Origin of the sequence: Paenibacillus piscarius, from assembly GCF_022234545.1 — a bacterium.
GTDB lineage: Bacteria > Bacillota > Bacilli > Paenibacillales > Paenibacillaceae > Paenibacillus_AQ > Paenibacillus_AQ piscarius.
In genome coordinates, this window is record NZ_JAIEUI010000032.1 from 1 (window position 1) to 57,671 (window position 57,671).

Annotated in this window: 59 protein-coding genes and 1 riboswitch (1 of these 60 running past the window's edge); of the genes, 2 read left to right on the forward strand and 57 right to left on the reverse strand. The window is 54.5% G+C overall.

Going from position 1 to position 57,671, the window contains the following annotated elements; genetic code table 11:
* Positions 1-315: 315 nt before the first annotated feature.
* The 36 genes from lysS to pth all read right to left on the reverse strand — a co-directional run bounded on the left by lysS (position 316) and on the right by pth (position 38,326).
* Positions 316-1,830 carry a lysine--tRNA ligase gene (lysS, locus tag K1558_RS30510; protein ID WP_238655733.1) on the reverse strand — a complete coding sequence of 505 codons (1,515 nt, stop codon included), beginning with the start codon at positions 1,828-1,830 and terminating at the stop codon, positions 316-318.
* A gap of 160 nt (positions 1,831-1,990) precedes the next feature.
* On the reverse strand, positions 1,991-2,470 hold the full coding sequence (greA, locus tag K1558_RS30515) for a transcription elongation factor GreA (RefSeq protein WP_238655734.1): 480 nt from the start codon (positions 2,468-2,470) through the stop codon (positions 1,991-1,993).
* A gap of 224 nt (positions 2,471-2,694) precedes the next feature.
* On the reverse strand, positions 2,695-3,711 hold the full coding sequence (dusB, locus tag K1558_RS30520) for a tRNA dihydrouridine synthase DusB (protein ID WP_238655735.1): 1,017 nt from the start codon (positions 3,709-3,711) through the stop codon (positions 2,695-2,697).
* Positions 3,712-3,756: 45 nt separating this feature from the next.
* Positions 3,757-3,951: a helix-turn-helix transcriptional regulator gene (locus K1558_RS30525; RefSeq protein WP_274529173.1), complete on the reverse strand. Its 195-nt coding sequence runs from the start codon at positions 3,949-3,951 to the stop codon at positions 3,757-3,759.
* A complete protein-coding gene (gene folK / locus K1558_RS30530; protein ID WP_238655737.1) occupies positions 3,918-4,469 on the reverse strand; it encodes a 2-amino-4-hydroxy-6-hydroxymethyldihydropteridine diphosphokinase in 552 nt (183 codons plus the stop codon). The genes K1558_RS30525 and folK overlap by 34 nt, the downstream gene beginning before the upstream one ends.
* Positions 4,470-4,478: 9 nt before the next feature.
* On the reverse strand, positions 4,479-4,841 hold the full coding sequence (gene folB / locus K1558_RS30535) for a dihydroneopterin aldolase (protein ID WP_238655738.1): 363 nt from the start codon (positions 4,839-4,841) through the stop codon (positions 4,479-4,481).
* Positions 4,842-4,875: 34 nt separating this feature from the next.
* Complete coding sequence (gene folP, locus K1558_RS30540; protein ID WP_238655739.1) at positions 4,876-5,733, reverse strand: dihydropteroate synthase; 858 nt, start codon at positions 5,731-5,733, stop codon at positions 4,876-4,878.
* Positions 5,730-6,605: an aminotransferase class IV gene (locus tag K1558_RS30545; RefSeq protein WP_238655740.1), complete on the reverse strand. Its 876-nt coding sequence runs from the start codon at positions 6,603-6,605 to the stop codon at positions 5,730-5,732. Before K1558_RS30545 ends, folP begins: the two co-directional genes overlap by 4 nt.
* A complete protein-coding gene (gene pabA, locus K1558_RS30550; RefSeq protein ID WP_238655741.1) occupies positions 6,602-7,183 on the reverse strand; it encodes an aminodeoxychorismate/anthranilate synthase component II in 582 nt (193 codons plus the stop codon). The genes K1558_RS30545 and pabA overlap by 4 nt, the downstream gene beginning before the upstream one ends.
* Positions 7,180-8,784: an anthranilate synthase component I family protein gene (locus tag K1558_RS30555; protein ID WP_238655742.1), complete on the reverse strand. Its 1,605-nt coding sequence runs from the start codon at positions 8,782-8,784 to the stop codon at positions 7,180-7,182. Before K1558_RS30555 ends, pabA begins: the two co-directional genes overlap by 4 nt.
* A 220-nt stretch (positions 8,785-9,004) precedes the next feature.
* A complete protein-coding gene (gene cysK, locus K1558_RS30560; RefSeq protein WP_238655743.1) occupies positions 9,005-9,943 on the reverse strand; it encodes a cysteine synthase A in 939 nt (312 codons plus the stop codon).
* A gap of 94 nt (positions 9,944-10,037) precedes the next feature.
* A complete protein-coding gene (locus K1558_RS30565; protein WP_238655744.1) occupies positions 10,038-10,982 on the reverse strand; it encodes a peptidylprolyl isomerase in 945 nt (314 codons plus the stop codon).
* A gap of 9 nt (positions 10,983-10,991) precedes the next feature.
* On the reverse strand, positions 10,992-11,873 hold the full coding sequence (hslO, locus tag K1558_RS30570) for an Hsp33 family molecular chaperone HslO (RefSeq protein WP_238655745.1): 882 nt from the start codon (positions 11,871-11,873) through the stop codon (positions 10,992-10,994).
* Between the two features lie 51 nt (positions 11,874-11,924).
* Entirely contained in the window at positions 11,925-12,692 is a 768-nt protein-coding gene (locus K1558_RS30575; RefSeq protein WP_238655746.1) for a type III pantothenate kinase, read from the reverse strand.
* Positions 12,692-13,564 (reverse strand): carboxylating nicotinate-nucleotide diphosphorylase, encoded by an 873-nt coding sequence (gene nadC / locus K1558_RS30580; protein WP_238655787.1) that lies wholly within the window; start codon positions 13,562-13,564, stop codon positions 12,692-12,694. The genes K1558_RS30575 and nadC overlap by 1 nt, the downstream gene beginning before the upstream one ends.
* Positions 13,554-15,170 (reverse strand): L-aspartate oxidase, encoded by a 1,617-nt coding sequence (nadB, locus tag K1558_RS30585; RefSeq protein WP_238655747.1) that lies wholly within the window; start codon positions 15,168-15,170, stop codon positions 13,554-13,556. Before nadB ends, nadC begins: the two co-directional genes overlap by 11 nt.
* Before the next feature lie 38 nt (positions 15,171-15,208).
* A complete protein-coding gene (gene nadA / locus K1558_RS30590; RefSeq protein ID WP_238655788.1) occupies positions 15,209-16,147 on the reverse strand; it encodes a quinolinate synthase NadA in 939 nt (312 codons plus the stop codon).
* A gap of 214 nt (positions 16,148-16,361) precedes the next feature.
* Positions 16,362-18,407 (reverse strand): ATP-dependent zinc metalloprotease FtsH, encoded by a 2,046-nt coding sequence (gene ftsH, locus K1558_RS30595; protein ID WP_238655748.1) that lies wholly within the window; start codon positions 18,405-18,407, stop codon positions 16,362-16,364.
* A 111-nt stretch (positions 18,408-18,518) separates the two neighbouring features.
* Positions 18,519-19,058: a hypoxanthine phosphoribosyltransferase gene (gene hpt, locus K1558_RS30600; protein ID WP_238655749.1), complete on the reverse strand. Its 540-nt coding sequence runs from the start codon at positions 19,056-19,058 to the stop codon at positions 18,519-18,521.
* Between the two features lie 45 nt (positions 19,059-19,103).
* Positions 19,104-20,543 (reverse strand): tRNA lysidine(34) synthetase TilS, encoded by a 1,440-nt coding sequence (tilS, locus tag K1558_RS30605; RefSeq protein ID WP_238655750.1) that lies wholly within the window; start codon positions 20,541-20,543, stop codon positions 19,104-19,106.
* 76 nt (positions 20,544-20,619) lie between these two features.
* Positions 20,620-21,558 (reverse strand): serine/threonine protein kinase, encoded by a 939-nt coding sequence (locus K1558_RS30610; protein WP_274529169.1) that lies wholly within the window; start codon positions 21,556-21,558, stop codon positions 20,620-20,622.
* A complete protein-coding gene (locus K1558_RS30615; protein ID WP_238655752.1) occupies positions 21,548-22,294 on the reverse strand; it encodes a vWA domain-containing protein in 747 nt (248 codons plus the stop codon). Before K1558_RS30615 ends, K1558_RS30610 begins: the two co-directional genes overlap by 11 nt.
* Before the next feature lie 367 nt (positions 22,295-22,661).
* Complete coding sequence (gene spoIIE / locus K1558_RS30620) at positions 22,662-25,172, reverse strand: stage II sporulation protein E (protein WP_238655753.1); 2,511 nt, start codon at positions 25,170-25,172, stop codon at positions 22,662-22,664.
* 456 nt (positions 25,173-25,628) lie between these two features.
* Positions 25,629-26,126, reverse strand: coding sequence for a S1 domain-containing RNA-binding protein (locus K1558_RS30625; protein ID WP_238655754.1), 498 nt, complete (start codon positions 26,124-26,126; stop codon positions 25,629-25,631).
* A gap of 125 nt (positions 26,127-26,251) precedes the next feature.
* Positions 26,252-26,587, reverse strand: coding sequence for an FtsB family cell division protein (locus K1558_RS30630; RefSeq protein WP_238655755.1), 336 nt, complete (start codon positions 26,585-26,587; stop codon positions 26,252-26,254).
* A 29-nt stretch (positions 26,588-26,616) separates the two neighbouring features.
* Positions 26,617-27,180 carry a spore cortex biosynthesis protein YabQ gene (gene yabQ, locus K1558_RS30635; RefSeq protein WP_238655756.1) on the reverse strand — a complete coding sequence of 188 codons (564 nt, stop codon included), beginning with the start codon at positions 27,178-27,180 and terminating at the stop codon, positions 26,617-26,619.
* The gene (gene yabP, locus K1558_RS30640; RefSeq protein WP_238655757.1) at positions 27,177-27,461 is read right to left on the reverse strand and encodes a sporulation protein YabP; all 285 of its coding nucleotides are present in this window, start codon (positions 27,459-27,461) and stop codon (positions 27,177-27,179) included. The genes yabQ and yabP overlap by 4 nt, the downstream gene beginning before the upstream one ends.
* Positions 27,462-27,621: 160 nt before the next feature.
* A complete protein-coding gene (locus K1558_RS30645; RefSeq protein ID WP_036723951.1) occupies positions 27,622-27,900 on the reverse strand; it encodes an RNA-binding S4 domain-containing protein in 279 nt (92 codons plus the stop codon).
* Positions 27,900-28,172, reverse strand: coding sequence for an HU family DNA-binding protein (locus tag K1558_RS30650; RefSeq protein ID WP_238655758.1), 273 nt, complete (start codon positions 28,170-28,172; stop codon positions 27,900-27,902). The genes K1558_RS30645 and K1558_RS30650 overlap by 1 nt, the downstream gene beginning before the upstream one ends.
* Before the next feature lie 285 nt (positions 28,173-28,457).
* Entirely contained in the window at positions 28,458-29,957 is a 1,500-nt protein-coding gene (gene yabN, locus K1558_RS30655; RefSeq protein WP_238655759.1) for a bifunctional methyltransferase/pyrophosphohydrolase YabN, read from the reverse strand.
* Positions 29,958-30,029: 72 nt separating this feature from the next.
* Positions 30,030-31,685, reverse strand: a complete 1,656-nt coding sequence (locus K1558_RS30660) for a putative polysaccharide biosynthesis protein (protein ID WP_238655789.1) — start codon at positions 31,683-31,685, stop codon at positions 30,030-30,032.
* A 161-nt stretch (positions 31,686-31,846) separates the two neighbouring features.
* Entirely contained in the window at positions 31,847-32,389 is a 543-nt protein-coding gene (gene spoVT, locus K1558_RS30665) for a stage V sporulation protein T (protein WP_238655760.1), read from the reverse strand.
* Positions 32,390-32,756: 367 nt separating this feature from the next.
* Positions 32,757-33,803: a peptidylprolyl isomerase gene (locus K1558_RS30670; RefSeq protein ID WP_238655761.1), complete on the reverse strand. Its 1,047-nt coding sequence runs from the start codon at positions 33,801-33,803 to the stop codon at positions 32,757-32,759.
* Positions 33,790-37,314 (reverse strand): transcription-repair coupling factor, encoded by a 3,525-nt coding sequence (gene mfd, locus K1558_RS30675; RefSeq protein WP_238655762.1) that lies wholly within the window; start codon positions 37,312-37,314, stop codon positions 33,790-33,792. Before mfd ends, K1558_RS30670 begins: the two co-directional genes overlap by 14 nt.
* Positions 37,315-37,445: 131 nt before the next feature.
* Entirely contained in the window at positions 37,446-37,676 is a 231-nt protein-coding gene (locus K1558_RS30680; RefSeq protein WP_238655763.1) for an anti-sigma-F factor Fin family protein, read from the reverse strand.
* An 89-nt stretch (positions 37,677-37,765) separates the two neighbouring features.
* Positions 37,766-38,326, reverse strand: a complete 561-nt coding sequence (gene pth, locus K1558_RS30685) for an aminoacyl-tRNA hydrolase (protein ID WP_238655764.1) — start codon at positions 38,324-38,326, stop codon at positions 37,766-37,768.
* An 85-nt stretch (positions 38,327-38,411) separates the two neighbouring features.
* Here pth and K1558_RS30690 point away from each other — a divergent pair, with 85 nt between their 5' ends.
* Entirely contained in the window at positions 38,412-38,618 is a 207-nt protein-coding gene (locus K1558_RS30690) for a hypothetical protein (RefSeq protein WP_420800485.1), read from the forward strand.
* Between the two features lie 100 nt (positions 38,619-38,718).
* On the opposite strand, the gene K1558_RS30695 is transcribed toward K1558_RS30690, so the two are convergent.
* The 13 genes from K1558_RS30695 to K1558_RS30755 all read right to left on the reverse strand — a co-directional run bounded on the left by K1558_RS30695 (position 38,719) and on the right by K1558_RS30755 (position 51,295).
* Positions 38,719-39,672, reverse strand: a complete 954-nt coding sequence (locus K1558_RS30695; protein ID WP_019914487.1) for a ribose-phosphate diphosphokinase — start codon at positions 39,670-39,672, stop codon at positions 38,719-38,721.
* Between the two features lie 92 nt (positions 39,673-39,764).
* Positions 39,765-41,165 (reverse strand): bifunctional UDP-N-acetylglucosamine diphosphorylase/glucosamine-1-phosphate N-acetyltransferase GlmU, encoded by a 1,401-nt coding sequence (gene glmU, locus K1558_RS30700; protein WP_274529171.1) that lies wholly within the window; start codon positions 41,163-41,165, stop codon positions 39,765-39,767.
* A gap of 241 nt (positions 41,166-41,406) precedes the next feature.
* The gene (gene spoVG, locus K1558_RS30705; RefSeq protein ID WP_036696395.1) at positions 41,407-41,694 is read right to left on the reverse strand and encodes a septation regulator SpoVG; all 288 of its coding nucleotides are present in this window, start codon (positions 41,692-41,694) and stop codon (positions 41,407-41,409) included.
* A gap of 209 nt (positions 41,695-41,903) precedes the next feature.
* Entirely contained in the window at positions 41,904-42,731 is an 828-nt protein-coding gene (purR, locus tag K1558_RS30710) for a pur operon repressor (RefSeq protein ID WP_238655765.1), read from the reverse strand.
* A gap of 149 nt (positions 42,732-42,880) precedes the next feature.
* Complete coding sequence (ispE, locus tag K1558_RS30715; protein ID WP_238655766.1) at positions 42,881-43,735, reverse strand: 4-(cytidine 5'-diphospho)-2-C-methyl-D-erythritol kinase; 855 nt, start codon at positions 43,733-43,735, stop codon at positions 42,881-42,883.
* A 169-nt stretch (positions 43,736-43,904) separates the two neighbouring features.
* Positions 43,905-44,084 carry an alpha/beta-type small acid-soluble spore protein gene (locus tag K1558_RS30720; RefSeq protein ID WP_238655767.1) on the reverse strand — a complete coding sequence of 60 codons (180 nt, stop codon included), beginning with the start codon at positions 44,082-44,084 and terminating at the stop codon, positions 43,905-43,907.
* Positions 44,085-44,225: 141 nt separating this feature from the next.
* A complete protein-coding gene (gene veg, locus K1558_RS30725; RefSeq protein ID WP_238655768.1) occupies positions 44,226-44,501 on the reverse strand; it encodes a biofilm formation stimulator Veg in 276 nt (91 codons plus the stop codon).
* A gap of 254 nt (positions 44,502-44,755) precedes the next feature.
* On the reverse strand, positions 44,756-45,664 hold the full coding sequence (gene yabG / locus K1558_RS30730; RefSeq protein WP_238655769.1) for a sporulation peptidase YabG: 909 nt from the start codon (positions 45,662-45,664) through the stop codon (positions 44,756-44,758).
* Positions 45,665-45,728: 64 nt separating this feature from the next.
* Positions 45,729-46,613 (reverse strand): 16S rRNA (adenine(1518)-N(6)/adenine(1519)-N(6))-dimethyltransferase RsmA, encoded by an 885-nt coding sequence (gene rsmA, locus K1558_RS30735; protein ID WP_238655770.1) that lies wholly within the window; start codon positions 46,611-46,613, stop codon positions 45,729-45,731.
* A complete protein-coding gene (gene rnmV, locus K1558_RS30740) occupies positions 46,610-47,161 on the reverse strand; it encodes a ribonuclease M5 (protein ID WP_238655771.1) in 552 nt (183 codons plus the stop codon). The genes rsmA and rnmV overlap by 4 nt, the downstream gene beginning before the upstream one ends.
* Positions 47,162-47,318: 157 nt before the next feature.
* On the reverse strand, positions 47,319-48,479 hold the full coding sequence (locus K1558_RS30745; protein ID WP_238655772.1) for a 3D domain-containing protein: 1,161 nt from the start codon (positions 48,477-48,479) through the stop codon (positions 47,319-47,321).
* A gap of 280 nt (positions 48,480-48,759) precedes the next feature.
* A riboswitch (cyclic di-AMP (ydaO/yuaA leader) is annotated at positions 48,760-48,988 on the reverse strand.
* A 198-nt stretch (positions 48,989-49,186) separates the two neighbouring features.
* Positions 49,187-49,957: a TatD family hydrolase gene (locus K1558_RS30750; RefSeq protein ID WP_238655773.1), complete on the reverse strand. Its 771-nt coding sequence runs from the start codon at positions 49,955-49,957 to the stop codon at positions 49,187-49,189.
* A gap of 54 nt (positions 49,958-50,011) precedes the next feature.
* Entirely contained in the window at positions 50,012-51,295 is a 1,284-nt protein-coding gene (locus tag K1558_RS30755) for an HD domain-containing protein (protein ID WP_238655774.1), read from the reverse strand.
* Positions 51,296-51,570: 275 nt separating this feature from the next.
* Here K1558_RS30755 and K1558_RS30760 point away from each other — a divergent pair, with 275 nt between their 5' ends.
* A complete protein-coding gene (locus K1558_RS30760; protein ID WP_042123095.1) occupies positions 51,571-51,825 on the forward strand; it encodes an AbrB/MazE/SpoVT family DNA-binding domain-containing protein in 255 nt (84 codons plus the stop codon).
* Positions 51,826-52,383: 558 nt separating this feature from the next.
* Here K1558_RS30760 and rsmI read toward each other — a convergent pair.
* The 8 genes from rsmI to tmk form a co-directional block, all read right to left on the reverse strand.
* The gene (rsmI, locus tag K1558_RS30765; RefSeq protein WP_238655775.1) at positions 52,384-53,289 is read right to left on the reverse strand and encodes a 16S rRNA (cytidine(1402)-2'-O)-methyltransferase; all 906 of its coding nucleotides are present in this window, start codon (positions 53,287-53,289) and stop codon (positions 52,384-52,386) included.
* On the reverse strand, positions 53,286-54,062 hold the full coding sequence (locus K1558_RS30770; protein ID WP_238655776.1) for a tRNA1(Val) (adenine(37)-N6)-methyltransferase: 777 nt from the start codon (positions 54,060-54,062) through the stop codon (positions 53,286-53,288). The genes rsmI and K1558_RS30770 overlap by 4 nt, the downstream gene beginning before the upstream one ends.
* Before the next feature lie 101 nt (positions 54,063-54,163).
* Positions 54,164-54,526, reverse strand: coding sequence for a DNA replication initiation control protein YabA (yabA, locus tag K1558_RS30775; RefSeq protein WP_238655777.1), 363 nt, complete (start codon positions 54,524-54,526; stop codon positions 54,164-54,166).
* A gap of 31 nt (positions 54,527-54,557) precedes the next feature.
* Positions 54,558-55,358, reverse strand: coding sequence for a PSP1 domain-containing protein (locus K1558_RS30780; RefSeq protein WP_238655778.1), 801 nt, complete (start codon positions 55,356-55,358; stop codon positions 54,558-54,560).
* Positions 55,359-55,500: 142 nt separating this feature from the next.
* Positions 55,501-56,475, reverse strand: coding sequence for a DNA polymerase III subunit delta' (holB, locus tag K1558_RS30785; RefSeq protein ID WP_238655779.1), 975 nt, complete (start codon positions 56,473-56,475; stop codon positions 55,501-55,503).
* Positions 56,476-56,492: 17 nt separating this feature from the next.
* A complete protein-coding gene (locus K1558_RS30790; protein ID WP_238655780.1) occupies positions 56,493-56,936 on the reverse strand; it encodes a YaaR family protein in 444 nt (147 codons plus the stop codon).
* Positions 56,937-56,974: 38 nt separating this feature from the next.
* Positions 56,975-57,304 carry a cyclic-di-AMP receptor gene (locus tag K1558_RS30795; protein WP_238655781.1) on the reverse strand — a complete coding sequence of 110 codons (330 nt, stop codon included), beginning with the start codon at positions 57,302-57,304 and terminating at the stop codon, positions 56,975-56,977.
* 108 nt (positions 57,305-57,412) lie between these two features.
* Positions 57,413-57,671: the 3' portion of a dTMP kinase gene (gene tmk, locus K1558_RS30800; RefSeq protein ID WP_238655782.1), read on the reverse strand. 383 nt of this gene lie beyond the right edge of the window; 259 of the gene's 642 nt are visible here — the last part of the coding sequence; its start codon lies beyond the right edge, outside the window — the gene reads right to left on this strand; its stop codon occupies positions 57,413-57,415.

A 57,671-nucleotide genomic window follows, 5' to 3' on the forward strand; every position in this document is an offset into this window, starting at 1 on the left:
ATCACCGAAGTGATTTCTGATACTCACTCGTTGTTCAGTTTTCAAAGATCAAGCTCGTTGTCGGCGGAGATTATCTCGTCACCAGCAACTCTTATAATATATCACATCCAGCCGATCAATGCAAGCTCTTTTTTAACTTCTTTTTCGAGCTTAGCCTCAATGTTACGCGGCCAGAAATAGAATATACCATGAATAGAGATTCATTACAAGCTTTTTCTAACAGATATCTAAATCTATAATTCATCCTCTCCAACACGTCCCCAGGAAACCGCCTAAGCAGTTTCCATGGGTGTATTGGCGTGAAGCCAAGAATAATTAGTCTCTATTACGCATATGCGGGAACAGCAGCACATCACGGATCGACGGAGCGTTGGTAAGCAGCATAATCAGACGGTCTACGCCGATACCCAGTCCGCCTGTAGGCGGCATTCCGTATTCCAGCGCACGGATGAAGTCGTCATCCATCTCATGGGCTTCATCATTGCCCTGCTCCTTCTCCTGAATCTGTGCCTCGAACCGTTGACGCTGGTCAATCGGATCATTCAGCTCGCTGAACGCGTTGGCGTGCTCACGGGCCACAATGAACAGCTCGAAACGGTCGGTGAAGCGCGGATCTTCTTCATTCTTTTTGGCAAGCGGCGAAATTTCGACAGGATGTCCCATCACGAAGGTCGGCTGAATCAGGGTCTCCTCCACGAACTGCTCGAAGAACGCATTCAGGATATGTCCGAAGGTCATATGCTTCTCTACCGGAACCCGGTGCTCCTTAGCAAGTGCCTGCGCTTCTTCATTCGTCATCTGAACGCCGAAGTCTACTCCGGTCACTTCCTTAACAGCATCCACCATGGTTACACGGCGCCAGCCCGGAGACAGGTTCACTTCCTGTCCTTGGTACTCAATCACCTGGCTGCCCAACACTTCTTGGGCGATATGCGCAATCAAGCTCTCGGTCAGATGCATAATGTCCTTGTAGTCCGCATACGCTTCATACAGCTCGATCATTGTAAATTCCGGATTGTGACGGGTCGAAACCCCTTCGTTACGGTATACGCGGCCAATCTCATAGACCTTCTCCAGACCGCCGACAATCAGACGCTTCAGATGAAGCTCGATGGCAATCCGCATATACAGCTGCATATCCAGCGTATTGTGATGGGTAATGAACGGGCGTGCCGCCGCTCCGCCAGCGATGGAATGCAGGGTTGGCGTCTCCACCTCCAGATAGCCCAGCGAGTCCAGATAACGGCGCATCGACTGGATGATCCGGGAACGGGTGATGAAGGTCTGCTGCACCTCAGGATTGATAATCAGATCCACATAGCGCTGACGGTAGCGGAGCTCCACATCCTTCAGGCCATGATATTTCTCGGGAAGCGGAAGCAGCGACTTGGACAGCACCTCCAGATGATCTACTTTAATAGAGGTCTCGCCGGTCTTGGTCTTGAACAAGGTTCCCCGGACACCGATAATATCGCCAAGGTCGAGGATCGTGAACGCGGAGTACTGGGACTCAGGAATGCTGTCCTGGCGCACGTATAGCTGGATTTTGCCGCTGAGGTCCTGAATATGAGAAAAGCTTGCCTTGCCCATTACCCGCTTAGCCATAATGCGTCCGGCCACACTGACCTCCAGAGCCAGCTCGTCCAGTTCTTCTTTGGTCATTCCGTCATACTTGGCCAGAAGATCACCTGCAGCAGCAGTACGGTCATACTTCTTGCCGAACGGATCAATCCCGAGGGCGCGGAGCTCGTCCAGCTTCCCCCGGCGGATCTGCAGCAATTCGCTAAGCTCATTCTCTGTGGTTTCGACGTTGTTCAATTCTTCCGTCATGTTCTTCATCCTTTCTTACTCGCGGTATACAAAAGAAGAAACGGCTCCGTCCCAATCCGGGGACAGTCCGTTCCGGTACAAAATATAAGCTGTATGTGTTCACCCATATTTTTCGGCCAAAGGCATTGCGAAAAAAGCTCCCCTAAGGAAGCTTTCGGATCTACTTCATTTTGATATCGAGAATTTTATATTGAATGACGCCTGCTGGGACACTCACATCCACAACGGTTCCAACCTTCTTGCCGATGATTGCTCTTCCGACAGGGCTCTCATTGGAAATTTTGTTGTTGAGCGGATCGGATTCGGCAGTACCTACGATCGTATATTCCATAGTGTCGCCATATTCCATATCCTCTACGGTAACAGTAACGCCTACGCTGACCACATCGGTAGCAATCTCATCACTGTTAATGATGCGGGCGTTGCGGAGCATTTTCTCCAAGGTAATAATGCGGCCCTCAATAAAAGCCTGTTCGTTCTTAGCGTCTTCATATTCCGAGTTCTCACTGATATCTCCGTAGCCGATCGCCACTTTGATACGTTCCGCCACTTCGCGGCGCTTAACGGATTTGAGGGTCTCCAGTTCTTCTTCCAGACGCTTAAGTCCGTCCGGTGTAAGAATGACTTCTTTATCGCTCATCTCAACCGATTCTCCTGTCGTATACATTTATTGAAAACACCATACTATATGCGAATCCGGAGGGATAAGAACCCTCCTGCACCATTGCTCCTGCTGTAACGGCGATTTTATACTGTGAAATTATATTGGAACCGCTACAAAATGTCAATGACGCCCCATATAATGTTTAGCGATACTCAATAAAGCACACAGGAAAGGACTCGCTTCCCGGGAAATTATGAAGATCAGACGGCGGAAAGGACATGATCTGCGCGATCCTGTTCCTCATCCTGCTTGAGCTGTCCGACAAAATCCTCCAAAATCCGTACCATCTCGTCACGTTTCGTTTCTTCCATAATAACGTCCTTCACGCGGGCGGCGGCCTTGAAGCCTTTGAGATACCAGGCCAGATGTTTGCGCATCTCGCGCACCGCTACTGCTTCCCCCTTGAGTGCAATCAGACGGTCCATATGCAGAATCGCCACCTTGATCTTCTCGTCCGGACCCGGCTCCGGCATCAGCACGCCGGTATCCAGATATTGAATGGTCCGGTACAGCATCCACGGATTGCCGAGCGCTCCCCGCCCGATCATCACGCCGTCACAGCCGGTCTGATCCAGCATCGTCCGCGCATCCTCCGGGGTATTCACGTCACCATTGCCGATGACCGGGATGGATACCGCCTGCTTGGCCATGCGGATATAATTCCAGTCGGCGCGCCCGGTATATTGCTGCTCACGGGTACGTCCATGCACGCTGACCGCCTGGCCTCCGGCCCGTTCAACGGCACGCGCATTCTCTTCCACGAAGATATGCTCACTGTCCCAGCCGATCCGCATCTTCACGGTGACCGGTTTATCTACAGCGTCGACAACAGCCGACACCATCTCATAGATTTTGTCCGGGTTCAGCAGCCAGCGCGCACCGGCATCACACTTCGTCACCTTCGGCACCGGGCAGCCCATATTAATATCGATGATATCGGCATTTGTCTCTTTATCGACAATTCGGGCCGCCTCCACCAGCGACTCCCGGTCTCCGCCAAAAATCTGCAGGCTCAGCGGTTTCTCGCGCTCATCGACAAACAGCATCTCACGCGTACGCGCATTGCCGTGGACGATCGCTTTGCCGCTGACCATCTCCGCACAGACCAGGCCGGTCCCGAATTCCTTGGCAATCAGACGGAACGCCGGGTTGCACACGCCGGCCATAGGTGCCAGGACAACCTGGTTTTTCAATTCAATATCACCAATCTTCAGCATGCTTGAATCACTTCCCTTTACTCTTTAATAGCGTTCATCCTTGCCTCAAGGCTCCGGGTTAGCCAGTTCCTCAACGGTTACTCCGAGAAAAGCTGCAATTTTATTTAAAATTTGATCTTCCAAACGTCTGTTGCCACGCTCCACTGCGCCAAGCACAGCAAGCGATATTCCGACAGAATCCGCCAGCTCCTGCTGAGTGTAGCCCTTCAGCTTCCGGAACGCTCTGACCCGCCTTCCCATACGTTTGTTGTCCACAAGCGGATTCCTTCCTTTCCGTCTATGTCTTGAAGCGCTGATGTAATTAACCTGCGGAATACGAAGGAGTCTTCATTCCCGGACACGATGTCGCAGAGCGGCAGCAGGACAAATGCCCGCTCCAGCATCCTTGGATGCGGCAGCGTCAAATCCGGCGTATCCATGCTCATTCCCTCTACCCATAACAAGTCGAGATCCACTGTTCTTGGCCCGTAGCGGACATCGCGGACACGTCCGAGCTGATTCTCGGTCTCCAGCATCACCTGAAGCAACGCTTCAGGTGACAGTGTGGTACGGAGAGCGGCAGCCATATTCAGAAACTGGGGCTGGTCGAGATAACCTACCGGCTCGGTCTCGTACACCGGGGATGTGCGCAGAACCTCAATTTTGTCGTGCTGGCTAAGCCGGTTCAGGGCTTCTCTTAAGGTGCCTTGCCGGTCACCGAGGTTAGCCCCTAAAGCAATATAAGCCTCTGATGACTCAGAGGTGGAATGTGTGTTCATCGGTCTGTCTCACTTTCTGCTCCGCCGCAGCTCTACGGTCACTCCCTGAAAATGAATATCAAAGGGCGGATGCGGCTTGGTCACCTGGACCGTCACAGCACTGATAACAGTATAAGTGCCCAGTAGTCCGGATGCAATATGTTCCGCCAAAGCTTCAATCAGCTTGAAGGAGGTAGTTTCGACCATTTTTTTGACCAGGGCATGCACTTCGGCATAATTCACGGTCTGCTCCAGATCATCACTTGCGCCGGCCGGCTGCAAATCCAGCTCCAGCTCAAGATCCACATAATACCGCTGGCCGAGCCTGCGTTCCTCTTCATACACACCATGGAAGCCGTAGTATTCCATTCGGTGGAGCTTCATTTTATCCATAACAAGTTCCCTGCCTTCTTCTGTGATTGTTCCTCTAGCCGCGCAAGCGGGGCGACCCGGCGTACAGCATAGCATCACACATATCTACCGTCCGCTTGATTGCAGCAATATCATGGACCCGGACGATCTGACAGCCCTGGGCGATGCCAAAGGCGACGGTAGCGGCCGTACCCTCCACTACATCCTCAGCCGGCAGGTCCAGTGTGGTGCGGATGAATTTTTTGCGCGAAGTGGCCAGCAGCAGGGGGTACCCCAGCTCTGTCAGTCTTCCAAGGCCGGTCATAACCTGGAGATTCTCCGTGTAATCCTTCGCGAACCCGATCCCGGGGTCCAGAATAATGTTGTGCGGCTTCACCCCAGCCGTCATAGCGAGCTGAATGCTTCCGTTCAGATCGTCCGTCATATCCGTGAGCAGATCCTTGTAATTGCGGTCCTGCCGGTTGTGCATCAGTATAATCGGACAGTCTGCCTGCGCTGCCACTGCCGCCATCTGCGGGTCAGCCTTGGCCCCCCAGACATCGTTAATGATATGTGCACCGGCCTGAAGCGCCCGGCGGGCGACTTCTGCCTTATAGGTATCGATAGACAGCACAAGGTGCGGAGCGGCCCGGTGAATGCTCTCAATTACAGGCAATACACGCGCTAACTCCTCCTCCGCACTGACCGGCTGATGCCCGGGACGCGTTGATTCCCCGCCGATGTCAATAATGTCCGCCCCCTCGGCCGCCATCTGCAGCGCATGCTGCACCGCCCGTTCCGGGTCCGTCCATAATCCCCCGTCCGAGAAGGAATCCGGCGTCACATTAAGAATGCCCATAATCAGGGTCCGACGGCCCAAGGTCAGCTCACTGCCTCCGCAGCGGTAGCTCCGTTTGTAGATAACAGGCTTCATTCGCGTCCCGTCCTTTCTCTGTACAGCTTCATCAGTAGATCCGTCTGTTCACCGCAGCGCCCGCTGCCGATGGTAATCCGCCGCTCCCCATTCCATATTGTAGTCACTGGTACAAGCTCCTGAATGGAGTTGGTCAGGAAGATTTCATCCGCAGCCGCAAGCTGCTCCCAGCGGTAAAAGCCCTGTTCAGGCTGGAGGCTGGAGACTGCCAGCTCAAGCACCATTTCCCGGGTAATTCCCGGAAGAATCCCGGTGGCTACATCGGGGGTATAGAGCCGCTTATTGGAGATGAAAAAAAGATTGCTCACAATGCCTTCGGCCAGCTCGCCTTGTGCCGTCAGCATCAGCCCCTCGGCTCCTCTGGCCGCTGACGGATACCGTGACAGCTCGCGCTTCGCCAGAATGTTATTCATATAGTGCAGCGACTTCAGCCGCACCGGGCCTTCCGGGGTGTTGCGCCTGTGGTTCAGCAGCTGCAGCTCTTTGCCTTCTGTGTAGAGACCGGGCGGGATTGCCGGCAGAGCCTTCACATACAGCAGATGATTAGGCTGATTATAGCTTGCGGACGGCAGGCCCAGAATATCCTCACCGGCCGTCACCGTGTAGCGGATGTAAGCCTCGTCCAGCTCATTCTTGTCCATCAGCAGGGAGATCCATTCCCTCAGCCCCTGTTCATCCGGTTCATAAGGAATCCCCAGCGTGCGGCAGCCGTCCGCCAATCTCTGCAGATGACACTCCAGCAGAAAAGGCCGGCCCCCGTAGGTGCGGAAGGTCTCAAACAGGCCCATGCCGTACAAAAAGCCGTGATCCAGAGCGGAGACCACGGCGTCTTTGGCTGCGACTGCTTTGTTGTTCACTCCTATATATTTCATGCCGGTTCCCCGGCTCTCCGTTTCAGGAAATTACGCAGCATTGTGTGCCCGTGATCCGTAATGATGGACTCCGGGTGGAACTGGACGCCTTCAATCGGGTATTCCTTATGGCGCAGGCCCATGATCTCGCCTTCTGCGGTCTCGGCTGTAATCTCCAAACAGTCCGGCAGACTCTCACGCTCTACAATCAGCGAATGATAACGGGTAGCGGTGAACGGAGACGCCAATCCTTCAAAGACCGAGGTGCCTTTGTGGTGAATCGGCGAGGTTTTGCCGTGCATCAGGCGCTCTGCGCGGATGACCTTGCCGCCGAAGGCTTGTCCGATAGCCTGATGGCCCAGGCATACGCCAAAGATCGGGATGCTCCCCTTGAAATGCTCCAGCAGCGCCAGGCTGATGCCCGCCTCATTCGGTGTACACGGTCCCGGCGAGATCAGAATATGATCCGGGGCCAGCTGCTCAATCTCCTCTAAGGTGATCTCATCATTGCGGGCGACCTTCACTTCCTCCCCGAGCTCACCCAGATATTGCACCAGGTTATACGTGAAGGAATCATAATTATCGATGACCAAGATCATAGTGCGTTTCCCCCTTTGGCGCCTTGGGCAGCCAGCCATTCCTGCTCTTGCTCGCTGCAGAGTATGGCCTTGACTACCGCTTTGGCTTTGTTGTGGCATTCCCGGTATTCACGGTAAGGGTCCGAGTCAATTACGATGCCCGCGCCTGTCTGAATGTAGCCGGTTCCGTCCTTCACTGCAAGTGTACGTATGATTATATTTAATTCCATATTGCCGTTATAGTCAATCCAGCCCATGGAGCCGGTATACGGCCCCCGCCGGACCGGCTCCAGCTCTTCGATGATCTCCATCGTGCGCACCTTGGGCGCGCCGGTGATGGTGCCGCCGGGGAACAAGGCGGCAATGACGTCATAGGCATCCTTGCCCGGGGCGAGGATGCCCTCCACCTGCGAGACGAGATGCATCACATGCGAGTAGCGCTCCACGGTCAGCAGCTCCGGCACGCGGACCGTCCCGTAGGCAGCGACACGGCCGATGTCGTTGCGCTCCAGATCGACGAGCATGATATGCTCGGCGACCTCTTTCTCGCTCCCGCGCAGCTCCGCCTCCATGGCGGCATCCTCCGCGGGAGTGTGGCCCCGGCGCCGGGTACCGGCAATGGGGCGGGCGCTGACCTTGTCCCCGTGCAGCTTGACGAGCAGCTCCGGCGACGCGCTGGAGAGCGCGAAGCCGGGCGTGCGGAGCAGCCCCATGTACGGGGACGGGTTGAGTCTACGGAGCCATTCGTAGACATTCTCGGGTGTGGACCGGAGCTGCGCCTGCTGGCGCAGCGAGAGGTTGACCTGGAATACATCGCCGGCACGGATGTATTCCTGGACCTTCGACACCGCGAGCTGGAAGCGCGCGGGGGAGAAGTCTGAGCTCATGCCGGGCCACTCGCCGGTGGCCTCGGCATGATCAGCTGCAGCATAGTCTGGCGCGGCAGCTCCTTGCTCTACTGGCATAGAGATCTGATGCCACTGCCTGAGCATCTCCTCTGCGCGGCCCACCGCTGCATCATACAATGTCCTTAAGCCTTCCAGACGGGCGGGCGGAGAATCTGGAACAGGTACATGCACGGCACAGTACAGCATGTCCTCCTGCTGATCGTAGATCCACACCTCCTCCAGCCTCATGAACAGATAATCGGGGAGATCAGGATCACGTCTGGCCAGGGACGGCAGCTTCTCCAGAGAGCGGGCGACATCATACCCCAGGAACCCGATGCATCCCCCGGTGAACGGCGGCAGGCTGTCACCAGCCAAGCGTGGCGATGTATAGGCCTTCATCCAATTCTGCAGCACCTCCAGCGGCTCGCCCTCCATCCGAGCTGCCCGCTTCTGTCTTGAGGCTTCACCTGATCCAGAAGGCGTGTAGAGTTCCGCAGTCTGACCGGTGCCTTCGATCACAGAGACGGGATTCAGCCCCAAATAGGTGTAACGTCCGCCCTTGCCGCTCTCCAGCACAACTGAATAAGGCGAGGCCAGCTCCCAGGCCTGCTTCCAGTCGCCAGGCAATCCCTTGCTGTTCTGCGGTTCCTTCAGAATCAGGGGAAGGATGCTCCAGGCTTCGCCGGCCCCGCTCCACTGCTCCCATTCCTGCCAAGCCGTTACAATCTCCACATCCAACCTCCTAAAAGTTTTGTGCAGCTTCACCTTCACTGATATCTGCTTCGCAGCAAAACTCGCTCCGGAAGCATACGCAGCTGGTTTATTGCCTGTCAGTATACTGTACATAGGGTGGCTTTGAAAAGCCTGTAACCCGTATTATCCAAAAAAAGAGCCTGCGCTATCCCTGCGGAAGCGGATAGGCAGACTCTTCTGAACTGCCGGCTGGCAGCAATTATACTTCAAAATTATAGAGCGGAGTACTCAGGTAGCGTTCGCCGTTACTTGGGATGATGACAACAACCTTCTTGCCTGCACCCAGCTCCTTGGCTATCTTAAGTGCTGCAAATACAGCTGCACCGGAAGAAATGCCGGACAGTACACCTGCTTCCTTCGCTACACGGCGGGCTGTCTCAAAGGCTTCATCATTCTCAACATGAATAATCTCATCGTAAATATTCTGGTTGAGAATCTCAGGCACAAAGTTGGCGCCGATCCCTTGAATCTTGTGCGGACCCGGCTTGCCGCCGGCCAGAATCGGCGAAGCAGCCGGTTCAACCGCATAGATCTTCACATCAGGGTATTGCTTCTTCAGCACTTCACCTGCTCCGCTGATCGTTCCGCCTGTACCTACACCAGCAATGAAGGCATCCAGCGGACCGCCGATGGATTCAATGGCTTCAACGATTTCCGGTCCGGTGGTCTCACGGTGAATCTTCACGTTCGCTTGGTTCTTAAACTGATCAGCCAGGAAATAGTCCGGATTCTCGCTCAGAATCTGCTCCGCCTTCTTGACCGCACCATTCATTCCCTCAGAGCCGGGAGTCAACACCAGCTCAGCGCCATATGCGCGCAGCAGGTTGCGGCGTTCAAGGCTCATCGTTTCAGGCATAACAATGATCGCTTTGTAGCCCTTGGCAGCGGCAACAAGCGCCAGGCCGATCCCGGTATTGCCGCTGGTCGCTTCAACAATGGTGCCGCCAGGCTTCAAGAGGCCCGCCTTCTCAGCTTCTTCTACGATACTGATGGCGATACGGTCCTTCACGCTGGAGCCCGGATTCTGATATTCCAGCTTCAGATAGATCTCTGCAGAGCCTTCAGGCACAATCCGGCCCAGGCGAACGAGCGGAGTACCCCCGATCAGATCTGTTACACTATTGACGACTTTAGCCATGAATAAAACCTCCTTGAATGATAAATGAATTATATAGATTAGAATTTAATCATTTCCGACTAATTCAGTAGGTATTGTATTTAAATTCATATTATCAATCTTGCAGGCCGTTGTCAATATATATCGCCGTATCATATTTGGCCCGCAAATCACGCTCCACCTGCTGCAAAGGAGCCGCCTGTTCCAGCTTAAGCTGCTGGCGGACCATCCTGCGCAGCTCCTCCGGCTCCGGCTGTTCAGGGACCACCATCTTCTCCAGGCGGATGACGGCATACCCCTCTGCGGTCTGCAGCGGCCCTGCGATATCACCGGCCTCAAGTCCTGCTGCGGTCCGCAGCAGATCCTCCGGCCAGAACGGGTCCTGCTCCTCCACCATTCCGATATTCCCGCCATGCTGGCGGCTCTCCTCATCAGTAGAGACTTCAGCGGCCAGCCCGGCGAAGTCCTCGCCCTGCTCCAGACGGTCCATCACCTTGCTGGCCTCGCTGTAATCCTCCGTTGTAATGATCGAGAGCTGCATCTGCTTCCTCGGCGTAAGGGTGTCCGCATTCTCCTTAAGATAATCATCCACTTCAGTCTCGCTGATGGTGATACCTGCTGTGGCTACCGCCTGGAGGGTTAACCGGTAAGCGGTCTCCTCGCGCAGCTCCTCACGGGTCAATCCAAGCTCAGATTCCATCTGGCTGTAATACTGCTCCTCGGAGCCATAGCCGGACATTCCGCGCTTCAGCTCCTGCCTGATCTCAGCGTCCGTCACGGTAATTCCCAGTGCTGCCGCTTCCTTGCCTACTACGATATGGTTAAGCATGCTCAGCAGTACCTCATCGCCGTGCTTGCGCTTCAGCTCCCGGGTCCATTCCTGATCCGTGACCGGCTGTCCTCCGGCTGCAGCGATGTCCGAAGCATCACTTTCAGGCGCCTCTCCCTTAAGAAGGGCCATGGCACGCAGGCTCCAGAACAGCAGACCGCCCAGCATTAAGGTCGCGACGGCGAGTAATATAACGGCATTGCGCAGCACCCGTTCCTGTCTTGTCATCATCGCGCAGCCCTACGATTTCGCTTGGTCGAGAATCACCTGCAGTTCATCCTTGTTAAAAACATACTTCTCATTACAGTAGTGGCATACAACTTCAGCCTGCTGGTCTTCATCAATCAGCTGCTGAAGCTCATACTTCCCAAGGCTTATCAAGGTCTGTTCAATGCGCTCACGCGAGCACTGGCATTGGAACCGGATCTCAAGCTCATCCATGACGACCGCATCCGGCAGCAGCAGCCTCAGCATCTCCTCAGGCTCCAGACCCTGATCCAGCAGCGTCGTCACTGAAGGCATAGCTCCAACCGCCTGCTCAATTTCTGTAATCTCTTCATCGCTCAGGCCGGGCAAGAGCTGGATAATGAAGCCTCCGGCCACTCTGACCGAGTTATCGGTCTCCACCAGCACACCCAATCCAACTGCTGCCGGCGTCTGTTCCGATATGGCAAAATAGTAGGTGAAATCCTCGCCTAGCTCACCCGAGATAATCGGCACGCTTCCCCGGTAGGGTTCCTTCAGCCCAAGATCCTTGCTGACATCAATGAAGCCCTCGGTTCCAACAGCACCCGCAACATCCAGTTTGCCCTGGGCGTTGCTGGGCAGATGAACATGCGGATTCTGTACATATCCGCGCACTTCCCCGAGGGCATTGGATTCAGCCAGGATCTGCCCAAGCGGGCCGTTCCCTTTGACCATAACCGCCAGCTTCTCCTGCCCTTTGAGCATCGCTCCCATTATAGCTGCAGCCGTAGCGGTGCGTCCGAGCGCAGCAGTAGCTGTCGGATAGGTATCATGTCTGCGCCGCAATTCGTCAACAAGCTCTGTCGTACGGACAGCGAACGCTCTAACCCGGCCGTTCATGGCTGTTCCGCGGATCAGCCGATCCTTCTTTTCCATTGGGTGCATACTCCTCCTATCAGTGTGGCCTGTGTAAGGTCATCTTTAAGATTATTTATTCCGGTTGTAAATAATGCGCAATCCTTCAAGCGTGAGCATCGGATTCACTTCGTCAATGCATTCCGTCTCGCTGGCAATCAGTGAGGCAAGCCCCCCGGTGGCAATCACCTTCAGGACCGGCGCATTCATCTCCTGCTTGATGCGTCTTACGATGCCCTCGACCTGGCCGGCATAACCAAAAATAATCCCGGCCTGCATCGCGTGGACCGTATTGCGTCCGATGACCTTCTTAGGCTTCTCAAGTTCAATGCGCGGCAGCTTGGAGGCCCGCAGGTATAAGGCTTCCGTTGAAATGCCCAGTCCTGGTACGATAGCCCCGCCAAGATAGTTGGCTCCGGCATCAATACAATCGAAGGTAGTGGCCGTTCCAAAATCAACAACGACCAACGGACACTGATATTGTTCAATCGCCGCCACAGCGTTCACAATCCGGTCCGCGCCGACTTCACGCGGGTTCTCGTAACGCAGATTAAGCCCGGTTTTGATCCCGGGTCCTACCAGCAGCGGGTCTTTGCCGATATATTTCACACACATCTCCACGATGACCTGAACCAGCGGAGGAACCACGGAGGAGATAATAACCCCCTCCATATCCTTGAAGGAGAGGCCCGACATGTTGAACAGATTCTGGATCAGCACACCATATTCATCTACCGTGGACTGTCGTGCCGTACTCAGCCGGAAATGGTGCAGCAGCTCGCGCTCCCGGTACACTCCGAGCACAATGTTCGTATTGCCAATATCTACGACAAGGATCATCAGAGGGTCCCCTCCTTCTTGCCGTTCAAGTCAAGGCTGATATCCAGGCTGGCGAACGAATAGGTTAGCCGCCCTACGGAGATCACATCAACGCCCGATTCGGCAATGCCGCGGACGGTATCCAGTGAGACATTGCCGGAGGCTTCAATGGTGACATGCTTCGCTTTGGTGCGGATTCTTCTCACGGCTTCTGCCATCAGCTCAGGGGACATGTTATCCAGCATAATAATATCTGCCCCTGCGGCCAGCGCTTCCTCCACCTGCTCCAGGCTCTCCGTCTCCACTTCAATGGTCATGGTGTGCGGGATGTTCGCCCGTGCACGCCCCACGGCCTGGCGGATGCCTCCAGCTCCCTTGATGTGGTTATCTTTAATCATTACAGCATCATACAGACCATAGCGGTGATTCGCCCCGCCGCCGATGCGCACCGCGTATTTCTCAAGCATCCGGTGCCCCGGAGTGGTCTTGCGGGTGTCAACCAGCCTTACAGGAAGTCCTTGAAGCGCCTCCACGAAGGATGCGGTTCTTGAGGCCACACCGGACAACCGCTGCATCAGATTGAGCGCAAGCCGTTCACCGGTCAGGATGGAATGGGTACTGCCTTCCACCTCGGCGATAACCGTACCTGCGGATACCTTCTGGCCTTCCTGCACCATTGCTGTGTAACGCAGTGCCGGGTCTACCACCTCGAAGACCAGCTCAGCTACCGGGATTCCGCAGATGACTCCGGCTTCCTTGGCATGGATAATCCCTTTGGACTCATGGCCCTGGGGGATGGTGGTGCGGGTAGTTATATCGCCGGAGCCGACATCCTCCTGCAGCCAGCTTTTGATAGACTGAAGCAGCTCTTCATTATAGCCGTTAAACATCATCACTTAATTCCTCCACTATGCCCAGCCCGCGGATCTGAAGCAGATGCTTCTGCCACTGCAGGTCATTGCGCTGCGGGTAATCCTCGCGGTAATGCGCACCGCGGCTCTCCTCACGCGCCAGGGCTGATTCGGTAATCAATAGACAGCACGTCAACATATTGGCGAACTCATATTCTTCCCGCCGGGTCAGCATCGCATTGAAGATCGGCAGCTGACGCTTCAGCTCGTCCAGGCCTTTGATCAGCATCTCCCGGTTCCGCCGCAGCCCGGCATACCTCACCATTACCTTCTGCAGCTTGAGACGACGCTCCACAATGGGCTGTGTCGGGGATTCCATCCGGCCCTGGTTATGGGATGCCGGCAGGTTATCCCGGTCCAGCGGCGGCAGCTGGCGGATACGTTCAACAATCCGGCGGCCGAATACAATGGCCTCTGACAGCGAATTGCTGGCCAGCCGGTTAGCTCCCTGCACTCCGGTGGAGGACACCTCCCCGCAGGCAAACAGGCGGGATACATTACTCTCCCCGTTCAGATCCGTCTTGACGCCCCCCATCATATAATGCGCAGCGGGAGCCACCGGAATCCAGTCACTTGTAATATCCAGCCCGTAGCTCATACAGGTTGCATATATGGTCGGGAACCGGCGCTTGACCATATCCGCTGATTCATGGGTAATATCCAGATACACGAAGGTCGATTTGGTCAGCTCCATCTCGCTGACAATGGCCCGGGCCACGATATCACGCGGCGCCAGCTCCAGCAGCTCATGGTAGCGTTCCATGAACCGTTCCCCGTTAATATTGCGCAGCACAGCGCCTTCTCCCCGCACCGCCTCCGAGATGAGGAAGCGAGGAGCACCGGGGTAGCTCAGTGCAGTCGGATGGAACTGAATGAATTCCATATCCCGGATATGGGCACCAGCACGGTAGGCAATGGCCACTCCATCCCCTGTAGCTACTTCAGGATTGGTCGTATAACGGTAGAGCTGTCCTGCACCGCCGGTGCACAGAAGGGTGGCATCAGCCTGCAGGAACAGCCGGCCTCCGCCAGGGCGCTGCACCAGAGCCCCCAGACATTCGCCGTCCTCGGTGATCAGATCGACTACATAGTGATCATCCCAGATCTCGATATTCTCATGCTGAGCGGCCTGGTCCGCCAAGGCACGGACAATCTCATAGCCTGTAGCATCCCCATTGGCGTGAAGAATCCGGCGGCGGCTGTGGGCTCCCTCCTGGGTCAATGCCAGCTCGCCGTTCTCCTGATCGAAGATCGCGCCGAGCCGGATCAATTCGCGTACCCCTTCCGGGCCTTCATTAACCAGAACATCAACAGCCGAAGAGGAGTTCAGCCCGGCACCGGCCAGCAGGGTATCCTGCCGGTGATACATAGGTGAATCCTCTTCGGAGATGACGGCAGCAATGCCGCCCTGGGCATACCGTGTATTGCTCTCCAGTACGGCTTTTTTCGTAATCATAATGACCTTACGGTCTTCACTCGCCTTGATCGCTGTGAACAATCCGGCAATGCCGGAGCCGATCACCAGACAATCAGTCTTGATGACAGGAAGGCCCTCCGGCTCGAAATCAACCAAATATTGTGGAATCATGACCGCTTTCACCTGTTTCAACGAAAGAGTAGCGCATGTTACCGGACTTGTAACATGCGCTCTAGTGATGTTCTGGCTCTGTCGGCAACGGCGGGCGGTACATAAATCTGCGGCTTCATCGTCTCCAGGCATTTGACCAGCTTCTTCAGATTGTTAACCTTCATATTCGGGCAGACCAGGAACTTGGTGGCGAAGTGAAATTCCTTGTCAGGACTGTCCAGACGCAGCTGATATCCGGTTCCATCCTCTGTGCCCACAATGAATTGCCGGCGGTCCGACTTCCGGCAGTAATCGATAATAGAGGTGGTGCTGCCAACATAATCTCCCATAGCCACCACTTCCGGGCGGCATTCCGGGTGAACGACAAATTCCGCTTCCGGATATTTGGCTCTCATCTCCATGACATCCTTCACGGTAAGCATATCATGCGTATTGCAGTAGCCCTCCCAGATAATCAGCTTCTTGCCGGTCTGATTCTGGACATACTGGCCGAGATTCTTATCCGGCACCCAGATAATTTCCTCCGCATCCAGCGATTCAATCACCTTCACGGCATTGGCAGAGGTACAGCAGATATCGGTCTCCGCTTTGATCTCTGCCGAGGAGTTAATATAGGTGACGACCTTGGCATTCGGGTGCTGTGCCTTCAGCTTGCGGAGGCCGTCCACATTGACCATATCAGCCATCGGGCAGCCGGCACGTTCATCAGGAATCAGAACCGTCTTACCCGGTGCAAGAATCTTGGCGCTCTCCCCCATGAAATGGACCCCGCAGAACACAATAACATCCGCATCGGTCTCGGCAGCCTTCTGGGCCAGCAGGAACGAGTCCCCCCGGAAATCCGCCACTTCCTGAATTTCATCCCGCTGATAATAATGAGCCAGAATTATTGCATTCCGTTCTTTCTTGAGCTGTTCAAGGCGCACACGAAGTTCACGATTCTGTTCCTGCTTGCGCTCAAGCGCCAGAGCTTCCACGGTCATTCTCCCCCTTATGTCTTCATGGCTTGCCGCCAGTGCATTCTGATGGATAATGTAATTTTAATGTTTATTCACTAATGTACACAAGGTTCTACCCCCTGTCAATGTAACTAAATATGCAGAGGGACGATGAAATAACCCTGGGAAACCAAAAAATCCGGAGAACCTGTGGTTCTCCGGAGATCATGATTCATTCTTAACACCAGAAGCCTTAAGTCAGGCTCCCGCCGCCTTTATTATCGTCATCCGATCCGCTGCCCTCTTCAGGGTCCGGCTTATTCGGAAGCTCTTTGGACAGATCGAGCGGCGATTCTTCGCCTGATTTGCCCTGAATCCGGACGCGGACATCGCCGATGGAATCAATAACCGGCTCGCCAGCTTCATGAGTCACAGCCCCGCCGTCCTCCGGCTTGCCATCCTCACTCAGATAGCCTTGCTCAATCAGTTCCTTGATCTGATCCAGCTCCAGCGTCTCCTTCTCAAGCAATGTGTTGGCAATCAGGTGCATTTCCTTGGAATGCTTAGTCAGCAGCTCCTTACAGCGTTCATAACAGCTGCGGATGAAGTTCTGCATCTCCTGATCGATCTCGTAAGCGATCGAATCACTGTAGTTCTGTTCATGCCCGATATCACGGCCCAGGAAGACCTGGCCTTGGGTTGCACCGAATTGCATCGGTCCGAGCTTATCGCTCATCCCGTATTCCATAATCATGCTGCGGACAATACGTGTAGCCTGCTGGAAGTCACTGTACGCGCCGGTACCAACCTCGCCAATGAACATTTCCTCAGCAACACGTCCGCCCAGGAGTCCGGTTACTTTATCCAGCAGCTCCTGCTTGGTTACCAGCATCCGGTCTTCCTTCGGAAGCATGATTACATATCCGCCGGCGCGGCCGCGCGGAATAATTGTAACCTTATGCACCATATCAGCGTGCTCCAGGAAGTAACCGACAACGGTATGGCCCGCTTCGTGGTAGGCCACAATCCGCTTCTCACGGTCGCTGATAATCCGGCTGCGCTTCTCGGTACCGACAATAACACGGTCGATCGCTTCATCTACTTCACGCATCGTAATATCCTTACGGTTACGGCGCGCGGCAAGCAGTGCAGCTTCGTTCAGCAGGTTCTCCAGATCCGCACCGGTGAAGCCGGTTGTCCGCTTGGCGATTACGTCCAGCTTAACATCCTTGGTCAGCGGTTTGTTGCGGGAATGAACCTTCAGTACTGCCTCACGGCCCTTCACATCCGGGCGGTCAACGGTAATCTGACGGTCGAAGCGGCCCGGACGGAGCAAGGCCGGATCAAGAATATCCGCGCGGTTGGTAGCCGCTACGATGATAATACCTTCGTTGCCGCCGAAGCCGTCCATTTCAACGAGCAACTGGTTAAGAGTCTGTTCACGTTCGTCATGCCCGCCGCCGAGTCCGGCACCGCGCTGGCGTCCGACAGCATCAATCTCATCAATGAAGATAATACAAGGCGCGTTCTTCTTGGCATTCTCGAATAGGTCGCGGACACGGGAAGCACCGACACCGACAAACATCTCAACGAAGTCAGAACCGGAGATGCTGAAGAAAGGTACGCCGGCTTCGCCTGCTACCGCACGGGCAAGCAAGGTTTTACCTGTTCCCGGAGGGCCCACAAGGAGTACACCTTTGGGGATACGTGCACCGACAGCTGCGAATTTGCGCGGGTCCTTAAGGAATTCAACAACCTCAACGAGTTCCTGCTTCTCTTCGTCTGCTCCGGCCACATCCTCGAAGCTGATCTTCTTCTTCTCTTCATTATATAACCGGGCCTTGCTCTTGCCGAAGTTCATGACCTTGCCGCCGCCGCCCTGTGCATTATTGAACAGGAAGAAGAACAGGATGAACATAATCACCAGCGGGATCATCGAAGACAGGAACGTCAGCCAGATGCTGTCGCCTTCCATCTTCTTCTGGGTCAGTTCAATGCCATTCGCATCACTGGCCGCTACAAGTTCAGTAAGAGCCTGGTCTGTAGGAGGGATATATGTGGAGAAATTCTTCGATTTCGTCTCAGGGGGCTGCTCTCTGTATTCGCCCTTCACCAGGAAGGCGTTCCCCTCGAACTGAACCGTCATGCTCTTCACATTATTATCCTTAATCTCCTGCCGAAACTTATCATAACTAGGGAGATCGGCGGATTCATTTCCATTGCTGACAAACTGGACGATGCCCACCACAACTAAAAATAAAATCAAATAAAAACCAGAATTCCGGATGAACCGATTCATCCCCTACCTCCTCTCACAACGCTCAAGTTATTGTACCATAGCCTGACCGGACTCCTCAAATTGTCAGGAAATCCAGAAAAGTGATCCGTGGATCTTAGGCTGTCGATTCGTTTAGCTGGTATAAATCTCAGGCTTCAGTACACCGACATAAGGGAGGTTCCGGTACAGCTCGGCATAGTCCAGTCCATAGCCTACCAGGAAGGCGTCGGGAATCACAAAGCCTGTGTATTCGGCTTCAAGATTAACGGCACGGCCTGACGGCTTGTCGAACAGAGTGACGACTTTGACAGAAGCTGCGTTACGGCCCTGGAGCATGTCAATCAGGTAGCTGAGTGTAAGGCCACTGTCGATAATATCCTCGACAATCAGAACATCACGGCCTTCTACCGATGTGTCCAGGTCCTTAATGATTTTGACTACGCCGGACGATTTGGTCGTCCCTCCGTAGCTGGATACCGCCATGAAGTCCATTTCAACAGGTACTGTAATCACTTTAACCAGATCCGCCATAAAAATAAACGCACCTTTGAGTACACAGATCACTAAAGGTGTGCGGCCTGCATATTCCTTGCTCAGCTGGGCGCCAAGCTCCCTGATTCTTTGTTGGATTTCTTCTTCGCTGATCAAGATTTCCTGAATGTCATTCTGCAACTTGCGAACCTCCTAAGATATACTATGAAAGACTTACTTCGGCCATTACGTCTGTTCGCCCTGCTCCATATCCTCCAGGGTCAGAAGCAGAACCGTATCCGTGTGCCGCTTAACCAGAGCATGATTCGAGCGTCTTACACCAGGAATCCAGATAATGTTGCCAAGGCCATCACAAACGAGGGGAATGGCAGAGCGTTCGGAAGAAGGTATTTTATCATCAATGTAAATATCTTTTACCTTTTTGCTTCCGTTTAATCCCATAACCCTTATGGTATCTCCAGGCAACCGGGAGCGAATGGTGAGCGGCAGGACAAGTTCGCCTCCGTCAAACCAGGCTGACCTCTTCCCGGGACCCTCCTCCTGTACGGTGAAACCTTCTCTCTCCAGGACCCTCATCTCCATAACTTTTCCGATCTCCGCAAGGTTCATGCGGGGATGGGCCAAAGACAGGGGATATGTATAGCTTACCTGCTGATTCAAAGGCTTGGACGAGAACACTAGACTGTCATATTGCCGCCTGCAGACATAACCACCGCCCAGATCCAGTGTCCATACGGTAGGATATTCCTGCAGCGCTCTCCGGCGGACTTCCTCAACCTTAGAGAAATCCATGGATAATTCCGCCGACAGATAATTTAATATTAGTTTAATCAAACGCCGTTGTAAAGCAGAGGGTACGCCCGCAAATGCTGCTCTCTCCAAGGTGTATTTTCCATGCTCGGCCAAAACAAGCTCATCCAAGCATTTTGCCGCACTCGCCTCCATATATTCATCTTCCGCACCGGCAATTTCAGCCAGCTGCAGAAGCGATTGTCTCACGCGCGGGTTATGCTGCTCCAGCAGGGGCAGAACCTCAAGCCTGATAGCATTCCGCTGATAGATCGCCTGCTGGTTGCTCGCATCCTCCGCGTAAGCATAGCCCTCACTCTGGCATAAGCCGACAAGAGCCGTTTTGTTAATACGCAGCAGGGGGCGGATGAGTTCCACCCTCTTCTCGGTCCGTTTCCAGCGCATTCCGGCAAGACCCGAGAGTCCGCTTCCGCGCAGCAGCCGCATCAGTACCGTCTCCGCCTGATCATCTGCATGGTGGGCAAGGGCCACAGCCCCGGCCTTGTAGCGGTGTGCGGTATCAATCAGGAACTCATAGCGCTTCTCCCGCGCTGTTCCTTCGGGGCCAAGCCCGCTCCCCTTCATTATCGAAGGAATATCGAACTCCGCCAGCTCAAAGGGGATAGACAATTCCTCCGCCAGCCCCCGCACCAGCTCCGCCTCCTCAGCTGATTCGGCTCTGAAGCCGTGATTGACATGGGCGCAGATCAGCGCAAGCGGCATCCGCGTCCTGGAGATCTCATGCAGGATACGCAAAAGAGCCACAGAATCCGGCCCCCCGGAAACTGCGACTACAATGGTGTCATGGGGCTGCCACAGCGCATATTCAGCCGCGGCCTCCATTACGGATTCCACCAGTTCTTTCATGTGCTCCATCAGCGGCTTCCTTTCCAGCAGTCCTTGCTTCTCCGGCTTCCGGCAGCCGGGGATGTGAAGATTATGTACAATGCTTTTAGAAACGGAATACCCAGTACAGGGTAAAAGCGAGCAGGCCCAAGGACAGCGCAAACGCGTTCTTCAGCCAGCGCGGGGTAGCGATGGTCTCCTTGCCGGTCTTGCGCCCCCGGTAGATGTGGCTTCTCCAGATCTCCGCCGCCTGCGCGGAGCCCGGGAATCCCCCTTGAAGCGCAAGGCACAGCCAGGAGGACAGCTTCCGGTCGGGCAGCTCCCGGGCCAGCTTCAGCAGGTCCTCGGTGCTTCGGGTCTGCGGCAGCTGCCGGGCAGCCGATTTCAGACCCTCTTCGTTCAGCAGACGCAGGCACAGGATGGCAAAAGCAAACAGATCATAGCCCTCATCACCGGTCCGGCTGCCGGCATTCCAGAAGCCGCGGTCATGCCATTCGGTGAACTGCTTGACGCTGCGGCCGATCGGGCTTGCCCCTCCGTAATCAATCAGCTCGGCCTCCCCGTAGGCAGAGACCATGACGTTCTCGGGCTTCAGGTCCCCGAAAACGAATCCGCATTCATGCAAGGTGCTCAGCTTATCCAGAATTGTCATGCCGATCAGCCCAAGCCAGGAAGCGCCATTCCTGGAGAGGAAATGATGCAGCGGCTTGCCTTCCACATAACGCATCACATAGAAGGGGGTCTGGTCCCTGTCCTTGAAATCATCCGATTCCAGCAGATAAGAGGACAGCGGCGACTCCCTGCGGGCCCTGTGCTCACTGCGCTTGCGGCAGGATTGCAGAGATGTCAGCACATTAATCTCGGATTGCAGCTCCAGCGTATCGTATCCGATCTTCAGCGCATACCGCTCCCGCCGGCCTTCCCGCTGCACCAGATATACGGTTCCGTTAGCCCCTTTCCCCAGCACCCGCTCCACGACATAACGGTTCCCCCGCCATTTGCCGGTAATCACAGTGCCTGCCGGATAGGGTGGATTAGACGACATACCCACCAATCATCCCTTCTCTTGCCCGGTCCTCTCCGCCTGGAGGATCATCACGATATTCATCCAGTTTATCACAACGGTAATGTTCGAGCACCTTGAATATGGCCGGTCCGGTCGGTGTGGCTCCCCGCATCTTCAGTCTGGAGAAGAGCGAGCGGATCTCGGCCACATCGTGGGTCCAGTCGATATCCAGCATGGCATCCTCACTGCTGTTCCGTCCGGGGAAATGAAACACAGCAATCTCACTGCGCCCCTCACGCGCCTCCAGGCTAAGCGCCAGATCACGGATCGCATCCATTACCGCTCCAAGCTTCGGCTTCATACTGGCACTTGCATCAATTAACAGCGCGATGCGCAAGCTTGTAGTTTCGGTCAGCTCATCGACCATCGTAACCATCTGGGAACGCTGCTGCGGAGGCAGCTCCGCGAGCGAACCCTCGCCGAGAATTTTTTGTACTTCTATATTCACCGCTTGCTGAATGGTCTGAACCACGGTCTTGCGGGTCATCATCTGAATGGTCTGGGCGAGCTGGGGCGTGCCCACGATCCGGCTGATTCCGCCGCCCGCCTTGGCAATGTCGGCAATCTCGCGGCTGCCCAGTTCGCCGATCGTGCCAAAGTCCACGACCCCGACGACGTTGACTGTAATTCCTTCCTGCCGGGCATGGGCCGCTGCCAGCACCGGACTCTCCCCCACGTTTGAACAACCGTCCGTAATGAGCAGAATTTGCTTCATGACCGTTCCTCCCTTCCTTGTCTAGTTACTAGCATAGCCAAGGTAGAGAGATTTCAAACGGCTGGACGCCGGAAAATTGGATCTATTAAAAATGTAAAAATGAGTCTCTGCGAGACTTTTGGGCCTCCGATCGCTGTTGTCTTCCGATTTCCTGATTGGATAACCCATTTAGCGGTTGAAATCAGAAGACAAAGGCGAACGCTGACGCTTCTGCGGCTCCAAAATTCTCTTCGTTCCATTTATTTTACTATAATTTCAAAGCCACCCCTTTACCGCTGAACCAGCCGCGGTGAATTCTTATAATTCATGCCTAAAATGCAACATTTCATTCCTTTAGAGATTCCAAGGCCAGACCAAACACATTCTCCTAACTTACCGTACGCGGACGCTCCAGCCGGCCCACACCGGGCATATGCAGGCTGGACCACTCGGGGTGATAGTGATCGACACGGCTCACCACGATGGTCATATCATCATGAATCTCATTACCCTGATAGCGGATCACCTTCTCCAGCAGGCTGTCGGCAATATCCTGAGGATCATCACCCTCCAGCTCCTGAATCAGGCGTTTCATCCATATCTCTTTATTAACGGCATATCCGGGCGCATCGTAAATACCATCGGTCATCATTATGAGAATATCCCCCGGGCGCAGCTGCATCGTAACCAGATCGACCTCGATATCCTTGATAATGCCGATCGGCAGATTGCTGGCTGTCACCGGAATCACCTCACTGCCCCGCCGGATAAAGCTAGGCGCGGAAGCGATCTTCATGAAGATCGTCTGTGCCGAATACTGGTCAATCAGCGCCATGTCCACCGTTGCGTAGAATTCATCCGGTGAGCGCAGCAGCAGAATTGAATTGACGGACTTGACCGCCAGCTTCTCATCCATCCCCGATTGCAGCAGCTTCTCCAGCATGGATAATGCCGCGCTGCTCTCCATGCGGGCCCGCTCCCCGTTGCCCATGCCGTCGCTGATGGAGACGGCGAAGGTGCCGTTGCCCAGCTCCACCGTGCTGAAGCTGTCACCGGACAGCACATCGCCTCCTTTGGCTGCACCGGCCACACCAGTGCTGATCTCGTAGGCCTTGGCCGAGCCGAACGTCACCATCGACAAGCCCTCGCGCGGATGAACTGCCGTCTCACTGACCACCGCGATATTCTCCTCCAAGATATCGGAGAGCAGCGGAGCAATCATTTTGCGGCATTCATCGAAGCCGCGGGTGTAGGCATGGACTACTTCGATCTCCACCCGTCCGGGATCAAGGCTCAGAATCTCAATGCTGTGGATGGACAGGCCCAATTGCTCCAATGCCTCCCGGATCTGGCTCTCCTGGCGGTACATCGCCTGCCCTTCCCGCTTAATCTCCCTGGCCAGGTCCTCCATGACCTGAGAGACACCGGAGAGCTGCTCAGCCACAAACTGGCGGCTATCGTATATTTGCCGCTTCCAGCGCATATCATGCTGATAGAGCTCATATTGGCCTTTCATCACGTCAAGCACCTCGCCCGTCCGGCCGCAGATCCGGCTCCACTCCGGCGGCAGCTGGGCAGCAGTGATGTCCGGGCATTCCTCTACCGTAGTCATCATATCGGTCATGTACCGGTAGGTCTGATAGAACCGGGTGTCCCAGCAGTGGCTGCGCCGGATGCAGCCTGCGCAAGCCCCCTCGGTCACCGTATTCATGAAGTCTTCCATCTCCTTATCGCTTTTGCCGGCTTCTCCGGCGCGGGGGATCTGGCCGAAGCTGCTGGAGAGCTGCTGGAACACCTGCGAGAACTGGGTGACCCGGTCTGCAGTAATATCTCTCACCCTTCGGGCATATTCATGTTGAGAGCGGCTATGATCTGCCGTACCCGGAACATATTTGGCAATAGCCGTTATAATGCTCTTAGGCATCAGTAGAAACAATACAACGGCCGCACAAGTCTCCCAGGTTGATTTCATCACATCGCCCGGTCCCATGAAATAAACGGACAGAATCGTGGAACCCAGCAGCATGCCGATGGAGACGGCCCCTTTACGCCCGGACTGCATCATGCCTGCCAGCATGCCGGAGAAGGCCAGCAGGCTCATCTGGTAGATGGCCCCGATATCGGCAAGGCTGAGGATCAGCCCGGTTACGACACCGACAGCCGCCCCAAGCGGCGCTCCCCCGGCCAGAGCAAACACCAGAATGAGGAACCGGGATAGCACATGCTCCAGGGACAGGCCGTTAATGGACCAGCCGACGAGGCCGGTCATAACCGAGGCCAGAAGAATAATCAGGCAGAGGACCTCCTCATTGCGGAGCGCCCTGCTTTTCTGCTTATACGTGAATAAAGGAAGCGCCTGCAAAAATACAAGAGTCAGCACGAACCCGAGCACAGCATCGATCGTTGCCATCATCAGCGGATACCAGCTTAAGGCCGGCCCGATGATCACCTGGAACAGCCCGACCATAAACGCAGCCACGAACACCATAATCGGCGCATAAGACAGCTCGACCCGCTGGAAGCTCTCCAGCCCCTTGTACATCAGATAGAAAATGATCAGCTCCGCAGCAATGACGACCGCCCCGGGAAAAGGAGTGAACAGACTTCCGAGCAGAATCGCCGCGCCCACCGGCAATATGGAGTCCCGGCGCATAAATACAATGACCGCGAAATAAGCAGCAGCAAACGGTGTCAGCTCGTCCAATATCATGGCCCGGCCCAGCAGGAATCCCATCAGGCTCAGCAGCAATGTCCACTTCTTGACCGTGATGAACTGGACTGCCGGCAGCTTCGTGCCCCAAGCCTTCAGACGTGAACCCATGGCTTCTTTCTGACTCTTGTCTTTGCTACCTGCCGCTCTTGTCCATTCTGGCAAATTGACCACATTGCTTTTACTCATTCTCCAGCACCACCCGTATAAGAATTTATGAATCCCATTATATAGCGGGGGTCTTTAGGAAGTTTGTCAGAAACAGAGACCAATCTGTAAAAAATTTCCGACAAAAAAGCCTGTCCCGACATTTACCGGAAAAGCGTCCTGATCCCATGCGGGGTACAAGTTCAGCCCGCCCCGGGGCGAGTAGCGCTGCCGAATCGCCGCGCCAGGCGTTCGGGCATTCGTCAGCGATTGCCCCGGAGATATGTGAGAATGGCATAGATGCTGTCGGCAATTTGCCAAGGTCCCGACAAAAATAGCCGGAGGTTTGAGCGCCCGGCATAGAGCAACCGGCCAGGCCACCCCGCGTCGCGAGTAACAGGTGTTCGGTTTTCGCTTATATTCGGCCCGTGGACACGCAAACACAAAAAAACCGCGAAGGGCATAAGCCCCAGCGGCTGTTTATGTGCAAAACTCAGGTTATACGCGCTTGGCCCCACGGCCGCCGCGCTTTCCTTCTGTGTTCTTCTTGATCGAAGACATCCGTTCTTCGCTGTCTTTCAGGAAGCGTGACATTTTATCCTCGAATGAAGGCTTACCGGCTGCAGGCTTGAATGGACGCCCACCCCGTTCACGATTGAATCCACCGCCGCCTCCGCCGCTGCCACCACCGCCGAAACGGTCTCCACCGCTTGGACGTTCAGGTCTTGGAGCTCTGGGGGGACGTACTTCCGATGCCGGCTTATCAACGGCTTGCTTGATGGAAAGTCCGATTTTGCCGTCCTTGTCAACATTGATCACCTTGACGGTTACGACATCCGCAATCTTCAAATGATCGTTAACATCCTTGACGTAATTATCGGCGATTTCCGAGATGTGAACGAGACCTGTGACACCTCCTGACAGATCCACAAATGCTCCGAAATGCGTGATGCCTGTCACCTTGCCCTCTAACTTGGTGCCCACTTCAATTGCCATAGAATAAAATGATCCTCCCTTAAAAATATACAGACGAATATAATGACTATCCTGTCTGCGGTGATTTGATTATACAGGAAAGAACAAAGCAAGGCAACAGAGCAGAAGCCTCTTTTCGCCTGCTTTTATTGCCCGGATGGCTCTGTACGGATAGGCAGTTCACCTGCAGGATACATATTGTACCATTTGCGCGCCAATTGTCCGACATACTCATCATTGTTCAGTCGCTGGACTTCGTATTTGAGCTGATTCAGTGAGGCTGTCACACTGTCGTTGGCCTCTTGCTTACGGGCGAGCTGTGCGCTCTTGTCGGCAATCGCTGCACTCTGGGCAAAGAAGGTGTAGCCGGCCCAGCCGAAGAATACGGCCATCACAAAAATCCATATAAACCTTCTTCGCTTCGCGCCTGCGGCCGAAGCATTCTGGTTACTCTTCTTCTCTTCCGCAGCGAATCTGTTCATTCAGCATACCCCCAATTCCCAGTTCATGGTCAGCGATGCCGCCGCCTTGAGATCCATTCAGTGATCCGCCTGATCCGCCCGCTATGTGCGAACCGGGACAGATGCGGAGACACCCACCTTACAGGAAGTACCCAGATTGGCTTGGTTAGACGCAGCAGCAGCTTAAAAATATACAGAAGGACCCGGCCGAGCAGCAGCAGCGTCCCCTTAATGACACGCCACAGCCAGAGAACCGGCCCGCCCACCGCGATCTTGATAAACCGCCACAGCAGCCTGCACATGTACTGTACTGACTGAATTAACATTACCACAAATCGCCGTACGGGAATACTGAAGATCAAAAAATAGATCCATACACCTAGAAAGAGGCCAAGAACGACATAAAACCTCAATTGTCCCTGATTTCCGGCATACAGCAGGCGGAAGACAAGCAGGGCCGACGCTACCCAGTACAGCAGATCCAGCAGCGCATTCAGCCATTTGGGGAAGCCGAGCTTCAGCGACAGCACCCGGTAGCTGTCATAGGCCAGACCCATGGCAATGCCGGCCAGCAGCATGTAGATCAGGGTGATCCATTGGACTGCGGGATTCATTTGAAGAGCTTGCGGAGAATCCCTTTATTTTTACCTTGCGCACCGGGGTCCAGATAAATCAGGGAATGTACATTGCCCTCAAGGGACAACAGCCCATTCTCCAGATTCAGATTCTTGATATGTAAATTCGTCCCCCGGATGGTCAGTTGGCCGAGTTCTGTACGAAGCAGAAACTCCTCACTGTCAAAGCTCTCCACATTCTGCACACCTGTCAGCTCAACCTGCTTACGGCTGCGCATATGAAGATCATGCTGTTTGATTCCTTTGGCTGGCTCGATCATAGCATGTACCCCTCCTTCTTGCTTCTAATCTATGAGGGAGGGACAGGGGTTAGAACAGGCCGTCCAATTTCTTATACTAAAAAAAGAGGCCTCCCGGACAGCCGTCTTACGGCTGCCTGGAGTACCTCTTCGATGCAAACTGGATAACCCGTGCTTCGGTCTACCAGTCAAGCCCGGTGCTCTTGGCCACCGGTTCTTCACGGAGCAGCGTGTACATTCCGGCGGCTTCGTCCTTGCGGGTCGTCTCCACCAGCTTCTCCACCTTGACGGTGACCAGCTTCTGGCCGAACTGCACCGTGATCTCGTCACCGATCTTCACAGTGCTGCTCGGTTTGGATTCGCGCCCGTTGATCAGCACCCGGCCCTGTTCGGACACATCCTTGGCCACCGTGCGGCGCTTGATCAGCCGGGACACCTTCAGGAACTTGTCCAGACGCATTAGTTAACGGCTTCTTTGAGCTTGTTGCCTGCCTTGAAGGCCGGCACAGTGGATTCCGGAATTTCAATAGGTGTGCCCGATTGCGGGTTGCGGCCGGTACGGCCGGAACGCTTGCGTGTTTCGAAGGTGCCGAAGCCGATCAGCTGAACTTTGTCGCCGCTGGCAAGAGCTTCAGTAATTTCACCCAGTACTCCGTTGATTACAGCTTCTACATCTTTTTTGGCCAATCCGCTTTTTTCGGAAATGTTGTTTACCAGATCTGTTTTGTTCATAATTTGAAGTTCCTCCTAGGATACAAAAAATAAATGAAATTCAGGTTTGCCGCGAAATATTTGCCGCAAATCGTCATTTCGTCTTTATGATATTCTTGCTTCTGCCCGCAATTCCTGCCGCGATCCGCCGTTTTTTTTGAAAAAGGTACATCCTGCGTAAGATATAGCAGCCGCCAGGGCACTCTAACATTATAAACCTCTCTCTTAATTTCCAATCAGCGAGGTCAGAGATTCCGGCTACATTCACAGCATTGCCGTAAATGTGCTGCCTTATACTCTTCTAATCTATTGTTTTCGCTCGCCGGCCTTGGCCTCCTGCCAAAGGGTCTCCATCTCCTCCAGGCTGCTGTCCTGCACCCGGGTGCCCTTCTCAAGCAGACGCTGCTCAATATACTGGAAGCGGGATACAAACTTGCGGTTGGTGCGGGTCAGCGCCTCTTCCGGATCGGCATCGATGAAGCGCGCCAGGTTGGTGGCGGCGAACAGCAGATCCCCCAGCTCCAGCATCTGCTCCTCGGGAGTCTGCCCCGTTTCAATTGCTTCCTGCAGCTCGTCCACTTCCTCACGGATTTTGGCCAGCACCTCACCGGCGTTCTCCCAATCGAAGCCGACCTTGGAGGCCTTCTTCTGCAGCTTGTACGCCTTCATCAGCGCAGGCAGGTCACGCGGCACTCCACTGAGCGCAGATTGGGCCTCCGGCTTCACGCCCTTCCGGCGCTTCTCCTCAGCCTTCATGCCTTCCCAGTTCTGCAGCGCCTCCTCGGCATTCCCGGCCGCCTGATCGCCGAACACATGCGGATGGCGGAAGATCAGCTTCTCATTCAGCCCCTCGATGACATCATAGACGCTGAAGGTCCCCAGCTCCTCCTCCATCTGGGAGTGGAGCATTATCTGGAGCAGCAGGTCGCCCAGCTCCTCCTTCATATGATCCGGATCATCCTCATCAATGGTCTCCAGCACCTCATATGTCTCTTCGATCAGGTTCTTGCGCAGGGATTCATGCGTCTGCTCACGGTCCCAGGGGCAGCCCTCCGGGCTGCGAAGAACCTGAACAATCTCATGCAGCCGGGCAAAAGACCGCTTGCGGACCTCATCGGCCCGGTTCAGCGGCACATAGACCAGCGACAGGTTGCCGTAGCCGTCCAGCCGGTCCAGCTCATAGAGCGGCACGCGCAGAATCTGCTCCTCCCCCTCTACACCAAGCGCATGGCCTACAATGACCTCATACTCGGGCGGATAAATCTCCATCAGACACAGCTTGGTCTCAGAGGCGGTGAAGCTGTCATAGACCTGGCCAATCAGGGTATGCAGCTCCGGGTGCAGCTGGGCGCTGCTCATGCCGGAGGCATCCAGCAGCTGGAACCCTTCAATCGGATCAAAGCCAAGGCGCACAAACGCCTCATCCAGGAAGCTCTCCCCGCCAAGAATCGTCAGCGGGATGCCCGCCCCGGGGCAGCGCTCGCGCAGCAGGGACACTGCCGACTCAGCCACCATGGGATGACCCGGCACCGCGTAGACGATCTCTGTGCCGTCCGGAGCCCCTGCTGCCTTCTCTATCAGCGCAGCGGTAATGGCTTCATAGACCTCCGGGAAGGAGGCGAACGATTCATACAGCCCGTCGAAGGACGCTGCGGCAATCTCCAGCTCTGCCAGGGCGGCCATGACGGGATGCTCAGCGGTCCGCACGTATACAGCGGAGGCCGCCTTCAATTTCTTGATAATGCCGAGCGTGAGCCGGTCCGGGTTCCCGGAGCCCAGGCCGACCACGGTTAATGTTGCACTCATGCTAGGGTCCACTCCTTCCAGGCAGCCGCCTGCTGTACTCCGGGCGGCTGCGCTATGTATTATTCACGCGCCTTAAGGGAACAGGCGCAGCTTCTTCAGCTTGTCCGCCAGGCGGGGCCCGAAGCCCGGCAGCTGGCGCAGCTCACGCTCGCTGAGCAGCCGCAGCGCCACGGCGCCGAGCGCGAAGACCAGGACGCCTGCGAGCACGCCGAGCAGGCTCTGCGCCAGCGCCGCGGCCCGCCCGCCGCCGAAGCCGGCGGCGTCTGCCGCCCGGCCTGCGCCGAGGCTCACGGCGGCGGCCGCAAGCCCCAGGCCCGCGAGCAGCGCCGCGGGCTTCAGCAGGGCATCTGCGGCACGCAGCCGCAGATAGCCCTGGCGGCGGAGCAGCAGCACGTTCAGCGCTGCTGCGAACAGATGGGCGGCCACGCCGGCGATGGCCGCCCCGGTAATGCCCTGCTGCGGGACCAGCAGCAGGTTGAGGGCCGCCTTCAGCACAGCGGCGGCCAATAGAGCCAGCGCCGGCGCACGCACGGCGCCCAGGCCTTGCAGCAGCGCGGCGGAGATGATGCTGACCGTGCCGCCTGCGGCGGTGAAGGCCAGCCAGGCCATCGCGCCGCTGCCGGCGGCGTCCCCGTACAGAGCCGTGTTCACCGGCTCTGCCAGCACGGCCAGGCCGACGGATGCGGCTAAGCCCAGGAGCCAGAACCAGCGCAGCGACAGTGTGATGCGCGTGCGGATCAGTGCCTCATCGCCCTTGTATTTCGCTTCGGCCAGAGCGGGAATGAATACCACCGACAGCGAGGTCGCCAGCATCGTGACAATCTGCACGAGCGGCAGGCCGCGGTTGTAGATGCCGAACTGCGCCATCGCCGCCGTCCCGCTGTGGCCGCTTCCCGCCAGCAGGCGGGGAACCGTGAACACATCCACCAGGCCGATCAGCGGAACGGCCAGCGCTCCGAGCATGACCGGCAGCCCGTAGGCCAGAAGCTGGCGGGCAGGGACACCCTGCCCTCTGCAGGCGGCTGCCGGAGCAGCAGCGGGCTTCAGCGGTGATTCCGTCCATCCGGCCGGCAGGCTCCGGCGGCGGTGCCGGCGCCAATACAGCAGCATCACGCCAAGGCCCGCCAGCCCCCCGCCGGCCGGTCCAAGCAGGGCTCCGGCGGCAATACCGGCCGCGTCCGCTCCGGCTGCCGTCAGATACAGCAGCAGCGCGATCATCACCGCTACGCGCACTGACTGCTCTACAACCTGCGACACGGCGGTTGGCACCATGTTGTGCAATCCCTGGAAGTATCCGCGCAGCGCGGCCATCAGCGGCACTACCGCGAGCCCCCAGGCGCTGCTGCGCAGCGCGGGGATAATATGGGAGCTGCCGACCCACACTGCAATCAGCGGGGCCCCGGCATAGACCAGAACGCCAAGCACCAGTCCGCTGACCGCTGTAATCCCGGCTGATAACAGCAGCACCCGCCGTCCCTTCTGTTCATCCTGCGCTGCCGAGGCCTCGGCCACGAACCGGGAGATGGCGGCAGGCAGGCCCAGCATCGCGACCGTGACGAGAATGGTGTAGAGCGGATAGACCGTATTATAGATGCCGAATGCAGCATCCCCCCCGAGATTCTGCAGCGGAATCTTCTGCAGGGTGCCGATCAGTTTGGAGAATATCGCTGCGGCGCTAAGAATGAATGCGCCTTGCAGCAGCTTCGAGCCTTGCGGATTCGATATCATCATATACCTGCTTTTGAATAGTCTGAATAGAATGAATTTCTATATTATAACTGATCTTAGCCTGTAAGTGAAAACACCCCCGGCCGCAACAAACCCCGTCTTCCCTTTAGACTAGCCTTAGCCCAAAGGAAAAACGGGGTTATATGTGAATACACTTGCTATTATTGCTCCATCTGCTTGCCCAGGAAGGCAGCAGCCGTCTCCGCCATCTTAACTTCCATCTGTGCCATTTTAACCGAATCATCCTTGTTCAGCAGCACTACGCAGCCGATGGGATCACCGCCGGAGATAATAGGGGCCGCCACATAACTCGATAACAGCTCCGAGTGGTCTTTGCTGATGTCGTAGCTGCCGCCGTTGGTCTCAAGGACCGTCTTACGGTTCTCCATCACCTTCTCCAGCAGCATCCCCACCTGTTTATCCAGATAGTCCTTCTTGGAGCCGCCGGCGAGCGCGATGAAGCTGTCCCGGTCCGTAATCATCGTAATATGGCCTGTCCCTTCATACAGCGACTCCGCATATTCCTTGGCGAAATCACCTAATTCACCGATCGGTGAATATTTCTTCAGAATCACCTCGCCGTCACGGTCAACGAAAATTTCCAGAGGATCTCCTTCGCGAATCCTTAATGTACGTCTAATTTCTTTGGGGATAACAACCCGTCCGAGGTCATCAATACGGCGAACAATACCAGTAGCTTTCATTTCACATGTTGCCCCGCTTTCTTAAGAAGTATGTTCCAACTACTGTCCATTAAGGGAATGGTTATTCCCAGTGATTTATCGTAATATCTGACCATAGTATTCATCTCTTCCCAGTTCCTTATACATCCCCCAGCCTGCATATCATTGTTCAGGTCAAATTAGAACGCCATGGTCCGGCACCATTCCAGTTATGATCACAAATGGCCATTTCTATACTCCACTTCTTGCCAACGCCCCCACAATGTGGAGCTATAGCTTCGATGATGGCTCAGGTACTTTGCGCGGACCCCGAAACATACAAATTCTTATCATTCAAAAAAAGCCGCCCGGATGCATACAGCATCCGGGCGGCTTGTCCATTCCAGTTCTATTTGGCTGCCTCGGTAGCAGCAGGTGCTTCTGTTGAGGCAGGTGCTTCTGTTGCGGCCGGCTCATCCTTGCCTGCAGCCGGCGCCTCGCTGGCGGGAGCAGAGCTCTTCGGCAGGTTAATTTTGATCTCCAGGCTGTCCAGATCCTTCTCCAGGAAGTTCTCCAGGGCGGCGGAAGCAGCAGAATTCTTCACGGTCTGGAGCTGCTCCGGTGTCAGCGTGTCGAAGGTTGTATCCTTACGGGCTTCCACCTTGATGATGTGATACCCGAAGCTGCTCTTCACCGGATCACTGATCGTGTTCAGCGGCAGGGTCTGGGCCGCAGCCTTGAATTCTGCTACATAATTTACCAGAGGCTTGTCCTTGTATTCGCCGCCCGTCTCCTTCGTAGCGGTATCATCGGAGTATTCCTTCACCACAGCGGCAAAGTCTGCCCCGCCGTCGAGCTTCGCCTTCACTTCCTGAGCCCGCTTCAGTGCATCGGCATCGGACCGCTCCTTGCCGGCGCTGTCCGTCAGGCCGATCAGCACATGGCGCAGGCTGGCCACAGTATAATCAGCCTTAGTGGCTTCATACTGCTTCTTCACCTGGTCATCCGTTACCTTAAGCAGCATGTCCTGATATACGGTAAGCACGCGCTGCATATAGGTGCGCAGATCGGATTCGCTCAGATCCTGCTCCTTCAGCGCTTTCTTATAGTTATCGCCCAGCGTAGTCTTGATATTGGCAATCTGGGTATCCACTTCCTTCTCGGCTGCCTTCTTCGCTTCGTCCTTAGCCTGTCCGGCTAAATATTCAAAGGCAACCTCCTGCTTCAGGATCGACTCCTTGAACATGTCGATCTCCAGGTACTGGGCCTGTTCGGGCGAGAGGAACTTCATCACACGTGTATCTACGTTGAATTCCTTCTCAGTAATGGTTCCGCCTTTATAGGTAGCAACCGCAGTATCGCTATTCTTGTTGCTGCAGGCAGCAAGCATGGAGAAGGACAGCGCTGCGGTCAGCGAGACCGCCAGTACCTTCCAGGATTTTTTATTTAACGACATTCTGTAATTCTCCCTTCGATTTTAGAGACTGTCCGGCTGCCGCGAGGAATTGCTCCAGCAGCTCCAGCAGCTCCTTGTCACCCAGATCCTTCACCTTGATGCGGATGGTGGCTTTGGCATCCTTATCAAATTGTACACGTCTTTCAAAACTATTACCAACCTTGGCCAGCTTCGCTGTATCGAAGGCCCCGATGCTTCCTTCATGGAAATTCAGCGAGACCTCATCTCCGCGCCGGACGATGGATTCCATGCCGTACAGCTTGCCGTACACTTTCAGCCGGGCTACGGACAGCAGGTTAATGACCGACTCCGGCAATTCGCCGAACCGGTCGAGCAGTTCATCCTCAAGCTCGCCGGCATCCTCGAAGGAAGCTACTGCAGCCACTTTTTTGTAGATTTCAATCTTCTGGATACTGTCGTAAATATACTCGGACGGAAGATACGCGTCAATCGACAAATCAATGACCGTATTCCCCTGCTTCAGCGACGTATCCTCTTCACCCAGCACGCTGACCTTGCGCTTGCGGATTTCCTCCGCCAGCATCTGTGAATAGAGGTCGAAGCCGACCGAAGCGATGAAGCCGTGCTGCTCCGCGCCGAGCAGATTGCCCGCTCCGCGGATGGAGAGGTCGCGCATGGCAATTTTGAAGCCGGATCCCAGCTCCGTGAATTCCTTAATCGACTGCAGGCGCTTCTCGGCCACCTCAGTCAGCACCTTATCGCGCTGGTAGGTGAAATAAGCATAGGCAATCCGGTTGGACCGCCCAACACGTCCGCGCAGCTGATAGAGCTGGGACAGCCCCATTTTGTCGGCATCATGCACAATAAGGGTGTTGACGTTGGGAATATCAACCCCCGTCTCGATAATGCTGGTGCTGACCAGCACATCATACTCCCCGTCCAGGAAATCAAGTATCGTCTTCTCCAGCTCCGACTCCGACATCTGCCCGTGCCCGATGCCCACTCTGGCCTCCGGCACCAGCATGGAGATCTGTGCAGCCATCTCCTGAATGCCCTGAACGCGGTTATACAGATAATAGACCTGCCCGCCCCGGGCGAGCTCACGCTCTACCGCTTCGCGGATCAGGGTCTGGCTATGCTCCACCACATACGTCTGAACCGGGAAACGGTTCTCCGGCGGGGTCTCAATGACCGACAGATCGCGCACGCCAAGCATCGACATATGCAGCGTACGGGGGATCGGCGTTGCCGTCAGCGTCAGGACGTCGACATTCGTCTTCAGCTTCTTCAGCTTCTCCTTATGGGTAACCCCGAAGCGCTGCTCTTCATCGACAATCAGGAGGCCCAGATCCTTGAAGACCAGATCCTGTGACAGCAGGCGGTGCGTTCCGATAACGACATCCACGGTCCCCTGTCTTACGCCCTTAATCGTCTCATTCTGCTCCTTGCGGCTGCGGAAGCGGCTAAGCACCTGGATATTCAGCGGATAATTGGCAAAGCGCTCGCGGAAGGTCTCATAATGCTGCTGCGCCAGAATAGTCGTCGGCACAAGGACGGCCACCTGCTTGCCTTCAATCGCCGACTTGAAAGCGGCCCGGATCGCCACCTCCGTCTTGCCGTAGCCCACATCTCCGCAGAGCAGCCGGTCCATCGGACGGTTCTGCTCCATATCCTTCTTGATCTCTTCAATCGCCCGCAGCTGGTCACGGGTCTCTTCGTAAGGGAACATCTCTTCGAATTCACGCTGCTCCTGGGTATCCTTCTCGAAGCCGTAGCCCAGCGCACTCTGGCGCTCTGCGTACAGCTTGATCAGATCATCGGCTATGTCCTGCACCGAGCTTCGGACCTTGCTGGTCACCCTCGTCCACTCATTGCCGCCCAGCTTGTATACCTTCGGCTCCTTGTCTTCTGATCCGACATATTTCTGAATCAGGTCGATCTGGTCAATCGGCACGGACAGCTTGTCGCCGCCCGCATAGAGAATATGCATGTAGTCACGGTGAATTCCGCTGACCTCCAGCGTTCCGATACCCATGTATTTGCCGATCCCGTGGTTCTGGTGCACCACATAATCGCCGATCTTCAGCTCCGTATAGCTCTTAATGCGTTCAGCGTTATCCATGCCCTTAGTGACTTTACGGGCCTTACGCTGCTTCTGCGAGAACATCTCGCCTTCCGTAATGACTGCCAGATGGATCGAAGGCAGCTCGAAGCCGGAGCCCAGATTCCCCTGAAGGATAAGCGGCTCCTCAATACCATAGTCATCCAACACCCGGCGGACCCGTTCGATCCGTTCCTCGCTGCTTGCGAGCATCATCACCTTCACGCCGGACTTGTGCCAGCGTTCCATCTCCGATTTCAGCACATTCATCTGACCATGGAAATCCTGCATTCCCCGGCTGATGAAGCCTAAGATATTCTGCGGCTGAATATGCGGAACCTGACGCAGGAAGGTCGACATGAACAAGCTCTGGAACGGCCGGCTATACATAATAGCATCGCCTTCGACAGAGAGATGAAGCTCAGGCAGGTTCTTGCCGTTCTGGAGCAGATGCAGATTCCACTCCGACTCATCGCGCTCCAGCTGCTTAGCTGTCTCCAGCAGTCTTGCCGGCTCATCCAGCACCAGTACCGTATCCTGTGCCATGTAGTCATACAGATGGGTGCGTTCCGGATACAGCAGGCTGATATATTTATAGACCTCGGGGAAATAAGTGCCTTGGCGCAGCATCTCCAGCTCACGGCCGAGCTCCTCGCGCAGGCGCTGCTTGGCCTGGCGGTCCGTCATCTTCTCCAGCTGCCGCTCCAGCATGGCAGACGCAGCGGAAGAAGCCGCATCCTGGCGCAGCTGATCGGCGATAATCTCCTTGGCCGGTGTAATCTTCACACTGTGGACCTTATCAATCGAGCGCTGATCCATCGGATCGAACGTACGGATCGAATCTACCTCATCATCAAACAGCTCCACCCGGTAAGCCAGCGGAGACGTCATAGGATAGAAGTCGATGATTCCCCCGCGCACGCTAAGCTCGCCGCGGTTCTCCACCCGCTCCACCCGCTCGTACCCCATCTCTATCATCGAGAGGAGGAAGTCATCCAGCACAAGCGTGCTGTCCTGTGACACAGTCAGCTGAGCCTCCGCCATTACATGGGGGGCAGGCAGCAGCCTCCGTACACCGGAATAAGGAACGACTACGATGCCGCGGAAGCCCTGGGCACATCTGGTCAGCACATCAATCCGCTGCGCCAGCGTCTCAGGACTGGAGACCGCCGCTTCGGCAGCCACCAGCTCATTGGCCGGATAGAGCAGCACCCGGTCCGGGGAAAGCGCTTCCTGCAAATCATCAGCCATCTTCTGGGCGGAGAACATATTGTGGGTTACAACGAGCAGCGGCCGGCCGGTCTGTTCATGCAGCGCAGCCAGCATAATCTGTCTGGCCGAGCCGGATAAGCCGGAGATGAGCTGTTCCTTCATGCCTGCAGCCAGACCGCTGGTGACCGACTGGAAATCAGAATCCTTGGAAAAAGCTTCTATAAGACCTTGTAACAACAGGTGCACCTCTCTTACTGAACAGGCGGACAGCGGCAGAGCCGCTGACACCCGTTATAATTAGAATCGAAAACAAGCCTCAGCGATAAAGCCAAGGCTTGCGGATAACGATAGAGACAGGCGCTTCCACCTTACTGAAGCGGACTGGCCAGGAGGCTGAGCTCGGGATTGTACTCCAGCGCCTGCTTGCAATAATCGCAGGTCACCTTCACCGTAATCTCGCCTTCTGAATCATACGCTATTATATCTCTGCGCTCCGCAGGGGTCAAGGAATGCAGCCCCAGCTGCATCTCTGTAATATCACTTCTGCCAATGCTTCCCAGGAATGTCCTGCAGTGCCTGCATACATAGTGTATTGCCATCTATATGCCTCCCGAAGATAGTATATACCTTCAGTATGCCCCGCCCGGGATTGCTTTAGCCTGAAGTGCCTGAACCCTTTGCCTTGGGTTTATCCGTTGAATTTGGCCATGGTCTGTTCAAAAGTATGCTGCAGACTGAATTCGACAGCATCACAGGTATCCGTAATCATGCTCTCAAGCCTTGCCCCATCCTTCTTAGGGAAGGTGGACAGCACATAGTCAACGATGGCAAAGCCCGGCTCCGGCCGGGAGATGCCCATACGCACCCGGTTGAAGGTCTGGGTGCCGGTATGCTGGATAATTGACTTAATTCCGTTATGCCCGCCGGCACTGCCCTGATAGCGCAGCCGGATTTTGCCCAGCTCGGTATCCAGATCGTCATAGACCACGATCATATCCTCAAGCTGTACCTTATAATAATCCATATACGCCCGGACGGCTTCACCGGACAGATTCATGAAGGTCATCGGTTTAATCAGTACCGTCTTGATGCCGCTGATGACGCCTTCGCCGATCACCGATTTGCATTTATTCTGGTTGAAGGTGATGCCATTCCTGGCCGCAAGCTGATCAAGCGCCATGAAGCCGACATTATGCCGGGTCTTCGCGTATTGCGGTCCGGGATTCCCGAGTCCAACAATCCATTTCATAATTAAGGTTTATCCTTTCCATCCGGTACTTTCAGCAGAAGAGTTCCGTTTTTGGTACAATAAGTGTATTCTCCGGAGACAGGTGATGACAATGCCACATCAGGGCGATATTCTAACATTACAGCGCCATTTCCAGTACCATATTCTCAATGCTGTGCCTGTTGAAGTCTATAGGGGGAACGCGCACGTAGACATCGGTGTGATTACAGCCGTAGACGAAGGCTTCGTAGAGCTGCAGGGGACGCTGTACAACCGCAGCCTCTTCACCTTCATCTCCCGCCCGGGTTACTAAGGCTTCTGCGCTGAGTGGAAGCCCCGCTCTTCGCATCACGCCGACAAGGGTTACATCTTCCATATAGGAAAGGTGTAACCCTTTTACTATTTAGCGCAGTCTATTCGATTTCGAACAGCTTGCTGATCGACAGCTCCTCATGCACCCGGATGATGGCTTCACCCATCAGCGGGGCAACAGACAGCACCTTGAGCTTGCTTGTCGGATTGCTGCTGCGGATCGGAATGGTATCCGTCACGATAATTTCCTTGATTGGAGAGTTCTCCAGACGTTCATGTGCAGGACCGGACAAGACAGGATGGGTACAGCACGCGTAGACTTCCTTCACGCCACCCTCCATCAGAGCATTAGCTCCCAGCACAATCGTGCCGGCTGTATCGATAATATCATCGATCAGAATCGCTGTTTTGCCTTCGATGTTCCCGATGATGTTCATCACTTCGCTGACATTAGGCTCAGGGCGCCGCTTGTCGATAATCGCCAGCGGAGCATTGAGGAAGTCGGCGAGCTTTCTGGCGCGCACCACGCCGCCATGGTCCGGAGATACAACCACCGGGTTCTGGATCTGCTTGGAACGGAAGTATTGGGCCAGAATCGGAACACCCAGCAGATGATCGACCGGGATATCGAAGAAGCCTTGAATCTGCATCGCATGAAGGTCCATTGTAATGACACGGTGTGCACCTGCTTTTTCGATCAGGTTCGCTACCAGCTTGGCCGTAATCGGATCGCGGGAACGGGCCTTACGGTCTTGACGGGCATACCCGTAGTACGGAATGACAACGTTGATGCTCTTCGCAGAGGCACGCTTCAGCGCGTCCACCATGACCAGAAGCTCCATCAGATTGTCATTCACCGGACCGCAGGTGGACTGTACGATGTAGACATGACAGCCCCGGACGCTCTCCGACAGCTTGACCTGAATCTCTCCGTCACTGAAGCTGGTGGTATGGGACTCGCCCATCGGAATGCCGATATAATCGGCGATCTGGCTGGCCAGCTTGGGATTGGAGTTGCAAGTGAAAATCTTGAGTTTGGAATCACAATAAGTCATAAAATATAAACCCTCCGTGACGGAATTTAACATTCAAACAGCGCCGGCGCGGATGTGTAAGATGTCCGTCCGGCGCTTATGGCCTGAACCTCTTACGATGGACTATGCTGGTCTTTCTTAGCTTTGGCGCGGGCGCGGATCTTCTCCGCATAGCCCGGCTTATTCTCCTGCCTAACTCTGGCAATCGCCAGATCATCCGCTGAAACGGAACGCGTAATGGTTGAGCCTGCGACAACAAATGCCCCCCGGCCCACTGTAACCGGAGCGACCAGATTCACGTTGCTGCCGATAAAGGCATCGTCACCGATCTCCGTCTTCGACTTATTGTAGCCGTCATAGTTCACAGTGATCGCGCCGCAGCCGATATTGACGTTCCTGCCGACCTCGGCATCACCGACGTAGCTTAAATGGGAGACCTTGGAGCCGTCGCCGATCGTCGCATTCTTGACCTCCACGAAGTCGCCGATCTTAACCTCCTGGCCCAACACCGTACCCGGGCGCAAATATGCAAAAGGCCCAACGGTAGCCCGTGTGCCGACCTGAGCCTGATTCAGTACCGACTGCTTCACCGCAGCCCCGTCCTTAATCACGCAGTCTTCAATTTCGCTGGCGGGTCCGATAACGCAATCCTCACCGATGACGGTCTTGCCCTTCAGTACCGTGCCCGGATAGAGCACTGTATCTGTCCCGATGATGACCTCTGCTCCAATATAGGTGGAGGCCGGATCAATTATAGTTACTCCGCCAAGCATATGTCTGCGGTTGATACGCTCGCGCATGTAGCCTTCCGCTTCCGACAATGCCAGACGGTCATTCACACCGATAGATTCCGTTACATCATTCGTCTGATAACCAAGTACGATATCCCCTTGTTCCCGGAGAATCCCGATAACATCAGGCAGATAATATTCCTGCTGGTTATTGTTATTGGTTACCTTCTCAAGTGCAGCAAAGAGCTTGGCGTTATCAAAGCAATAGGTGCCTGTATTAATCTCATGAACCGCCGCTTCTTCCTCCGAACAGTCCTTTTGCTCCACGATTCTGAGCACACCGCCATCTTCTCCTCGGATAATCCGTCCGTAACCGGCAGGCTGCTCCATCACCGCTGTCAGGACCGTAGCGGCAGCGTTCTGCGACTCATGCAGAGCCATTAAGCCTTCCAGAGTCTCAGCTGTCACCAGCGGCGTATCTCCGCAGATCACAACCGTCGTTCCTTCCTCACTGCCCAGAAGCCCCTTGGCCTGCTTGACGGCATGACCTGTACCGAGCTGTGTTTCCTGCAGCACATATTCGGCAGACTGGCCGAGATAGGCTTTAACCTTCTCTGCCCCGTGCCCTACGACAACAACGGTACGCTCACTGCCGGTAGCCTTCACCGTATCCAGCACATGCCCTACCATAGGCTTCCCGCAGACAGGGTGCAGTACCTTGTATAATTTTGATTTCATGCGCTTGCCTTGGCCTGCAGCAAGAACAACAGCCATTCTTTTCAAGAATGCCAACCTCCTACTTCTTGAACTCACTACTGAATATATCTCATTCCGCGCAAAAAGAAAAGAGAACCATGCCTGCATGGTTCCCTTTTCTTCGAACCCCAATAAAATCACCCCACAAAAGTGAGGCTTTGGCTCCGAGGCTGACCCGGGTACTTGCGGGGACCCCGAAACATACCAGAAGGTATGGCCTGTCGCCGCCCTTGGGGAGGCAGCAATTCTGGAGAGTCAGCGCTTACGCTTATGCTCCCTCTTCAATAACTTCCTCTTCTTCCGTAGCGGCTCGTTCGTACTCGGCCAGTACCGCAGATTGAATCTTCTCGCGCGTTCCCGAAGAGATCGGGTGTGCGATATCGCGGAATTCACCGTCAGGTGTACGCTTGCTGGGCATCGCAACAAACATCCCGTTATTCCCGTCGATGACGCGTATGTCATGAACAACAAACTCGTTATCGATTGTAATGGATGCAATTGCTTTCATTCTCCCCTCAGAGTTGACGCGGCGGAGTCTGACATCCGTAATTTGCATATGTGTGTTCACCACCTTTTTCCATCAGAGACTTGGTGTATAATTCCACACAGCAAAGCGAATTCCTTCTTTTTGATTCCAAATAATGCCTGATAATGAAGAATATTTTTGCCGAATCTTCGTTTTCGACAGATTTCGTGCACTTATCTTAAAAATCCTCACCGTTTCGACATTATACACGGATTCTTGAAATGGGAATCGCCGCCTGTTCAAGAGGAGAAATAATTGCCCGGCAGTGCCGAAATCCGCCGTACCTTGGAGTCCACCTCAGTGAGCTTAACCAATGAGACATAATCATGCAGCAGGCGCTCTTCCTTCTCTACGGCACCGGATTCTACCAGGACCCCTACGCCCGCCACCTCGGCATTGAACTCCTCCAGCAGATCGACCATGCCCCGCACCGTGCCGCCTGCCTTCATGAAGTCATCCACAATCAGCACCCGGGACTTCTCGCGCAGCGCCCTTCTGGAGAGCGACATCGTATGAATGCTCTTGTGCGACCCCGATACGTAGTTAATGCTTACCGCCGATCCTTCCGTTACCTGATGGTCGCGGCGCACCAGAACGACTGGCAGCCCCAGCTGGGCAGCCGTCGCATAGGCCAGCGGAATGCCCTTGGTCTCCACGGTCATCACGACATCAATCTCCACACCGTAGAAGGCGGTGGCTATAAGCTTGCCGGCCTGCTCCATCAGCGATGGGAGGCCCAGCAGATCCGACATGTACAGATAGCCGCCCGGCAGAATCCGGTCACTCTGTTCAAGCTGTCCGCACAGCCGGTTCACGAAGGCCAGGGCCATATCCATCGGCATCTGCGGAATATACCTTACCCCGCCTGCCGCGCCTGCGAGCGTCTGCAGCTCGCCTACGCCTTCGCCTTCAAATACCTCTTTTATAATGGCCAGATCCTCGCTGACCGATGATTTCGCTGCCCCGTACCGCTCTGCAAAAGTGGACAGCGGCAGCAGGTCATGCGGCTTCTCCAGCAGAAATTGGGTCATATCAACCAGCCGCTGGCTTCGTTTAAGTTTCTTCACGGAATGCTCCTCGCCATATAAGCTGAATTTAAGAATAACGTTAATGCTTGATTCTTAAATTCACTTTATACAAAACCGAATATTTATAATGAATAATATCATTATTGTACGGATTTATACAAGTGAAAACGGTTCTGCGCTGAAATCCGCTAGCTCAGCGAACGCACAGCATAGACCTCCTTGCAGAACCCGCGCAGTCCGTTATAGATTCTGGCTACCTTCGACTGCCTGGAGACAAGGCCGAAGACCGTCGGACCGCTGCCCGACATCAGCACTCCGTCAGCCCCCAGCTTCTCCATTGCTTCCTTGAGCTGCTGCACTTCAGGATGCAGCTTCAGCGTTACGTCCTCCAGCACATTCCCCAGGCCCGCACAGACAGCCGCGAAATCACCGGCCTCAAGGGCCTGCCGCATCCGGAGCGCCGACGGGTGCACCGCGATCTGATTGGCACGCACGCGGCCGTACACCTCTGCCGTCGATACATTAATCGGCGGCTTGGCCAGGATAACCCAGCACTGCGGCGGATTCTGGATCGGCGTCAGCTTCTCCCCCCTGCCTGTAGCCAGGGCAGTGCCTCCAGTGACGCAGAACGGGACATCTGAGCCCAGCTCGGCGCCCAGCTCCTGCAGCTCCTGCGCCGGAATGCCGAGACGCCAGAGCCGGTTCAGGCCGCGCAGCGTAGCCGCGGCATCACTGCTGCCGCCGGCCAGCCCGGCAGCCACGGGAATTCTTTTGTCCAGATGGATATGTACACCGCTTCTTACGTTATACCGGTCCTTAATCAGCCTAGCGGCCTGGAACGCCAGATTCTTCTCGTCCAGCGGAATATATCCGGCCTGGCTAGAGATAATAATGGAATCCCGTTTCAGCTCCGACAGCTCCAGACGGTCAGCCAGATCAACCATAGTCATAATCATTTCGACTTCATGAAATCCGTCAGCACGCTTATGCAGCACATCGAGCATCAGATTTATTTTGGCCGGCGCTTTCTCATACATTTTCAAGGCGTTCACCCACCCTCGCTTTTCCCGTAAAAACAACTTAACATATTATATGAGAAACTTGCAGTGAAGTCCATTATATCCCCCGGAACCTATCCATTTCACTTCATTGCAAAAAAGGCACCGCCCGCAGGCGATACCCGAATGCATGAACGTCCTCTTCCCCGGCAGCCTACGATTTGCGTGCGGCCGCCTGTTCAGCCAGCTGAATCGCCCGCTTCACCATATTCCCGGCGTCAACCGCCCGGATCCCGCCCCAGCCCTCCCGTTCCACGGTCCCGTAGAATCCAAGCTCCTTCGCCAGCTCCGTCTTCAATTCCTCCGACATCATACCCCGTCTTCTGCGGCTCATTCGGATTCCTCCCTTTGTGCTAGTGGATGATGAATGTACTGCCTTTGTAGTATGCGGCTAAGGGGCAAATGTCATGCAGCCACCCCACAACGTGTAAATTCAAAAAAAAACAGCCCCCCTGCCGGGGAACTGTCCGTGACGCTAAGCTTTGACATACATAATCCGCATCTGCCCATCGTCTTCGTTAACTGTGATTTCCACAGATTCAGTAAGTATATCCGCATAGCTATAGGAGACACGCTTGAAGCTCTGCTGCTCCTGATCAAGTTTGACAATAAAAACAGAAGGGTACGTTTCTTCCAGGACACCGGTACGTTCAACCGTCTTCCGACGGCCCCCGTTAGCCCGTAGTGTAATCTTGTGACCGACGTGAGCTTCGAGACTGCGTTTGATTTCCAACAGCGCGTTATTAGCCATTCCTGACGACCACCTCTTTTCTTGTCCATTATACAGCTTCCAAACATCAATGTCAAATTAAATAAATAATTATAGTGGATGATAAATTCATTGTCAACGGAATTTTTTTAGACATTGATGATCCCGGCATAAACACCTTGTTAGCAGTATTCTTGCCACGGCACTCTACTCTCTTATTCAGAATAGCTGTCTTCAAAAAAGAACATGAAAAAGGATATGCACTTAGGCATATCCCGGTCCGCCTTCAGGCGTTGTTACATTATGGATGGTGCCACCTTCAGTGTGGCCAGGTTATTCAGCTTCGGCATCCCGATGCGGAAGCTGCCGCGGGTCTCAATTCCGCCCATTCCCTGGTTCCCGCTGATCGTATGGTTGAGAACATCGCCCAGATTCACCGTATCACGGATAGAGGTGAACGAGGCTTTGGCGGCCACATAGACGGGATCAAGGGCATGAATGAGGATGCGGCCCGGTGAACTGGCGAAGTTCGCGCCGTTTCCAAGCAGCGCCTCGAAATGGGACTGGCAGGCTCCGGCCACAATCGTCAGCGCATCGAAATTACGTTCATACTCGCGGGCCACCCGGATAGCGGCCACGAAATTCTGTGAATTCTTATAGCTGCTCAGGCTGTAGAGATCATAATTCTGCTGCTGCTTCAGCACTCCATCATGGCCGGTAATGACGACGATATCCGGACGTACCCGCGGCAGCAGACGGAACAGCGTCTCCGCCATTTTGGATTCATGGACATGATGGCCTTCCGCCGGAATTCGCAGCTGCTCGTATAGGCTCAGGCTCTTCTTGAGATACAGTGCATCCCCGTCCAGATGCAGCACCTTGCCCGGTACTTCAAAGTATGCGGGTTCCTTCGGAGACGGAGACCATGAACCGGTGGCCCCGGCTACACTCTCCCCGCTGCGCTGGCTCTGCTCCAGCCGGTCTTTGCGCAGCCAGCTGAGCGATTCATTCGCTTTGATCTGCGCCTGCTGCCCCCGCTCGCTGACCCGCGTCGGCGGCACCTGCACCAGATCCTCCAGCGGTGAATCCGCCAGCAGACGGAACTCCGTTCCTTTGATGACTGCCCGATTCTGCAATATATTGTCTACCCGGAAGGTCACATCGCCGCCATAGGATTTACGGATGACCAAGTCTCCTATATTCATTACAACACCACCTCTACCCCATGGTATGGGCAAAGGCCCCGGTTGGTTCATCCTCCGGGGGGATTTATGATATTCCGGCAGCCAGCAGCACCGCACTAAGGCGGGCATACTCCTCAATGCTCAGCGTCTCGCCGCGGCGGGACGGTTCAATGCCGGCTTCAGCCAGGAGGGCCTCCAGCCGCTCCCGCCCCTCTCCGGGGAAGAAGCGGGCTTTGAGATTGTTCGCAATCGTCTTGCGCCGCTGGGTGAAGGCAGCCTGGACGACGCCGAAGAAATGCTGCTCATCCGCTACCTCAACCGGAGGACGTTCTCTGACCTTCAGACGGATTACCGCCGATTCGACGTTCGGCTGGGGTATGAAGACCGTGCGGGGCACAATGCAGACCAGCTCAGGCTCGCTGTAGTACTGCACGGCAATGCTGAGGCTTCCGTACTCCTTGCCGCCCGGCGCGGCCGCCATGCGCTCGGCAACCTCCTTCTGGATCATGACCACGATATGCTCCAGCGGAAGCTTCTCTTCCAGCAGCTTCATCAGAATCGGGGTTGTCACATAATACGGCAGATTCGCCACAACGCTGACCCGGTCCCTGCCGGCGAAATCCTCCGCGAACAGCTCCTGCAGATTCACCTGCAGCACATCGTCGTTACGGATCTTCACATGGGGGTAAGGAGACAATACATCCCTCAGGATCGGAATCAGCCTGCGGTCGATCTCCACCGCTGTCACGGCTCCGGCTGTCATCGCCAGTTTTTCGGTCAGAGCGCCGATCCCCGGTCCGATCTCAAGTGCACCCGCTGCCTTATCCAGGCCGGCTGCATCCACAATTTTCTCCAGAATATTCTGATCGATCAGGAAGTTCTGGCCGAGGCTTTTTTTGAACGAGAAGCCGTAGCGCGCAATGATCGCTTTGGTTCGGGTCGGAGATGAAATATGGTCAATGCCACTCATAAAGTGATGCCTCCCTCGTCAATTTGGGCGAGTGCCCGCGCGAATTCCTCGCGCGAGATGCTGAACATCGCCAGACGTTTGTACAGCTGCTTGCCGTTGCAATATCCGATGCCCAGCAGATTGCCAAGCTGCATTCTCCGCTCGGCCGCACGGGGATGCACCATCAGCCCGGCAGCCATAAGCTCGTCCATTCCGATCACGGCCGGAGCGCCCTCAAAGGAAGTATGGACATGCTCCAGCGCATGACGGATCGCTTCAGGCGAAGCGTTCTCCACGCCGATATCCCCCTTGCGGGTCGCATCCTTCTCCGGGATGAAGGCGTGCTTGCAGCCCGGCACCTTGGAGGAGACGATTTTGCGGATACGCTCTCCGGCATGGTCAGGGTCGGTCAGAATGATGACGCCCCTGCGCTCCATAGCCAGCGCAATCTTGGCAATGACCTTCCGGTCTACGGCGGAGCCGCCGGTTTCAATGGTATCGGCCTCGACTGCACGCTTAACGGCCACGGTGTCGCTTTTGCCTTCCACAACAATTAATTCCTTGATCATCGATAGGTTGACTCCTTACTTCAGAACGCAAAAAGAAGAGGATTCGCTCCCCTTCTTTTTGGCTAAAGAATGTATAAGTGATGAGCGGCAGCTCTCAAGTTTCGATAGTGCTTCCCTCACTATATCCTATAAACCGCTAATTTGCAAAAGTCCCGCGCTAATCCAGCTCCGGCTTCACTGGTCCGATGACATAGAGGGTCCGTGACTTCCGGCCGAAATTACGCGCATGGCTCAGTGAATCGTAATAGACATCCACCTTGTTGCCTTTGATGGCACCGCCGGTATCCTCTGCTCGGCGAAACCCTAATCCTTCAATGTACACCCACCAGCCAATCGGTATTACATTCGGATCAACCGCAATCGTACGTCCTTCGGTCACGCGTGTGCCGGACGCAGTACGTGTGCCGATACCCGGCTCCTGTGAGGAATATGCCGTCATCGATACATTTTTGATCATACGCTTATATTCAAAATTTACGCCAGCCTTGCTGGTTACATTGTTCGCCTTAGCGCTAACTTTGGATGTTTTGGAGGCTACTGTAGATTTGGAAGTTTTGGCAGCAACGACTACAGGCTTCGGAAGAGGTTTGGTTCCCACCGCAATCACTTTATCTTTGGTGACTGTGTGTACCTCCTTGCCGATCATGCGCATGGATGCCAGCTCGCCATCATGATAGATCTTCTCGATGTGCTGGATCATAACGCCCGGCTTGCCTGCCTGTGCCACTCGAACGGTTCCCTTGGTTAATGAGGGGTCTGCTGTCTTAATTACCCGGAAAGGCAAATTCGTAGTCCGTTGGACGACTTGCTTGTTAACCCGGACAATCTTGACTTTCATGTCGGCAGATACTGCGGTGTCTATCGAAGGGTAAATCTTGTCTAAGCCTTCCAGGCTGTAGCCCAGTTTGCCGATTGCCTGACCAATGGTATCCTCGGTCGTGAACAATACTTTTGTCTTGCCGTCCACCGTAAGGATGAACCTCTGCGCGGTGTTAATTACGACTCGGTCGCCGTCCTTTATCTCATCACTAAGGGCAAATGATACTTTATCATGCGCCTGGAGCGAAATCTGTTCTTTGGCCAGCACATCACTGAGCAGCGCCTCGCGCGTCTCCAGAGTCTGTACCTGTCCGTCTATCACTAGTGTGATTTCCTTCTTGCTCTGACTGTGTACGTACAGCAGAATGAACAGTGCGATCACAATAGATGTCACGCCGGCAAGCAATAATACACGGGGATTAAACTGCTTCCAACGTAATGCGAAAGACCTGCTGGATGATTGCGAATCATGGGATACCTCAGGTTGGAATACGCCCACTCTCTCCATCCTCCTTACATAGCCCCGTCGTCTAAGTATATCAAGGTGACTGAATCACTTCTGACGAAACTAGGTTTGAGATTACAACAGGATACGCCCGCATTGCTTCAGCGTCTCCTGCTCATGGATCGCCTCTCGGCATGGTGACCCCATAGCTCTGTTATACAACAGTATGCCTGGAGTCTCCGCATTATTCAAAACAAAAAAAGCCTAGAAAGAGTTCATAGAGGACTCTTTCGTGGCTTCTCCGGTGTCGAATACAGGCGGCTCTGCACGAGGTTTCCTCTCTTACTTACGCTTACGGGGTTAGCTGTCGGGTTCGGGCATAAGAGAGATGCCCTATCTCAGGTCACCCGCTCACGGCGGTTGCCCTTAAATTCACCCCAAAGACCACGTGAAGAAATCAAATAATTGTCTGCGGCAATTCTGTGCTGTGCTAGGTACGTTCATGCGGCAGATTAATTATCGGTTCCCCCGTTCTCCATACGGAGATTAAGCGAGACGATCCATGAATAAGTGGCTGTCACTGTAACAACAGCTCACTGCACTGAAAAGATGATATCCTGTTTTGATGCATGTTGTAAAGGACGATTCAACCACGTTTACGTAAAAAAATCATTAAAATATTGTAATATTCAGCTGTTTTTCGATCAAAAAAGTTTAATATATCGGCTATACTTCATTTTTGACCGCTTTTACTCGCTTTTTCAGACAATCCCAAATCGTTCCAGTGCGTTCGCATACGTAATTTCAGCCAATTCCTGTAATTCCAAGCCTTTTATTTCCGCAGCTGCCTCGGCTACCAATCTCACATGAGCGGACTCATTTCGCTTACCCCGGAACGGGTGCGGTGTCAGGTATGGCGAGTCCGTTTCGATCAGAAGCCGGTCCAGCGGAGTCTGGGCAAGCACCTCTTTGGGCACCCTGGCGTTCTTGAATGTAATCGGTCCCCCGAAGGACAGATGGAAGCCCAGATCCAGACACATCTTGGCAGTCTCCCAGCTCCCGGAGAAGGAATGCATCACGCCTCCCACCTCATTCGCTTTTTCCTCGCGTAGTATGCGGACAACATCCTCATGAGCATCGCGGTTGTGAATACTGATTGGCATGTTCAGCTCACGCGCCAGGCCGATCTGCTTGCGGAATACGTCATGCTGCACGTCCTTCGGGGAGGTATCCCAGTAGTAATCCAGCCCGATCTCACCGATGGCAACGACCTTGGGATGGGCGCACAGGGAAGCGATCCATTCCAGGTCCCCGTCCTTCATACTGACCGCATCCTGGGGATGCCAGCCCACCGCTGCATAAATATAATCATATTGCTCTGCGAGCTGCATCGTGGTCGGAATCGTCTCCCGGTTGAAGCCAATGTTGATCATTTTGCTGACTCCGGAGGCCAGCGCCCGGGCGATTACCTCTTCGCGGTCTTCGTCGAATTGCGGCGCATCCAGGTGGGTATGTGTGTCGAATAACTGCATTTTATGAACATCCTTTCTGCCCGAGTTTCTATAGTATAGATTAAGTTTAAGCGTTTACCTGGCGAAGATTTCTGATATCGTTGCCGGCAGCTGCGGAAGGGCTTTCTGTACTTTATCCTGGGGAAAATACAGGTGATATCTGCCGCGGTGTATCCCGCTGATCGAGCGGACAATATCCGAGACCTCGGAGATCTCCCGCAGCCGCTCCTGCCAGTCCAGCAGCAGAATCTGTTTGCTGTCGAATCCGTCGCCCGGACGGAACACATCATAAGGAAGATCCGTGGGATAATCAATCTCCAGATCATAATCGGCGCGCAGTCCGGCTGCTGCGAAGCTGCGGCGGATCTCCTCAATCGTCCCCGAATCGAGATGCTCCATCTCTACATATTTATACAGCCTGCGGTGAATAAACCGGCTGCACAGATCGCTCAGCACCGGGTCCTCCTCCAGCGTCCACTGCATGAAGGCCGTCTGCATCAGCGCCTCATCGAGCAACAGGTACTGGGCCACCGACACCTCTCCGCTGAACAGGTCGCTTAAGGGCTCAATCATGAACCGGAAGGCATGTCCCTCCAGCACCAGCTCCTTGGCCCTGCGGAGGATCTGCCGGAGAATAATCTCCGAGCTGCGGGTTACCGGGTGAAAGTACACCTGCCAGTACATCTGATAACGGGACATCAGATAATCCTCAATGGCATGCATTCCTGATTCTTTGACCACCACCCGGCCGTCATACGGACGCAGCATCCGCAGAATCCGGTCGATGTCAATCGTCCCGTAGTTCACCCCTGTATAATACGCGTCCCGCAGCAGATAATCCATCCGGTCTGCATCGAGCGGCCCCGACACCAAATTGACAACAATTTCATGTTCATAGGTTTTGGCGATAACAGAAGCCACCTTCGCCGGAAAATCATCGGCCACATCGCGCAGGATGGCGGTAATTTCAGTATCCTCCAGAATAATCCGGCGGGTCCAGTCCTCATGATCCATCTCAAAAGCTTCTTCTATAGAATGGGAGAACGGGCCATGTCCCAGATCGTGCAGCAGCGCGGCACACAGCGTAAGCAGTCTCTCCTCAGGCATCCAGTCTTTATAGCCGCTCCGTTCAAACTGGGAGATGATTCTGCGGGTAATCTCATATACGCCCAGGGAATGGGAGAACCGGCTGTGCTCTGCGCCATGGAAGGTCAGATAAGAGGTACCAAGCTGCCTTATGCGCCGCAGGCGCTGGAACTCCGGGGTATTAATCAGTCTCCAGATAATTGTGTCCTGCACGTGAATATAGTTGTGAACCGGGTCCTTAAATACCTTCTCTTCAGACAAAGGCTGCCTCATGAGCTCAACTCCTTTTCTTGTTTTATAAGACATAGTGTCATATAATGTCGAAAGTTGACGATTATTGTACTGACAAATCGACAAAAACCCTCAACTGCATTTTTTATTGAAATTCCCTATTCCGCAGCGGAATAAATGTTCCCGCAAAAGATTCCGTAAAATTAACCTCAAAAAAGGTTGACTGTTTTGGGAATGGTTGGTATTATAAATATCATAAAACAGTGAAGAATGTCGAATAATGACGCTTTTGAAAATTGAGAGGAGCAACGATTGTAATGATGAAATCAACAGGAATTGTACGTAAGGTAGACGAGCTTGGACGGGTCGTTATTCCGATTGAATTGCGTCGCACCCTTGGCATTGGAGAAAAAGATGCGCTCGAAATTTACGTGGACGGTGAGCGGATCATGCTTAAGAAATACGAGCCGGCTTGCATCTTCTGCGGCAATGCTGAGAATGTAACTTACTTCAAAGGTAAAATTGTTTGCCATGAATGTATTTCTACTATCCCTACCCCTGTGACAAACTAAGATAAATAGGGTATAATAGGAACTAATCCAATTGTTAATTCTAACCTTTTTATATCTCCTTGGCCTCCTGCTTGTGCGGGAGGTATTTTTTTTGCCCTGGTTCCCCCCTGGTTCCCCTCCCAAACCCTCCCCACGGGGAGGGCCCCAAAGGGCACCTGCCCTCTGGACACCTGGAAGCTCGGCGGACCCCTGCAGCTGGCGCGGAAGGAAGCAAGGTTTGGCGCTAGACCGGCCCTTCTCGGACTCCCTAACGGTACGTCCTCAGGGCCTTACTCGCGAGGGGGGCGCCAGAGGCCTGTTGCCTCTCTGGCGGCTACGCGTTATGGCGGCTTCGCCGGCCATGATAAGACCCTTATGGCGGCTTCGCCGACCATGACAGGAGTTATAGTGGCAAAGGATTAATTTTATATAGTTGGAACATCACACCATGGAGGATTTGGATAAGAGTGCTTCTTTTAGTTATTTAATCCCATCCGCCTGTTACCTATTATATAAATAAATTTCAACAATTTACAACCAGTTATATCCTTTAAGTATTTCTTTTTCCAAAGTACTACTCTATTCCCGCTCAAGCAGGGCGTTATAGATATCCCTCTTAGACAAGCCGCGGTCGGACGCCGCTTTTTTCATAGCCTCTTTACGTGTTACCCCTGAAGCTTCGTAGTGGGCGACATGCGCCTCCACCTCAAGCTCCCTCCACCAGGAGGATTCGGCCAGCTCTGCTTCTTCCTTGCTCTCTCCTTCTAGGACAATGACATATTCTCCGAGAGGGGGATGATCCTCCAGCCAGCTCAGGCACTCCTCAAGGGTTCCGCGCAGGAACTCTTCATAACGCTTCGTCAGCTCACGGGCCAGCGTGACCCGGCGGTTGCCGAAGGCCTCCAGCAGATGAGCCAGCGTCTTGGCCACGCGGTGCGGTGACTCATAGAACAGTAAAGTACCCTGGGCTGAACGCAGAGATGCCAGAACGGTACGGATGTCCTTGCGCTCACGGGGCAGGAAGCCTACGAAGGTGAAGCTGGCGGTAGGCAGGCCGGAGGCAATCAGAGCCGATAATGCGGCGTTCGCTCCAGGCACCGGAATGACCGGAATCCCGTGGCTGACCGCCAGCACGACGAGATCGGCGCCAGGGTCGGAAATCGCCGGAAGGCCGGCGTCGCTGACCAATGCCAGATTTTTACCTTCTATTATATAGCGTATCAGCTCAGGCCCGCTGGCTGCCTTATTATGCTCATGGTAACTGAACAGCAGAGACGGCGTAATCTCGAAATGGCTCAGTAGCTTGCGTGTCTGTCTGGTGTCCTCTGCAGCAATGATGTCACATTCCTTCAACATGCGGACAGCCCGGTACGTCATATCCTCCAGATTACCGATTGGCGTAGCGACCAGATACAGCTTGCCGCAACCGTCCGGCCCCGCTCCCTCCTTATTATTCTGAAAGCTGCTTTGGCATTGTATATTCATTGGCGGATATCCTCTTTATTCCCGTAATAGATGTCCAGAATCTCCGGACAGTATTGATTGTCCTCATTATATACGATTAGCGGAGGTTGTAAACGCACCTCAGGCTTCCCGTCCCGCGCGGCCTCGATCAGCACCATATTGGCCTCAAGATGGGCGCGGGGGTGCACGAAGCGGATCAGCTTCGGCTCCAGCCGGTGCTTGCGCATCAGGCTGATAATATCTGCCAGCCGCTGCGGCTTATGCACCATACTGACTTTGCCTCCGGTGCGGACCAGCCGTACACAGGCCTGAATGACCTCCTCCAGCGTACAGCCGATTTCATGGCGGGCCATCGCCTGATGGGTATTCAGCTTCAAATCGCTTCCGTTCAGCGGCATATACGGGGGATTCACCGTAATCGCATCATATACGCCATATCCTGCTGTGCTATGCAACTCCCGCAGATCGCCCTCATGAATCTGGATTCTCTCCTCCAGCCCGTTAAGCGCCACACTGCGCCGGGCCATATCGGCCAGCCGGGGCTGAATTTCAATCGCTTCAATGGCAGCCTTCGTCCGCGTCGTCAGCAGCATAGGAATCACCCCGTTGCCTGTACAAAGATCAAGCACTCTGCCGCGAGGCGGGACACTGGCGAACCGGGCCAGCAGCACAGCATCCATAGAGAAGCTGAACACTTCATCGCTCTGGATGATTCTCAGATTGTGGGTCAGCAGATCATCAATCCGTTCTGCATCATATATGGGCACGGATGTATTATGAAATGATTGGGTCATGGTACTCTCCTCAACGTATGGTGATGCGTATGCCTTCGGTGGCATAGCCTGCTCTACATTCAAAAAAACCGTAGGCGACAATCTCCTACGGCTGGATATCCTCATTTATTAAGAAAAGAAAGGCAGAACAGACAGTCGCCTTCCGTCCGCAGATGTCCAAAGTAGACATTGCAGATATGGAAGCCTTCGTGATACAACCGGGCCAGGTTATCATAACCCTCCCCGACCACCTCTTCTTTCCCTTCCGCCGCAAGAATTGCCTCGGCCTCAGCAGAAAGGGCGGCTTTATCCAAAGGTGCTTCCCTTTTTAATATAATACGCAGCTGTTCATTCTCCAGACTAAGCTTCTGATTAGCTTCCATCAGCTCTTTGACCGTCTGTTTCCAATCGCCGAGCGTGGTGCGCATCTCATCAATCTGCGCTTCCATCTCCTGCATGTGTGCAAATATATTCTTGTTCTCCAAGTCTCCACCCCGAAAGTAACCTTATAATGGTTTACTTGACGACCACATCATCCATTGGAAGTTCTTTAACTTTGCCCACTTCAAACAACTGAACATGAACGGTGCGGCTTCCGGCGTTAATTCCGACAACCTTGCCGTCACCGAGTGAGGTTATCACCATTTTGCCTACTGCCGGCATTTCTTCCTTCGTGCTCTCATAGTTATCATGCTCAAATTTCAGGCAACACATGAGCCGTCCGCATAATCCGGAGATCTTGGTCGGGTTCAGCGAGAGATTCTGATCCTTCGCCATCTTGATCGACACCGGTTCAAAGTCGCCCAGCCAGGAGGAGCAGCAGAGCACCCGCCCGCACGGTCCAAGTCCGCCCAGCATCTTAGCTTCATCACGCACACCAATCTGCCGGAGCTCAATGCGGGTGCGGAATATGCTTGCCAGGTCTTTGACCAGCTCACGGAAATCGACGCGGCCCTCGGCCGTGAAATAGAAAATAATCTTGTTGCGGTCAAACGTAAATTCCACATCCACGAGCTTCATTTTGAGGCCATGATCGCGGATTTTATTTAAACAGGTGGTAAATGCATCCTTGGCGGCACCTTTGTTCTCTTCCACCACGCGCGCGTCGGTTTCACCGGCAATACGCATGACCTTCTTGAGCGGCAGCACCACATCAGCTTCCTGCACCTCTTTTTTGCCAACGACAACCTTACCGTATTCGACCCCTCTTGCAGTCTCGACAATCACGCATTGATCGCGTTCAATCGGGAAATCAAGCGGATCAAAGTAATATATTTTACCCGCTTTTTTGAAGCGGACACCTACTACGCTGTACAAAAATTAACCCCCTTGTTTGACGGTAAAGGAACCCTTAAGCAAGACTGCTTCCCTGATGATCCATGCTTGTCCTTCCTCGTCCGTTAAACCCGATCTTTCCAGGGTGCTGAGGATTTATCAACTTTAACCCGGTTCCTCACCTCTAGCCTTCCAGCCGGATTAAGAACTGCTCCAGACAGAGCTGGGCATTGGCATTGGAACGAAGCTTCCGCTTGCTCTCCGCTGCATATTCCATATAAGCCACCCATTGTTCTGTACTCCGCTGACGGGCAGCCTTGGAAATAAAGTCTAACTGATCTATGAAAACGATACTTTCGTGCTTTCGGTACAGGAAGTAGAGCATATCTTTGAACCATAAGTGGAACATGCTGAAAAGAATATCCAAATGTTCACCGAGTCCGGTCTTGAACAGCTTAGACCCTGCGGTGGCTACCGCGGAGCTGCTTTTGCCCAGAGACTCCTTCGCTAATTGTAACACTAGATTTCTCATTTCTGCAAACCAATTCTGTGCCAAAAGTTCCCTGCATCCGTCGATTCCTGCGCTTAGGGATACCGCACACCGGGCCAGCGGCACCGGGACTCCTTCGCCTGACAGCGCCTGGAGCATCCTGTCCGGATGAAGCGGGCTGAACGGGATACGCTGGGTTCTGGACTGAATGGTGGGAAGCAGCGCACTGCTGTTATCCGAAATCAGAATTCCAACGGCCGGAGCAGGCGGCTCCTCCAGAAATTTGAGCAGACTGTTGGCAGCTTGTACCGTCATCAGGTCTGCGCCTTCTATAATATAAACCTTCGGGTGAATTCCCTCCGAGCGGTAGGAGAACACACGCTGAAGTTCACGAATCTGGTCAATCTTGAGGCTTGCCCCCTCAGGGCGAAGCAGCGTCAGGTCCGGATGGTTCCCATGCTCCACCTTGCGGCATTCCAGGCATTCTCCGCAGGCATCATCCTTGCTCGCTGTGCAAAAAATCGCCTTGGCGAACGTAAGCGCCATCTTGACCTGTCCGCTGCCTGCGGGGCCGGTGAACAGATAGGCATGGCTTACCGCATCCTTGCGCAAAGCATTCTGAAGCAGACGCTTGGCATCCTCCTGGCCTAATATTTCATCAAAAGACATATGCTCCTCCAAGTCTGTCAGAAAGAAAAATTAATCAGCAGTCCGCGGATCTCTCCGACCCTGCCCAGGAGATCAATCCGGCCCTGCTCACTGTCCAGCAGATCATCAGCCAGGTTCAGCAGTGCGGCATCAATCTCCTCCAGCAGCTTATAGCGCTTGCCGCGCCCCCGGCGGTCCCAGCCCTTCGTCTCCTTCAGGATGACACCGCGGCGGGCCGTTTCCTCCAGGAACCGCTTGATCATGTTCCGGTAGATCGCCAGTTCGCGGACGGTCATCGATTTGGATAACCGGTCGCCCTGCTGCTGGATATCCTTAATCTGGCGGTTTAACTCATCTATGGTCTTCTGCTGGCCATGCTGCTGAAAGACGTCGTTGAAGTTTTTGTGTTCGACGGGCCGCCTTTCAGCGTCAGTAGCCGGTAATTCACTTTTGAGGGGCCTGTAGCCCGGGTTAATCTTCAAGGATATCTACCGCCCTTATGCTCTGTAGCCCCTTAGGCTCAGTAATGCTCGAACCGTTCAACAGGAAGTACGAATACGGTGGCTCCGCCTACCTGCACTTCCACAGGAAGCGGCAAATAGGAATCGGTTGTACCGCTCATCGGTGTAACAGGAGTGACCAATTGCTCGCGCACTTTGCAGCTGTTGCGGATAACGGTGAGAACGGCTTCCACCTGAATATCATCTACCCCGATCAGAAAGGTAGTGTTGCCCGCGCGGAGAAATCCGCCTGTACTGGCCAGCTTCGTGGCACGGAAATTCGCCTTTACCAGTTCACTGGATAGCCGGTTGCTGTCTTTGTCCTGGATAATTGCAATGATCAAATTCATCTCGTATCCCCTCCTGCATATTGTGGAATCACAGAGCTGCCAGCAGCGGGTGCGCTGCAGGTCTGTGTCTAATCATTATACCTCTACCGTTATATTAGACAAAACCTTTCAAAAATCCTTCAAAATCCTGTCCTTCAATACCTGAACCAGCTCCTGCTCCACCATATGAACCGGCCGGTTGGCATCAAGCACAACAATCCGCTGTTTCTCTGCGGCAATGACCTGTTCATAGCCCGCCTTCACCTTACGGTGGAATTCAAGACTCTCCAGATCCAGGCGGTTCACTTCCCGGCTCTGATTGGCGTTAATCCGCGACAGGCCTACTTCCGGGTCAACATCGAGATAGAAGGTAAGGTCCGGCATTCTC

Bases quoted from the DNA above. Each gene is read 5' to 3' on its own strand.
- lysS (WP_238655733.1), bottom strand. From the start codon at position 1,830: ATGACGGAAGAATTGAACAACGTCGAAACCACAGAGAATGAGCTTAGC.
- greA (WP_238655734.1), bottom strand. From the start codon at position 2,470: ATGAGCGATAAAGAAGTCATTCTTACACCGGACGGACTTAAGCGTCTG.
- dusB (WP_238655735.1), bottom strand. From the start codon at position 3,711: ATGCTGAAGATTGGTGATATTGAATTGAAAAACCAGGTTGTCCTGGCA.
- K1558_RS30525 (WP_274529173.1), bottom strand. From the start codon at position 3,951: ATGGGAAGGCGGGTCAGAGCGTTCCGGAAGCTGAAGGGCTACACTCAG.
- folK (WP_238655737.1), bottom strand. From the start codon at position 4,469: ATGAACACACATTCCACCTCTGAGTCATCAGAGGCTTATATTGCTTTA.
- folB (WP_238655738.1), bottom strand. From the start codon at position 4,841: ATGGATAAAATGAAGCTCCACCGAATGGAATACTACGGCTTCCATGGT.
- folP (WP_238655739.1), bottom strand. From the start codon at position 5,733: ATGAAGCCTGTTATCTACAAACGGAGCTACCGCTGCGGAGGCAGTGAG.
- K1558_RS30545 (WP_238655740.1), bottom strand. From the start codon at position 6,605: ATGAAATATATAGGAGTGAACAACAAAGCAGTCGCAGCCAAAGACGCC.
- pabA (WP_238655741.1), bottom strand. From the start codon at position 7,183: ATGATCTTGGTCATCGATAATTATGATTCCTTCACGTATAACCTGGTG.
- cysK (WP_238655743.1), bottom strand. From the start codon at position 9,943: ATGGCTAAAGTCGTCAATAGTGTAACAGATCTGATCGGGGGTACTCCG.
- K1558_RS30565 (WP_238655744.1), bottom strand. From the start codon at position 10,982: ATGATGACAAGACAGGAACGGGTGCTGCGCAATGCCGTTATATTACTC.
- hslO (WP_238655745.1), bottom strand. From the start codon at position 11,873: ATGGAAAAGAAGGATCGGCTGATCCGCGGAACAGCCATGAACGGCCGG.
- K1558_RS30575 (WP_238655746.1), bottom strand. From the start codon at position 12,692: ATGATCCTTGTCGTAGATATTGGCAATACGAACATTGTGCTCGGAGTG.
- nadC (WP_238655787.1), bottom strand. From the start codon at position 13,564: ATGATGTTTAACGGCTATAATGAAGAGCTGCTTCAGTCTATCAAAAGC.
- nadB (WP_238655747.1), bottom strand. From the start codon at position 15,170: ATGATTCCACAATATTTGGTTGATTTCGAGCCGGAGGGCCTTCCTGTC.
- ftsH (WP_238655748.1), bottom strand. From the start codon at position 18,407: ATGAATCGGTTCATCCGGAATTCTGGTTTTTATTTGATTTTATTTTTA.
- tilS (WP_238655750.1), bottom strand. From the start codon at position 20,543: ATGGAGCACATGAAAGAACTGGTGGAATCCGTAATGGAGGCCGCGGCT.
- K1558_RS30610 (WP_274529169.1), bottom strand. From the start codon at position 21,558: ATGTCGTCTAATCCACCCTATCCGGCAGGCACTGTGATTACCGGCAAA.
- K1558_RS30615 (WP_238655752.1), bottom strand. From the start codon at position 22,294: ATGAAGCAAATTCTGCTCATTACGGACGGTTGTTCAAACGTGGGGGAG.
- spoIIE (WP_238655753.1), bottom strand. From the start codon at position 25,172: ATGAGTAAAAGCAATGTGGTCAATTTGCCAGAATGGACAAGAGCGGCA.
- K1558_RS30625 (WP_238655754.1), bottom strand. From the start codon at position 26,126: ATGGCAATTGAAGTGGGCACCAAGTTAGAGGGCAAGGTGACAGGCATC.
- K1558_RS30630 (WP_238655755.1), bottom strand. From the start codon at position 26,587: ATGAACAGATTCGCTGCGGAAGAGAAGAAGAGTAACCAGAATGCTTCG.
- yabQ (WP_238655756.1), bottom strand. From the start codon at position 27,180: ATGAATCCCGCAGTCCAATGGATCACCCTGATCTACATGCTGCTGGCC.
- yabP (WP_238655757.1), bottom strand. From the start codon at position 27,461: ATGATCGAGCCAGCCAAAGGAATCAAACAGCATGATCTTCATATGCGC.
- K1558_RS30645 (WP_036723951.1), bottom strand. From the start codon at position 27,900: ATGCGTCTGGACAAGTTCCTGAAGGTGTCCCGGCTGATCAAGCGCCGC.
- K1558_RS30650 (WP_238655758.1), bottom strand. From the start codon at position 28,172: ATGAACAAAACAGATCTGGTAAACAACATTTCCGAAAAAAGCGGATTG.
- yabN (WP_238655759.1), bottom strand. From the start codon at position 29,957: ATGAGTGCAACATTAACCGTGGTCGGCCTGGGCTCCGGGAACCCGGAC.
- K1558_RS30660 (WP_238655789.1), bottom strand. From the start codon at position 31,685: ATGATATCGAATCCGCAAGGCTCGAAGCTGCTGCAAGGCGCATTCATT.
- spoVT (WP_238655760.1), bottom strand. From the start codon at position 32,389: ATGAAAGCTACTGGTATTGTTCGCCGTATTGATGACCTCGGACGGGTT.
- K1558_RS30670 (WP_238655761.1), bottom strand. From the start codon at position 33,803: ATGTCGTTAAATAAAAAATCCTGGAAGGTACTGGCGGTCTCGCTGACC.
- K1558_RS30680 (WP_238655763.1), bottom strand. From the start codon at position 37,676: ATGGCAATACACTATGTATGCAGGCACTGCAGGACATTCCTGGGAAGC.
- pth (WP_238655764.1), bottom strand. From the start codon at position 38,326: ATGAAATGGATTGTTGGACTCGGGAATCCCGGACCGCAATACGCGAAG.
- K1558_RS30690 (WP_420800485.1), top strand. From the start codon at position 38,412: ATGACAATGCCACATCAGGGCGATATTCTAACATTACAGCGCCATTTC.
- K1558_RS30695 (WP_019914487.1), bottom strand. From the start codon at position 39,672: ATGACTTATTGTGATTCCAAACTCAAGATTTTCACTTGCAACTCCAAT.
- spoVG (WP_036696395.1), bottom strand. From the start codon at position 41,694: ATGCAAATTACGGATGTCAGACTCCGCCGCGTCAACTCTGAGGGGAGA.
- K1558_RS30720 (WP_238655767.1), bottom strand. From the start codon at position 44,084: ATGAGCCGCAGAAGACGGGGTATGATGTCGGAGGAATTGAAGACGGAG.
- veg (WP_238655768.1), bottom strand. From the start codon at position 44,501: ATGGCTAATAACGCGCTGTTGGAAATCAAACGCAGTCTCGAAGCTCAC.
- yabG (WP_238655769.1), bottom strand. From the start codon at position 45,664: ATGAATATAGGAGACTTGGTCATCCGTAAATCCTATGGCGGCGATGTG.
- rsmA (WP_238655770.1), bottom strand. From the start codon at position 46,613: ATGAGTGGCATTGACCATATTTCATCTCCGACCCGAACCAAAGCGATC.
- rnmV (WP_238655771.1), bottom strand. From the start codon at position 47,161: ATGATCAAGGAATTAATTGTTGTGGAAGGCAAAAGCGACACCGTGGCC.
- K1558_RS30750 (WP_238655773.1), bottom strand. From the start codon at position 49,957: ATGCAGTTATTCGACACACATACCCACCTGGATGCGCCGCAATTCGAC.
- K1558_RS30755 (WP_238655774.1), bottom strand. From the start codon at position 51,295: ATGAGGCAGCCTTTGTCTGAAGAGAAGGTATTTAAGGACCCGGTTCAC.
- K1558_RS30760 (WP_042123095.1), top strand. From the start codon at position 51,571: ATGATGAAATCAACAGGAATTGTACGTAAGGTAGACGAGCTTGGACGG.
- rsmI (WP_238655775.1), bottom strand. From the start codon at position 53,289: ATGAATATACAATGCCAAAGCAGCTTTCAGAATAATAAGGAGGGAGCG.
- K1558_RS30770 (WP_238655776.1), bottom strand. From the start codon at position 54,062: ATGACCCAATCATTTCATAATACATCCGTGCCCATATATGATGCAGAA.
- holB (WP_238655779.1), bottom strand. From the start codon at position 56,475: ATGTCTTTTGATGAAATATTAGGCCAGGAGGATGCCAAGCGTCTGCTT.
- K1558_RS30795 (WP_238655781.1), bottom strand. From the start codon at position 57,304: ATGAATTTGATCATTGCAATTATCCAGGACAAAGACAGCAACCGGCTA.